Origin of the sequence: Pseudomonas sp. PNPG3 (assembly GCF_023093815.1) — a bacterium.
In the GTDB taxonomy this organism is placed as follows: Bacteria; Pseudomonadota; Gammaproteobacteria; order Pseudomonadales; family Pseudomonadaceae; genus Aquipseudomonas; species Aquipseudomonas asiatica.
Window position 1 is genome coordinate 1 of sequence record NZ_JALLKV010000008.1, and the last position, 57,285, is coordinate 57,285.

General features: G+C 62.5%; 49 protein-coding genes, 2 tRNA genes and 2 pseudogenes (1 of these 53 only partly in view). 32 read left to right on the forward strand and 21 right to left on the reverse strand.

The window, feature by feature from the left end; translation table 11 throughout:
- From MJ643_RS07780 to MJ643_RS07825, 10 genes and pseudogenes are all read left to right on the forward strand, one after another.
- Positions 1-233: pseudogene (locus tag MJ643_RS07780) on the forward strand (hypothetical protein); the annotation flags it as partial.
- A gap of 129 nt (positions 234-362) precedes the next feature.
- Complete coding sequence (locus MJ643_RS07785; RefSeq protein ID WP_024087633.1) at positions 363-2,006, forward strand: acetolactate synthase large subunit; 1,644 nt, start codon at positions 363-365, stop codon at positions 2,004-2,006.
- 144 nt (positions 2,007-2,150) lie between these two features.
- Positions 2,151-4,089, forward strand: a pseudogene (locus tag MJ643_RS07790) (FAD-dependent oxidoreductase).
- A 144-nt stretch (positions 4,090-4,233) separates the two neighbouring features.
- The gene (locus MJ643_RS07795; RefSeq protein ID WP_024087631.1) at positions 4,234-5,130 is read left to right on the forward strand and encodes a nitrilase family protein; all 897 of its coding nucleotides are present in this window, start codon (positions 4,234-4,236) and stop codon (positions 5,128-5,130) included.
- A gap of 10 nt (positions 5,131-5,140) precedes the next feature.
- Positions 5,141-6,295: a hypothetical protein gene (locus tag MJ643_RS07800; protein ID WP_061551535.1), complete on the forward strand. Its 1,155-nt coding sequence runs from the start codon at positions 5,141-5,143 to the stop codon at positions 6,293-6,295.
- Positions 6,292-7,281 (forward strand): asparaginase, encoded by a 990-nt coding sequence (locus MJ643_RS07805; protein WP_024087629.1) that lies wholly within the window; start codon positions 6,292-6,294, stop codon positions 7,279-7,281. Before MJ643_RS07800 ends, MJ643_RS07805 begins: the two co-directional genes overlap by 4 nt.
- A gap of 91 nt (positions 7,282-7,372) precedes the next feature.
- Complete coding sequence (locus MJ643_RS07810) at positions 7,373-7,924, forward strand: UPF0149 family protein (protein ID WP_013973896.1); 552 nt, start codon at positions 7,373-7,375, stop codon at positions 7,922-7,924.
- A 220-nt stretch (positions 7,925-8,144) separates the two neighbouring features.
- Positions 8,145-8,774, forward strand: a complete 630-nt coding sequence (locus tag MJ643_RS07815; RefSeq protein WP_208209695.1) for a glutathione S-transferase — start codon at positions 8,145-8,147, stop codon at positions 8,772-8,774.
- A 27-nt stretch (positions 8,775-8,801) separates the two neighbouring features.
- Positions 8,802-10,838, forward strand: a complete 2,037-nt coding sequence (locus MJ643_RS07820; protein WP_024087628.1) for a pyridoxamine 5'-phosphate oxidase family protein — start codon at positions 8,802-8,804, stop codon at positions 10,836-10,838.
- Positions 10,839-10,950: 112 nt separating this feature from the next.
- Positions 10,951-11,850 (forward strand): LysR family transcriptional regulator, encoded by a 900-nt coding sequence (locus MJ643_RS07825; RefSeq protein ID WP_208209694.1) that lies wholly within the window; start codon positions 10,951-10,953, stop codon positions 11,848-11,850.
- Position 11,851: 1 nt separating this feature from the next.
- On the opposite strand, the gene MJ643_RS07830 is transcribed toward MJ643_RS07825, so the two are convergent.
- From MJ643_RS07830 to MJ643_RS07840, 3 genes are all read right to left on the reverse strand, one after another.
- A complete protein-coding gene (locus tag MJ643_RS07830) occupies positions 11,852-12,442 on the reverse strand; it encodes a hypothetical protein (protein WP_169775184.1) in 591 nt (196 codons plus the stop codon).
- A gap of 72 nt (positions 12,443-12,514) precedes the next feature.
- Entirely contained in the window at positions 12,515-13,177 is a 663-nt protein-coding gene (locus MJ643_RS07835) for a hypothetical protein (RefSeq protein WP_023661524.1), read from the reverse strand.
- Between the two features lie 64 nt (positions 13,178-13,241).
- Entirely contained in the window at positions 13,242-13,442 is a 201-nt protein-coding gene (locus MJ643_RS07840) for a hypothetical protein (protein WP_013973890.1), read from the reverse strand.
- 505 nt (positions 13,443-13,947) lie between these two features.
- Here MJ643_RS07840 and MJ643_RS07845 point away from each other — a divergent pair.
- On the forward strand, positions 13,948-14,403 hold the full coding sequence (locus tag MJ643_RS07845; RefSeq protein WP_013973889.1) for a hypothetical protein: 456 nt from the start codon (positions 13,948-13,950) through the stop codon (positions 14,401-14,403).
- Positions 14,404-14,434: 31 nt separating this feature from the next.
- Positions 14,435-14,896 (forward strand): hypothetical protein, encoded by a 462-nt coding sequence (locus MJ643_RS07850; protein ID WP_003259732.1) that lies wholly within the window; start codon positions 14,435-14,437, stop codon positions 14,894-14,896.
- Between the two features lie 342 nt (positions 14,897-15,238).
- Here the strand turns inward: MJ643_RS07850 and MJ643_RS07855 are convergent, their stop codons facing one another.
- The 3 genes from MJ643_RS07855 to MJ643_RS07865 all read right to left on the reverse strand — a co-directional run bounded on the left by MJ643_RS07855 (position 15,239) and on the right by MJ643_RS07865 (position 20,350).
- Complete coding sequence (locus tag MJ643_RS07855; RefSeq protein ID WP_041505643.1) at positions 15,239-15,775, reverse strand: Bro-N domain-containing protein; 537 nt, start codon at positions 15,773-15,775, stop codon at positions 15,239-15,241.
- 198 nt (positions 15,776-15,973) lie between these two features.
- Entirely contained in the window at positions 15,974-17,224 is a 1,251-nt protein-coding gene (locus MJ643_RS07860; protein ID WP_024087598.1) for a ribonucleotide-diphosphate reductase subunit beta, read from the reverse strand.
- Between the two features lie 246 nt (positions 17,225-17,470).
- Positions 17,471-20,350, reverse strand: a complete 2,880-nt coding sequence (locus tag MJ643_RS07865) for a ribonucleoside-diphosphate reductase subunit alpha (protein WP_013973842.1) — start codon at positions 20,348-20,350, stop codon at positions 17,471-17,473.
- A gap of 829 nt (positions 20,351-21,179) precedes the next feature.
- Here MJ643_RS07865 and MJ643_RS07870 point away from each other — a divergent pair.
- Together MJ643_RS07870 and MJ643_RS07875 are read left to right on the forward strand one after the other, a co-directional pair.
- Entirely contained in the window at positions 21,180-21,878 is a 699-nt protein-coding gene (locus tag MJ643_RS07870) for a response regulator transcription factor (protein ID WP_013973841.1), read from the forward strand.
- Entirely contained in the window at positions 21,875-23,482 is a 1,608-nt protein-coding gene (locus tag MJ643_RS07875) for an ATP-binding protein (protein ID WP_013973840.1), read from the forward strand. Before MJ643_RS07870 ends, MJ643_RS07875 begins: the two co-directional genes overlap by 4 nt.
- A gap of 2 nt (positions 23,483-23,484) precedes the next feature.
- Here MJ643_RS07875 and MJ643_RS07880 read toward each other — a convergent pair whose 3' ends face one another.
- Both MJ643_RS07880 and MJ643_RS07885 read right to left on the reverse strand, forming a co-directional pair.
- Positions 23,485-24,186 (reverse strand): 4'-phosphopantetheinyl transferase superfamily protein, encoded by a 702-nt coding sequence (locus MJ643_RS07880; RefSeq protein ID WP_024087597.1) that lies wholly within the window; start codon positions 24,184-24,186, stop codon positions 23,485-23,487.
- Positions 24,187-24,374: 188 nt separating this feature from the next.
- Positions 24,375-25,166: a dienelactone hydrolase family protein gene (locus tag MJ643_RS07885; protein ID WP_047934760.1), complete on the reverse strand. Its 792-nt coding sequence runs from the start codon at positions 25,164-25,166 to the stop codon at positions 24,375-24,377.
- Positions 25,167-25,295: 129 nt separating this feature from the next.
- Here MJ643_RS07885 and MJ643_RS07890 point away from each other — a divergent pair, with 129 nt between their 5' ends.
- From MJ643_RS07890 to MJ643_RS07905, 4 genes are all read left to right on the forward strand, one after another.
- Positions 25,296-25,901 carry an outer membrane beta-barrel protein gene (locus MJ643_RS07890; RefSeq protein ID WP_013973837.1) on the forward strand — a complete coding sequence of 202 codons (606 nt, stop codon included), beginning with the start codon at positions 25,296-25,298 and terminating at the stop codon, positions 25,899-25,901.
- A 150-nt stretch (positions 25,902-26,051) separates the two neighbouring features.
- Positions 26,052-26,729 (forward strand): response regulator, encoded by a 678-nt coding sequence (locus tag MJ643_RS07895; RefSeq protein WP_004375868.1) that lies wholly within the window; start codon positions 26,052-26,054, stop codon positions 26,727-26,729.
- Positions 26,726-28,072 carry an ATP-binding protein gene (locus MJ643_RS07900; protein ID WP_013973835.1) on the forward strand — a complete coding sequence of 449 codons (1,347 nt, stop codon included), beginning with the start codon at positions 26,726-26,728 and terminating at the stop codon, positions 28,070-28,072. The genes MJ643_RS07895 and MJ643_RS07900 overlap by 4 nt, the downstream gene beginning before the upstream one ends.
- Positions 28,073-28,482: 410 nt before the next feature.
- Entirely contained in the window at positions 28,483-29,805 is a 1,323-nt protein-coding gene (locus tag MJ643_RS07905; protein ID WP_013973834.1) for a dicarboxylate/amino acid:cation symporter, read from the forward strand.
- A gap of 204 nt (positions 29,806-30,009) precedes the next feature.
- On the opposite strand, the gene tsaA is transcribed toward MJ643_RS07905, so the two are convergent.
- The 4 genes from tsaA to MJ643_RS07925 form a co-directional block, all read right to left on the reverse strand.
- Entirely contained in the window at positions 30,010-30,702 is a 693-nt protein-coding gene (gene tsaA, locus MJ643_RS07910) for a tRNA (N6-threonylcarbamoyladenosine(37)-N6)-methyltransferase TrmO (RefSeq protein WP_013973833.1), read from the reverse strand.
- 6 nt (positions 30,703-30,708) lie between these two features.
- Positions 30,709-31,170: a DUF1456 family protein gene (locus tag MJ643_RS07915; protein WP_013973832.1), complete on the reverse strand. Its 462-nt coding sequence runs from the start codon at positions 31,168-31,170 to the stop codon at positions 30,709-30,711.
- Positions 31,171-31,218: 48 nt separating this feature from the next.
- A complete protein-coding gene (locus tag MJ643_RS07920) occupies positions 31,219-31,929 on the reverse strand; it encodes an rRNA pseudouridine synthase (RefSeq protein WP_013973831.1) in 711 nt (236 codons plus the stop codon).
- A 77-nt stretch (positions 31,930-32,006) separates the two neighbouring features.
- Positions 32,007-32,459 (reverse strand): GNAT family N-acetyltransferase, encoded by a 453-nt coding sequence (locus MJ643_RS07925; RefSeq protein WP_013973830.1) that lies wholly within the window; start codon positions 32,457-32,459, stop codon positions 32,007-32,009.
- A gap of 200 nt (positions 32,460-32,659) precedes the next feature.
- Between MJ643_RS07925 and MJ643_RS07930 the strand changes: the two genes are divergently transcribed.
- From MJ643_RS07930 to MJ643_RS07945, 4 genes are all read left to right on the forward strand, one after another.
- A complete protein-coding gene (locus MJ643_RS07930; protein ID WP_230397056.1) occupies positions 32,660-33,352 on the forward strand; it encodes a hypothetical protein in 693 nt (230 codons plus the stop codon).
- A 197-nt stretch (positions 33,353-33,549) separates the two neighbouring features.
- The gene (locus MJ643_RS07935) at positions 33,550-34,395 is read left to right on the forward strand and encodes a DUF6502 family protein (protein WP_023663572.1); all 846 of its coding nucleotides are present in this window, start codon (positions 33,550-33,552) and stop codon (positions 34,393-34,395) included.
- Positions 34,392-36,092 carry a DUF5666 domain-containing protein gene (locus MJ643_RS07940; protein WP_096010233.1) on the forward strand — a complete coding sequence of 567 codons (1,701 nt, stop codon included), beginning with the start codon at positions 34,392-34,394 and terminating at the stop codon, positions 36,090-36,092. The genes MJ643_RS07935 and MJ643_RS07940 overlap by 4 nt, the downstream gene beginning before the upstream one ends.
- 55 nt (positions 36,093-36,147) lie before the next feature.
- Positions 36,148-36,897, forward strand: coding sequence for a hypothetical protein (locus MJ643_RS07945; protein ID WP_024087593.1), 750 nt, complete (start codon positions 36,148-36,150; stop codon positions 36,895-36,897).
- A 71-nt stretch (positions 36,898-36,968) separates the two neighbouring features.
- On the opposite strand, the gene rimO is transcribed toward MJ643_RS07945, so the two are convergent.
- Positions 36,969-38,300: a 30S ribosomal protein S12 methylthiotransferase RimO gene (rimO, locus tag MJ643_RS07950; RefSeq protein WP_013973825.1), complete on the reverse strand. Its 1,332-nt coding sequence runs from the start codon at positions 38,298-38,300 to the stop codon at positions 36,969-36,971.
- A 235-nt stretch (positions 38,301-38,535) separates the two neighbouring features.
- Between rimO and MJ643_RS07955 the strand changes: the two genes are divergently transcribed.
- Positions 38,536-40,446, forward strand: a complete 1,911-nt coding sequence (locus tag MJ643_RS07955) for a potassium transporter Kup (RefSeq protein ID WP_023661805.1) — start codon at positions 38,536-38,538, stop codon at positions 40,444-40,446.
- 112 nt (positions 40,447-40,558) lie between these two features.
- On the opposite strand, the gene MJ643_RS07960 is transcribed toward MJ643_RS07955, so the two are convergent.
- From MJ643_RS07960 to MJ643_RS07975, 4 genes are all read right to left on the reverse strand, one after another.
- On the reverse strand, positions 40,559-41,851 hold the full coding sequence (locus MJ643_RS07960; RefSeq protein WP_013973823.1) for an AcvB/VirJ family lysyl-phosphatidylglycerol hydrolase: 1,293 nt from the start codon (positions 41,849-41,851) through the stop codon (positions 40,559-40,561).
- Entirely contained in the window at positions 41,851-44,493 is a 2,643-nt protein-coding gene (mprF, locus tag MJ643_RS07965) for a bifunctional lysylphosphatidylglycerol flippase/synthetase MprF (protein ID WP_024087592.1), read from the reverse strand. The genes MJ643_RS07960 and mprF overlap by 1 nt, the downstream gene beginning before the upstream one ends.
- A gap of 258 nt (positions 44,494-44,751) precedes the next feature.
- A tRNA-Met gene (locus tag MJ643_RS07970) sits at positions 44,752-44,828 on the reverse strand.
- Positions 44,829-44,962: 134 nt separating this feature from the next.
- Positions 44,963-45,039 (reverse strand) — tRNA-Met (locus tag MJ643_RS07975).
- A 219-nt stretch (positions 45,040-45,258) separates the two neighbouring features.
- Between MJ643_RS07975 and dinB the strand changes: the two genes are divergently transcribed.
- The gene (gene dinB, locus MJ643_RS07980; RefSeq protein ID WP_162097116.1) at positions 45,259-46,317 is read left to right on the forward strand and encodes a DNA polymerase IV; all 1,059 of its coding nucleotides are present in this window, start codon (positions 45,259-45,261) and stop codon (positions 46,315-46,317) included.
- A 26-nt stretch (positions 46,318-46,343) separates the two neighbouring features.
- Here the strand turns inward: dinB and MJ643_RS07985 are convergent, their stop codons facing one another.
- From MJ643_RS07985 to MJ643_RS07995, 3 genes are all read right to left on the reverse strand, one after another.
- Positions 46,344-47,297 carry a hypothetical protein gene (locus MJ643_RS07985; protein WP_023661807.1) on the reverse strand — a complete coding sequence of 318 codons (954 nt, stop codon included), beginning with the start codon at positions 47,295-47,297 and terminating at the stop codon, positions 46,344-46,346.
- 20 nt (positions 47,298-47,317) lie between these two features.
- Positions 47,318-49,033: a proline--tRNA ligase gene (locus MJ643_RS07990; protein WP_013973819.1), complete on the reverse strand. Its 1,716-nt coding sequence runs from the start codon at positions 49,031-49,033 to the stop codon at positions 47,318-47,320.
- Between the two features lie 159 nt (positions 49,034-49,192).
- Positions 49,193-50,461 carry an OprD family porin gene (locus MJ643_RS07995; protein ID WP_013973818.1) on the reverse strand — a complete coding sequence of 423 codons (1,269 nt, stop codon included), beginning with the start codon at positions 50,459-50,461 and terminating at the stop codon, positions 49,193-49,195.
- Between the two features lie 689 nt (positions 50,462-51,150).
- Between MJ643_RS07995 and MJ643_RS08000 the strand changes: the two genes are divergently transcribed.
- Entirely contained in the window at positions 51,151-51,570 is a 420-nt protein-coding gene (locus tag MJ643_RS08000) for an HIT domain-containing protein (RefSeq protein WP_013973817.1), read from the forward strand.
- Position 51,571: 1 nt separating this feature from the next.
- Entirely contained in the window at positions 51,572-51,778 is a 207-nt protein-coding gene (locus MJ643_RS08005) for a SlyX family protein (protein WP_023661808.1), read from the forward strand.
- A gap of 63 nt (positions 51,779-51,841) precedes the next feature.
- Here the strand turns inward: MJ643_RS08005 and MJ643_RS31450 are convergent, their stop codons facing one another.
- Positions 51,842-52,435, reverse strand: a complete 594-nt coding sequence (locus MJ643_RS31450) for a cold shock domain-containing protein (RefSeq protein WP_013973815.1) — start codon at positions 52,433-52,435, stop codon at positions 51,842-51,844.
- 280 nt (positions 52,436-52,715) lie between these two features.
- On the opposite strand from MJ643_RS31450, the gene MJ643_RS08015 reads away from it, so the two are divergent.
- The 6 genes from MJ643_RS08015 to ruvC all read left to right on the forward strand — a co-directional run.
- Positions 52,716-53,189 (forward strand): Dps family protein, encoded by a 474-nt coding sequence (locus MJ643_RS08015; protein ID WP_013973814.1) that lies wholly within the window; start codon positions 52,716-52,718, stop codon positions 53,187-53,189.
- 238 nt (positions 53,190-53,427) lie between these two features.
- Positions 53,428-53,757, forward strand: a complete 330-nt coding sequence (locus MJ643_RS08020; protein ID WP_247726717.1) for a ribbon-helix-helix domain-containing protein — start codon at positions 53,428-53,430, stop codon at positions 53,755-53,757.
- Between the two features lie 92 nt (positions 53,758-53,849).
- A complete protein-coding gene (locus MJ643_RS08025) occupies positions 53,850-54,071 on the forward strand; it encodes a zinc ribbon domain-containing protein (protein ID WP_003254776.1) in 222 nt (73 codons plus the stop codon).
- Positions 54,072-54,166: 95 nt separating this feature from the next.
- Complete coding sequence (gene aspS, locus MJ643_RS08030; RefSeq protein WP_013973811.1) at positions 54,167-55,942, forward strand: aspartate--tRNA ligase; 1,776 nt, start codon at positions 54,167-54,169, stop codon at positions 55,940-55,942.
- A gap of 114 nt (positions 55,943-56,056) precedes the next feature.
- Complete coding sequence (locus tag MJ643_RS08035) at positions 56,057-56,803, forward strand: YebC/PmpR family DNA-binding transcriptional regulator (protein WP_013973810.1); 747 nt, start codon at positions 56,057-56,059, stop codon at positions 56,801-56,803.
- Between the two features lie 185 nt (positions 56,804-56,988).
- Positions 56,989-57,285, forward strand: partial view of a crossover junction endodeoxyribonuclease RuvC gene (gene ruvC / locus MJ643_RS08040; RefSeq protein WP_004375291.1) — the 5' portion only. Its footprint extends 228 nt past the window's final position; the window shows 297 of its 525 coding nt (coding positions 1-297); its start codon is at positions 56,989-56,991; its stop codon lies beyond the right edge, outside the window.

The following is a 57,285-nucleotide window of genomic DNA, read 5'->3' on the forward strand; positions in this document are numbered from 1 at the left end:
TCATTTCGCAAAACCCCTATCTGCGCATGCAGGTAGGGGTTTTGTCTTTCTGGCGAAAAAATTCCCGGGCATACGCAGTCCCTGTGGGAGCGGGTTCACCCGCGAACACCGGCATAGCCGGTGCCATCCACCACGTCGCCCGCTTCGCGGCGGTTCGATGCCTCGACACGCCTGCTCCCACCCCGACCGCAAAATACCCAGGTTGCGACAATATTCCCGTCACATTCACGTGACTTTCCCGCATCCACCCTACGTCAAGACTTTGGTTCGGGGCACTCCTGGCCCCGGGCTGAGCGATGCCAGCGTACCGTGCTGCGCATTTCCGGACTTCCACCGTCCCATCACTTGAGGTAGCAAGCAAGATGGCCAAGGCCGCCGATGTCGTTGTGCAATGCCTGGAAAACGAAGGTGTCGAGTATGTATTCGGTATTCCCGGTGAAGAAAACCTCGATCTGCTGGAATCCCTGCGCAAGTCGAAGATCAAGCTGGTACTTACCCGTCACGAGCAGTCCGCAGGTTTCATGGCTGCCACCTATGGTCGCCTGACCGGCAAGACCGGCGTCAGCCTGTCGACCCTCGGCCCTGGCGCCACCAACCTGGTCACCGCCAGCGCCTACGCCTACCTGGGCGGCATGCCGATGATGATGATCACCGGCCAGAAGCCGATCAAGAAGTCCAAGCAGGGCCGCTTCCAGATCATCGACGTGTGCGGCATGATGGCCCCCATCACCAAGTATACCCACCAGTTCGCCTCCGCCGACAACATCCCGGCCCGTATGCGCGAAGCCTTCCGCCTGGCCGAAGAAGAGAAGCCGGGTGCCGTGCACCTGGAGCTTCCGGAAGACATCGCCGCCGAGCAGACCGAAAGCCTGCCGATTCCGCCTAGCCTGAGCCGCCGCCCGCTGGCCGAGCACAAGGCCATCGAAGCCGCCGTGGAAAAACTGCAGAAAGCTCGCAACCCGATCCTGGTGATCGGCGCCGGCGCCAACCGCAAGATGACCGCCAAGGTCCTCAAGCAACTGATCGACAAGACCGGTATCCCGTTCATCACCACCCAGATGGGCAAAGGTGTGGTCGACGAGCGCCACCCGCGCTTCCTGGGCAACGCCGCACTGTCGTCGGGTGACTTCGTGCACCGCGCCGTCGAAGCCGCCGACCTGATCGTCAACATCGGCCACGACGTGATCGAGAAGCCGCCGTTCTTCATGGTCCGTGGCGGCACCGAAGTCATTCACATCAACTTCCGCTCCGCCGAAGTCGATGCCGTGTACTTCCCGCAGGTTGAAGTGATCGGCGATATCGCCAACGCCGTATGGCAGATCAGCGAAGCGCTGACCGACACCACACACTGGGACTTCACCCGCCTGATGGCGATCCGTGAAGCCAACGAAGCGCAGATCGCCGAAGGTGCCGACGACAACCGCTTCCCGGTCTACCCGCAGCGCATGGTCGCCGACATCCGTCGCGTGCTGCCGTCCGAAGGCATCGTTGCCCTGGACAACGGTATCTACAAGATCTGGTTCGCCCGCAACTACAAGGCACACAAGCCGAACACCGTGCTGCTGGACAACGCCCTGGCAACCATGGGCGCCGGCCTGCCATCGGCCATGGCCGCGCACCTGGTGCACCCGGACCGCCCGGTGATCTCGGTTTGCGGCGACGGCGGTTTCATGATGAACAGCCAGGAGCTGGAAACTGCGGTACGCCTGGGCATGCACATCACCGTGGTGATCCTGCGTGACGACGGCTACGGCATGATCCGCTGGAAGCAGGCGAACATGGGCTTCACCGATTTCGGCCTGGACTACGGCAACCCGGACTTCGTCAAGTACGCCGAAGCCTACGGTGCCAACGGCCACCGCGTGGAAAGCGCCGAAGGCCTGCTGCCGCTGCTGGAGCACTGCATCAAGACCCCGGGCGTGCACGTGATCGACTGCCCGGTCGATTACAGCGAGAACGACCGCATCCTCAACAGCGAGCTGCGTGAGCGCGCGCTGGCGGTGTAAGGTGTAACGGCTTTATTGACATCAACCGGGCCACCACAGATACCTCCCGATCCTGTGGTGGCCAGTTGGTGCTAATTAACAACCTCCTCACGCATCTCTTGATTGATCATTCTCATGTTCCCAACTCATTGAGAACACGAGACCATGACCATCGGCTCAACACACAACCATCCTGCTGATCTGGCTATCGAGCCATCCCTGTCCGTAAAGCCATGGGCTGCGCGTTACCCTAATCCTCCTGATCTTTGCTTTGATTATCGCCGTCTACTCGAACAAGAGGGCGGAGTTGCATACGCCACTCAGCCGGATCACCGGATCTGTATTGTCGGTGCTGGTGTTACCGGGCTGACTGCAGCCCGGGAATTGCTTCGTTGCGGCTTTACCCATATCACCTTGATCGAGCAGTCCCGGCGTGTGGGTGGGCGCCACCTCACGCTGGTGAGTAACGCAGGAAATCACAAACAGCCTGTAACCCCTTTTGAAATGGGGGCCATGCGCATGCCGTTCTTCAACAGGACTGGTGAGCCCCCAAAAGATGGGCGTTCGCTTATGGCCTATTACGCCAAGCTGTTCGAGCTACGAATTTCCAATTTTCCAAATCCAGGGACACCTTGGGTGAATGCCACTGGAATATATCTTCGTGACGGGCAATTAGAGGGTGAGAGAGACCCTGAGCTGTTGGTCTGGCGCAATCCCGAAGGAACGACACCACCCCCTTCTGCGATGCTTCAGCAGGTCTACGATAAATGGCGCCATTTTGCGGAGCAGTTCGCCGAGCGTATTGCTGCGGTTTATGGCACTTATGGTTGGGAGTCGATGTGGTCGGCGATCGTCAAGCGCTATCATCGAATATCGTTTAGAGATCTGGTGCGTTTACCCGCTCTTACTGCTTGGGACCCCGCAACCCCTGGTGATTTTGGCGGGGCTAGGCATGAGTGGCGACGAGTCGGCCATCTTCTATGCAATCGGTATTGGAGATGGTAGCTGGGGAGCGTTTTATGACGTCTGCTGCCTTTACCCGCTGCGTACAGCAATCTTTGGTTTCAGCAGTCATTTGCAGTTGGTGCATGGGCGTGTTGACCAGGACGGTGTGCCTTACGCTGCGCCCCATCTTGAAGCCAGCAGCGTCCCTGACAGTAAAGGATTGATGTTTCAGGGGCCAGCCTATATCGGGCTTGCGGCGATGGACGAAAGCCTCATGTTTCTGGACGTCGGGATGGGCGGTTCCTCGCTGTATGACCACCTGCTGCAACGAGATGATGGGTTACTGACTGACACTTCGGTCTGTTCCCTACAAAAGCTGGAGGATGGTCGCGTACGGGTCGGATACCGTTGGCATTGCAGTGATCCGGTGCAGGGGAACGTCCAATACGAAGACTTCGACAGCGTGATCTTGACCATTCCTTCCTGGCTGATCGAAACCAACATCCGCCTCGACGGTTTCAGCCGTCAGATATTGCCGCAGACGATCATGGATGCCTGGAAGCATGCTCACTGGGAGACAAGCTGCAAGGTCTATGCCCCGCTGAATAAGAGCTTCCTGGATCGCAACCCAGCTTTTCCGCAAATCCTGGTCACTGACAGTTTCGTTCACGATGTCTATGCCTACCGCTACAACGACCATTACGCTGATGACTGCATCCTGCTCAGTTACACCTGGGAAGACGATGCAACGAAACTGGCCGCGTTCTCAGATGAAGAACTGGGCGACAAGTGCGTGAAGGAACTCGATCGGATCCTCCTTAGCTGCAGCAACGTGGCTGAACCCATATCGCCTTATATCGATACCCGAAACATTCGCATACAGCGTTGGATGACTGATCGAAACGCGCTTGGTTGCGCAAAGTTGTATCGGGCTGGGACCTATTACGATGCAGTGAGCTTGATGAAGTACAACCGTGATCTGAGTGCCAGCTCAGGGTTGTATCTGGCTGGAGAGTCCTTCTCTGTTGACGCCGGCTGGACCGAGCCGTGTTTACGCACGGCGCTTGATGTGGTCATCAACCTGTGCAGCAGAACATCGGCATCGTTCAATGGTGGCTTTACCCTGAACCACTACCCACATTATCAAGTTGGGAAATAGCTGCATCCGGGCGTTTTTGTAGGGAGTTTCCTACTGGAACACCTCTCTTGTCCTTCGATCCCATAGGAACTCCCCGACTGTCACTCCCCCGCCCAACCCCGCTTTACTGGCGCCCTTCCAAAACAACCATAAAAGGAAGCCGCCATGTCTGAACACTGCACGCCCGTCAGCCCCGTACGTATCGCTGTCATCCAGTACGACCCTCAGGTCGGGCTGGAGCATTGTGATGGCAACCTGAGCAAGGGCCTGGCATTGGCCCGGTGCGCGGCGCGTGAAGGCGCCAACCTGATCGTGCTACCCGAGCTGGCCAACACCGGCTACACCTTCCACACGCGTGCAGAGGCCTATGCCCACGCCGAAACGCTGGAGGAGGGGCGCAGCCTGAAAGCCTGGGCGGATTTCGCCAAGGAGTACCAGGTATATCTGGCTGCGGGTTTTGCCGAACGCGAGGGACTGAAACTTTTCGACAGTGCCGTTCTGTTCGGTCCGCAAGGCTTGCTCGGGCATTACCGCAAGGCCCATCTGTGGAACCAGGAAAAGCTCTGGTTCACCCCTGGCGACCTGGGCTTCCCTGTGTTCGAGACACCGATCGGCCGTATCGGCCTGCTGATCTGCTGGGATATCTGGTTCCCGGAAGTGCCGCGGCTGATGGCTGCGCAAGGCGCCGACATCATCTGCAGCCTGAACAACTGGGTATGGACGCCACCACCACTGTTCGATGAATCAGGGCGCTGCATGGCGTCCTACCTGACCATGACGGCGGCACACGCCAACAACGTTTACATCGCTGCCGCCAATCGCATAGGTAGCGAGCGGGGCGGTCGCTTCCTGGGCTGTTCACTGATTGCCGGTACCAATGGCTGGCCCATCGGCGAGGTGGCCAGTGCAGAGGAGGAGGGCATTCTCTACGCCGATGTCGACCTCAGCAGCGCCCGCTCGGCGCCGATCTGGAACAGCCTCAACGACCTGCCGCGAGACAGGCGCACCGACCTTTACGATGCGACGCTTGGCTATCGCCTTCATGCACCTATGCCCCGCTGAGGAGTTGCACATGAAAACGCTACTCTTCCCCAACCGGCAGCGTTCGTCGGTGTTGATCCTTGCCTGCCTGCTGGTGCTGCTGGCAGCCAGCCTTGTACAGGGCCAATGGCCGGACTACATGCAACTGGCCGCGACGCTCGATCAGCCGCTAAGCCGCCTGCGCTGGATAGTTGGTGATATCAGCGAAGTGGCCTTCTATAAGCACGAGTTGCCCGCCCTGGGCTTGCTACTGGGAGCTTGCCTGGCGCATTGGGCCCATGTGCATGGGTATCGCTGGCACGGCTTTGCCATCTGCTACGGCAGCGGACTATGGCCGTGGGTGTTCACCAGTTCGCTGCTGGGCTTGTTGCTCAGTCACGCGTTGTGGGGATGGACCTTGGCCAGTGGCACCTGGCAACCAACCTTCGTTGCTTTCGTATCCTTGCCAGCAGCCATGGTGCTGTTGTTTGGTGCGGGTTGGCAGGTGACCATCACCGGCGCACTGCTGGGAGCGCTGTTGGTAACACCAGCCAGCCTGTTGATGGTCAACTACCTGTGCTATCCCCTGCAGTTGCCGGTGGTAGTCGGCAACGTAGGTGGCATGGCGCTGGCAAGCGTGATTGCGTTCATGCTGTGCTGGCGCTTTCCATCATGGGTACGGCCCAGCCACCCGACCGCCGCACCTGAATCCGATGCGGCCCAGCCCGACTACGGTGTGGCCTGGACCTTGCGGCGTGTACTGGCCGATTTCAGCGAAGCGCCATTCTTCGGTAATGAACTGGCCAGCCTCGGGCTACTGTTGGGGGTGTTCCTGGCATACATGCTGGCCCCCGCTGCGCCAGTCTACGGTTCGCTGCTGCTGATACCGCTGGTTGCCGGGCAGGCGCTGGCATCACTGGTGGGAGTCGTGTTCTGGCGTCGCCAATGGCAGGCGCGAGGCTGGTACCCCACTTACATTCCCATCGTCTCTATCGTACCTGCCGCTGTGCTCACCCACGGTGGAGACTGGCAAGTGGTCGTAGCCAGTGCAGTGCTGGGCGCGCTGGTAGCGCCACCGTTGGCAGTGGCCATCAGTCAGCGCTTGCCGGCCTACATGCATGGTTACATCGGCAATGTAGTGTCGATGGCCATCAGCACACTGGCGATCGTTCCGCTGGTCGGGCTGCTTGCTGGAGGTGGCGTATGAAAGCGCATGCAAACCTGCCTAAGTTGTCGATTGCCAGCCTTGGAGGGACGGTGAGCATGCGGGCAAGTGCGAGCGAATGCGGGGTGATGCCCAAGCTTGACTGCGATGAACAACTGGCCGAGTTGCCGCAACTGCGTGAGATGGCCCAGCTTGAAGCTGCCACTTTGGGTCTGCTGCCCAGTGCCTCGCTGGGCTTTGCGGCGATGCTCGAGGTGCTGGCCTGGGCCCGGGGCGAGGTGGCTCGCGGAGCACACGCGGTGATACTGACCCAAGGTACCGACAGCCTCGAGGAAACGGCGTATTTCCTCGATCTGCTCTGGCCGTTCGATGCGCCATTGGTAATGACCGGTGCCATGCGCGCGGCCAGCCAGCCGGGCAACGACGGCCCGGCCAACCTGCTGGCTGCGGCGCAGGTTGCACTGGCGCCGGGCAGCCGTGGGCGCGGCGTTCTGGTACTGATGAATGATCAGGTCCACTGTGCTGCAAGGGTTCGCAAGACGGCAAGCCTCGCGATGGCTGCATTCGAATCGCCCGGGTGCGGAGCGCTGGGCGATGTTGTGGAAGGTGCTGTGGTATATCGTCAGCCATCTGGCCCACGAGAGGTGCTGCCGTTACCGCATCGCACCGGGCACCGGGTTGCAATGCTGGAAGCGTGCCTGGACGCAGACACGGCGTTGTTGAAGGCTACAGCGGCACTGGGCTACGAGGGGCTGGTCATCGCCGGTTTTGGTGCCGGCCACGTTTCCGGTAGCTGGTCCGAAGTGCTTGGCCATCTCGCGCCGACCTTGCCAGTGATTGTTGCTACCCGCACAGGCAGTGGCCCAACAGCCACGGCCTCTTACGGTTTTGCCGGTGCCGAGATCGATCTGCAGAGCAAGGGGGTACATATGGCGGGGCAGTTGTGTCCGCGCAAGTGTCGCATTCTGCTATGGCTGTTGATCGGAACTGGCAGGCAGCAACTGCTGCATGGCTGGTTGCCACGTTAAGCAATCTGCCCGCAAAGCTGTAAGCGCGGGCAGCCCTTCTGGCGTTGCTGTGCTAGGGTGCACACACTTTTGCTTCCCAGGATGTTCACCCATGCTCCCCGCACTCAGCGAAAAAGAACTCGACCGCCTCGAAGACCTGTTGATCACCTACGGCAATGACTACTCGGTACTCAACCTGGCCGAGCTCAATGGCTTTTTCACTGCACTGGCCAGCTCACCGACCACTGTCACCCCGGAACAGTGGCTGCCCGCGGTGGCTGGTGGCAAGGTGCCGAAATTCAAGAAGCCGGCACATGAAGAGGCGTATACGGCATTGATGCTGCGCTATGCCAGCCAGGTGGCAGAGGAGTTGGGGGACGACGTCGATCACTTCGAGCCGCTGTTCGAGGAAAGTGAAGGCGAGGCAGGCACGGTGGTCGTGATGGAGGAATGGTGCTTCGGCTATATGCGCGGCACCCAGGTCGCTGGCTGGGCCGAGCTGCCGCCGGAGCAGGACCGACTGCTCAAGGCCATTTCGCTGCATGGGCTCGAGGACAACTTCGAGCTGCTGGACCAGATGAGCGAAGAGGACATCCAGGCCTGTGTGCCGCAGGTGATCGAGGCTGCGCGTGGGTTGTTCCGGTATTTCAACAAGCTGCACTGATCTTGCACCTGCCTTGATAGTACCGGCCAATATCGGTTTGTAGGAGCGGCCTTGTGTCGCGATAGGACCGCTCCTACACAGAGCATACGCGGATCTGGATACTTCCATTATTCCGCTCCGCGAAATTATGGTTTCCCCGCCACACGGATTCTGCTGCCAGCCGAACCGGTGCAGCATGTGCTCCACCAGCCCACCCCGGTGCTGATCAGGAGCCAAGCCCATGTCGAACCCGATCAAGCTTTACAACTTCCCCAAGTCCGGCCACGCCCATCGCATCGAGCTGATGCTTTCGCTGCTGAAGCTGCCCACCGAGCTGGTGTTCGTCGACCTGGCCAAAGGCGCGCACAAGCAGCCGGACTTCCTGGCCCTCAACCCGTTCGGCCAGGTCCCGGTCATAGACGACAACGGCACGGTGATCGCTGACTCCAATGCCATCCTGGTGTACCTGGCCAAGAAGTACGACAACGGCACCTGGCTCCCTGAGGAACCCGCTGCCGCCGCCCGCGTCCAGCGCTGGCTGTCGGTCGCTGCCGGCCCGTTGGCCTTCGGCCCTGCTGCCGCGCGTCTGGTCACGGTGTTCGGAGCCTCGTTCAACACCGACGAAGTGATTACCCGCGCCCATACCCTGCTGAAGGTGATCGACGCCGAGCTGGCCAAAACGCCCTTCCTGGCCGGTAGCACACCCACCATCGCCGATATCGCCAACTACTCCTACATCGCCCACGCACCGGAGGGCAATGTGTCGCTGGAGCCCTATGCCAACGTACGCAGCTGGCTGGCGCGGATCGAGGCGCTGCCGCGCTTCGTGCCCATGCCACGCACCGTGATCGGCCTGCAGACCAGCGCCTGATATCCCGCCACTGCGAGGAACGCCGCCATGCAACAGAACCCGGACCACCACTCCTCGCCCTGGCATGCGGGGGAGAAGACCCTGCAGGAAAAAGCCGGTGTCGCGGAGCGCATGGAGGCGTTCGGGCAGAAGGTCATTCGTGACTACATGCCCGACCAGCATCGTATTTTCTATCACCAGTTGCCGTTCATGGTCGCCGCCAGCGTGGACGCACTGGGGCGGCCCTGGGCAACGCTGCTGGAAGGGCCGGAAGGTTTCGTCAGCTCGCCGGACCCGCGCCAGCTGACGATCGACACTCAACTGCCAGCAGACGATCCCGCCACCCCGGGGCTGGCTGCCGGGCAGGCGGTCGGCCTGCTGGGGATCGAATTGCATACCCGCCGGCGCAACCGCCTCAACGGCCAGATCCACCAGGCCGGCGACGGGCAACTGCAGGTGACTGTGGAGCAGTCGTTCGGCAACTGCCCGCAGTACATCCAGCTGCGTGACTACACCCGTGTCGCGGAACCCGCCCAGGGGCGTGTCGATGCGACGACACTCGATGCCTCGGCTGTCAGCATGATCCAGGCAGCCGACACCTTCTTTGTCGCCAGCTATGTCGAGCATGTCGAAGGCCAGCGTTCGGTGGATGTCTCCCACCGTGGCGGGCGGCCCGGGTTCATCAAGGTCGAAGGCAACCGCCTGACCATTCCCGACTATGCTGGCAACCTGCACTTCAACACCTTGGGCAACCTGCTGGTGAACCCGCAAGCAGGGTTGCTATTCATCGATTTCAGCAACGGCAACGTGTTGCAGCTATACGGGCATGCCGAGTTGCTGCTGGACAGCCCCGCCATCCAGGCGTTCGAAGGCGCCGAGCGCTTGTGGACGCTGGAGGTCGAGCAGGTGGTGCGGCGCCCGGCTGCCGTTTCCCTGCGTTGGGCCTTCAAGGAGTACGCCCCGACCAGCCTGATGACCGGCACCTGGGCCGAGGCCGACATACGCCTGCAGCAACGCCAGCGGCAGCGCCAATGGCAGGCCTGGCGTGTGCTGCGGGTGGAGCAGGAAAGCCGTGATATCCGCTCGTTCTACCTTGAGCCTCCTGCTGGCATTGCGATGGCCTTTGCCCCGGGGCAGCATGTTCCGGTGCAAGTCCAGCTCGACGGTGAGGCGGCGCTGATCCGCACCTACAGCCTGTCCAGCGCGCCTTCCGACGGTTACCTGCGCATCAGCGTCAAAGCCCAGGGTCGGGCCTCGCGGCACCTGCATGAGCACGTCGTGGCAGGCGATGTGCTGAACGTGCGCTCGCCGATGGGCAGCTTCACGCTGGACCTGCAGAGTACGCGGCCGCTGGTGCTGATCGGCGCGGGTGTGGGTATCACGCCGTTACTGGCCATGCTGCGCGAGCAGTTGAGCAAGGGGCAGGCACGGCGCATTCATCTGTTCCATGGTGCGCGCAGCCTGGCCGACCTGCCGTTCCGTGAGGAGCTGGCAAGTTTGCGGCAACAGGCCGGCGGCCTGCTGCACGTGTACCGCGCCCTGAGCCAGCCGGAAGAGCATGCGCTGGCGGGGCGTGATTACGAGTTTGCCGGTCGGCTGGGTATCGAGCAGGTCAAGGCGACGCTGGCGCTGGACGACTACGATTTCTACCTGTGCGGCCCAGGCAGTTTTACCCAGGACCTGTATGAAGGGCTGCGCGGGCTGCATGTGCCGGATGCGCGGATTCATGCCGAAGCCTTTGGCCCGTCGACGCTCCGGCGGCACACCGACGATGACCAGCCCACCCTGCAACAGCCGCCCGCGGCCAGTGAGCCGGTGCCGGTGTACTTTGCGGCTTCGGCCAAGGAGGCGCGCTGGGCGCCCGGTGGCGGGACGCTGCTGGAGCTGGCCGAGGCTCGCGGATTGTCGCCGGAGTTCAGTTGCCGAGGTGGGTCGTGTGGTACCTGCAAGACCCGGTTGGTCAGTGGCCAGGTGCATTACCCGAACCCGCCGGCCGAGCTGCCGGAGGCGGGGTCGGTGTTGATCTGCTGTGCCGTGCCGGCCCGGTCGGAGGAGGGGGCGCAGGCGTTGGTGCTGGATCTGTAAGGTAGCTTGTCCCGGCCCTTTCGCGGGCTCGCCCGCGAAAAGGCCGGCACAGGCAACACAAAACGCTCAGATGAAAGATAATCCCGGCATCTCATAGCGCTCAGGAGCCCGCATGGACCAGATCCACCTGATGAAGGTGTTCGTCGCCGTAGGCGAGCTGGAAAGCTTCGCCGCCGCTGCCCGCCGCCTGGACATCTCCCCAGCTGCGGTCACCCGTGCCGTCAGCGCCCTGGAGGATCAGCTGGGGGTCAAACTGCTGCTGCTGCGCACCACCCGTAGCGTACGCCTGACCGAAGCCGGTGGCCGCTATCTGGAAGACACCCGGCATATCCTCGCCAGCATCAACGAGGCCAACGAAGCCGCCGCCGGCATCAACGCCACGCCCAAGGGCGACCTGGCCGTCACCGCGCCCATCCTGTTCGGCAAGAAGTTCGTCATGCCGTGCATCGTCCACTACCTGCAGCAGTACCCCGAGGTTGACGTTTCCGCCTACTTCCTCGACCGCATCGTCAACATGGTCGAAGAGGGCATGGATGTGGCCGTTCGTATCGGCCCCTTGCCCGACTCCGGGCTCAAAGCACTGCGGGTGGGCAGGGTCCGGCGCATGCTGTGCGCCTCTCCCGAGTACCTGGCGCGCCACGGCGTGCCGAAGCACCCGTCCGACCTGGCGGAGCATGCGGTGATCGGCACCACCAACCTGTCGCCGCGAGCCGGCTGGCGTTTCGGGGTGACCGATGAGCCGACTCTGGTGCGCATGAAGCCTCGCTTGATGGTGACCAGCAATGACGGGGCAATCGCTGCCGCCAGCGGCGGGTTGGGCATTGCCCGCCTGCTGTCGTATCAGGTCGCGGATGAGGTGGCCAGTGGGCAGTTGCAGGTGATCCTTGCCGAATACGAAGAGGCGCCGTGGCCAATCCATATACTGCACCGGGAGAGCAAGTACGGTTCGGCCAAGGTCCGCGCCTTCATTGACATGCTGGCGCAGGCGCTGAGGGCTCGGCAGCTGGACTGATTCAACCGAGCAGGGTGAATGTAAAGCAACCCGGGCACTGCTGTTCCAGCCACTCCTTGGCGCGTTCGCTCAGGAAGTAGCCACGATAGACATCCCCTTTGAAGAAATCGGCTTGCTCGTCGGCCTTGAGCACCTTGAGATACTGGCCAAGGTCGGCAGGGTCATACTGCGGGTCCTTGAGCAGGTTGAGCTTGCCCACCACGAATGCCTGCCAGTACTCCGGCATGCGCTTGGCAAGCCCAGGGTCATGCGGCAGGGAGTCGATGATCGAGCTCGGCCCGCCTTCCAGATCGAGGTAATCGGTAATGGGCTTGCTGGTATCCCAATGCAGCCAGTCGATGTGAACGATATGGGTCTTCTCCAGGTGCTCGTAACGCCCGACCCCCTTCAGGCCGCCTTTTTCCAGGGCTTCCTTGACCGGCTGGGTGAGCACCAGCGAACCCGAACGGATATACGCAGCCGGAGTGTACGGCCCGGCCCGCTTGATGCTGTCTACATCGGTATCTTCGTCCCAGGCGATCATGCCCTGGACCAGTGCTGCGCCCCAGTCTCCCCAAGGCGTTGGCGCGTTGTCTAAATGGTAGATATTCATACCAGGCCCCCGAGATCTTGCCGTTCGTGCCGTAGCTATGTTCATGGGCGGACCTTGATCCTGGCTGGTCATTCAGGCGAACTGAATGAAGAAGAAACCGGCGTCGTCGCCTTGCTTGCCACGGCGTGCCTGCATGTCCACGAACAGATAGCCGTTACCTTCGCCGAACAGCCCCGCATGCTGAGGGCTGGCTTCGGCCACGTCAGCATCTATCAGTTGCATCATGAACATGTAGCGCGTTGGTTCATAGATCGGGTCCTGCAGCCAGCAGGGCCTACCGCTGGGTTTGCTCAGGCCGATCCCGCTGTCCTCATCCTGATGTTCCTCGTCATGCTCCTCGTCAGTCATTTCTTCGAAATCGATGAACGCTCGCTCCAGCAGCAAGGGGGGATTGGCGGGTTCCAGCGGCTGGCTGGCGAGTTCGTGCAGGATGACCCGGGTAAATTCGCTACTGAGGACGTTCAGCAGTTCGATTTGTTGATTGACCGTATAGCGACGTTGGAGAGGGCGGCTGAAACTGCCATCCTGATGTTGCTCGACGGCGAGGAAAACCGTGATGGCCATGCCTGGTGGGACGAACATGGCCGGTTGGAAGTGCTCGCTCAGGGTCAGGATGGGCGTCAGCAACATGCCGGTTTCAGGGTTTCTCGGCCACAAGGACAGGTCCTTGAGCAAAGCCGCGCCACCGATCTGGCCGAAGCCGCGATCTTGTTGGGACAAGAGGATTTTCTTCATGGCTGGTAACACCCTTTGCGCTTGCGGACGACCTGGCGTAGCGACGGGTAGTCAGCGATTTTGGTTACCACTCGAACAGCCCTACGAAGTTTTTCTGGTCCACAGGGCCGCTCGAGCAACTGGCGCCACGTGCCAGGATGGAAGGCTCGAGGCGGTTGCCCATCTGGCGAACAGCCTGGTACTGGCTATCGCAACCTCCGGGCAGCGACGGGGCGGGCTGCACATGCCTGACAATGATGATCTGTACACCATTGAACTGTTCCACGCGAGGCTTGCCTCCATCCCTATCCGGGCTGAATTGGCAGGGCCAGGGCATGTCCAACTCTAGCAGTGATGCATCGGAGCTGCGCAGTGCGCAACGACCTTCGTGGTTCACAAGTGCAAGCTTGTGCCCGGCAAGGATAACTTCAGGCCCCGCATTCGATGACGGGGCGGGCGCCTGCGCGCATGCATTCAGGGCGATTGCAGCCAGCAGCGTCGGCAGGGCTTTGGACACACGCTTCATTTCAGTTCCCCAGAACCGGCCTGCGGGAACAGCGCTGAAAGCAACGGCGATTCATTCACCAGAATTCGATCTCCTATCGGCCCTGGGGAGGGCGTGTACCTGTGCGGAGTTGTTAATGTGCACAGGTGCGAAACTTACATAAAGTGCCAAAGTGATATCGCGCTGGCAGGCACTTCGAAGTCGGGTTTTATGGTTTATTCATTCGCAATTGTCAAGGTAAGCTAGCCGCGCTCTACGGTTTTCAAGGACGACAGTGCTCACTCATATGAATGGATCGAAGTTTCAAAAGGGTCAGGAACTGCAAAGATTTCTTTCCCGCTATTTCGGCGTTTTCATCGCCGAGTTGCTGCTGTCCTGCTTCGCCATTGGCGGCAGTGTTTCACTGGTGTTCTCCACCTGGCTGCGCAGCCCGGACCGGTCGCTGTCGGTGCTGGCATTGGCGCTGGCATGCGCGGTGAGCGCCGCTTCGCATATCGCGCTGGTGCGTGGATACGCCTGGGGCCTGCGGGGGCTGATCGGCCTGAACGGGCTGGCCGTGTTGGCTGCGTTGCCCAGCTACGCTTACCGGCCGCACATGGGCGGCTACGTCTCTGTTTTGCTGCTCGGGCTGCTGGCCTTGCTGGTCATCAATACCCAGCGCTACCGGGAAATGCGCGTGCGCCTGGTGGGCTACCGGGACATTCGCAGGGCCAACCGGCAGGCGGCGAAAGCTGCCAAGTAACGTGTTTTCGCTGATGTAACGAGGCTTCTGGATGAATTTGCGCCGCATGCGTGTCGGGTTCGCTGGTTTGCTGTTGCCATTGCTTGCTGCGTGCAACGGGCACAAGGTCGAGCGCGTGGTGGTTTATGAGAACAATGTCCATCACTGGCGCATCGAGCACGTGGTGGCGCAGAACTGGCCGGTGGGGCCACGTCAGTACTACGAGGTGTTTCTCAAGGACCGCTTGCTGATCCTGCCTGCCAATGTCTTCAACGACGAGCGCGACATTAGTGAGTTCGTTGCTGCGGGCGGTTTCGACATCAGCAACTGGCGCAACGACACGGTCATCGTGGCGTTCGAGAACGTGCAAAAGCGCGAGGGCGGCAACGAGCATTTTATCCGCTCGCTGATGATCACCCCGGAGTACAAGGAAGGGGAGGTGATACTGACTGACATGGCGACCCATATGCAGATCGTGGTGCAGCGGGTGGAGCCGGTTGGGGAGGGGAAGTAGCAGGGCAGTGGTGTTATAGACAGGCAAATGAACTAGCTGTGGATGTCACCGGCATTTGTGGGAGCGGGCAAGCCCGCGAAGCAGGCGACGCGGTGTATGGCACCGGCTGCGCCGGTGTTCGCGGCTAAAGCCGCTCCCACAGGTACAGCGTGAACCCGAAGCCAACGCAGTACCTGTGGGAGCGGGCAAGCCCGCGAAGCAGGCGGTGCGGTGCATGGCACCGGCTGCGCCGGTGTTCGCGGCCACGGCCGCTCCCACAGGTACAGCGTGAGCTCGAAGCCAGCGCAGTACCTGTGGGAGCGGGTTCACCCGCGAAGAGGCCCGCCCAGGCAAACCCGGCGCTTAAACCCCATGCAACCGCAGCGCCCGCTGCGCACACTCCCGCCAACTCAACTTGCGCTTCTCCACCGGCCCCAGCTGATCCACTTCCCCAGCCAGCACCACCGGCATATCCCGCATCCTCACCCAAGGCTCACTCTGCCAATACAACAACGTCGCGCTCCGCCCCCCAGGCCAGCACATCTGCTCCAGTCGCGGGACATCCTCCATCCCGTCCGCCTGCCGATCACGCAGCACCGCCACCACCTCATGCGTCAGCCACCAGCGCAAATGCCGGTTCTCCGGCACATGGTGATGCGCCAACAAGGTATACGCCCCGGATTCGCTGACCATCGTGGTTTCCTGGTACTTGCCATAGCGCAGCAACTGCACGGAGCGGTACTGATCCGGGTCGAGTTTGCGCATGCAGTGTTCGTCGTAGAAGTGACCACTCAGCCGGCCGAGTTCGTGGGCGCAGAACCAGGCTTGGGATTCGAGCCAGAGGGTGTGGAGTGGGCGGTTGCGGCGGGTGAATAGGGTAGGTGTATTGAAACTGTTCATCTTGGCCATCCTGATTTGGAGAGCCGCTGCTAACGGGAACGGAATACCGCTGCGTGAGCGTTCTTAAGCGCCGACAGACGTTATCGCGACGATACAAAGGTCACAATGAGAACCTTGTAGGAAGCTTCCTCTTCGGCTTTTTTCCTGCAATAAAAAAGGCTGCCAATCGGCAGCCTTCTCTATGCTTCGCTCGGATTATCAATCCCAGCTCAACGCCCCACCAGTCTGATACTCGATCACACGGGTCTCGAAGAAGTTCTTCTCTTTCTTCAAGTCCATGATCTCGCTCATCCAAGGGAACGGGTTGGTGGTCCCTGGGTACTCTTCCTTCAGACCAATCTGGGTCAGGCGACGGTTGGCGATGAACTTGAGGTAGTCTTCCATCATCGCTGCGTTCATGCCCAGCACGCCGCGTGGCATGGTGTCACGGGCGTATTCGATCTCCAGCTGGGTCCCTTGCAGGATCATCTGGGTCGCTTCTTCCTTCATCGCCGCGTCCCACAGGTGCGGGTTCTCGATCTTGATCTGGTTGATCACGTCGATACCGAAGTTCAGGTGCATCGACTCGTCACGCAGGATGTACTGGAACTGCTCGGCCACGCCGGTCATCTTGTTGCGGCGGCCCATGGACAGGATCTGGGTGAAGCCGCAGTAGAAGAAGATGCCTTCCAGTACGCAGTAGTAGGCGATCAGGTTGCGCAGCAGCTCTTTGTCGGTTTCGACGGTGCCGGTGTTGAATTCCGGATCGGAGATGGCGCGGGTGTACTTCAGGCCCCAGGCGGCTTTCTTCGCTACCGACGGGATCTCGTGGTACATGTTGAAGATCTCGCCTTCATCCATGCCCAGCGACTCGATGCAGTACTGGTAGGCGTGGGTGTGGATCGCCTCTTCGAAGGCCTGGCGCAGGATGTACTGGCGGCACTCCGGGTTGGTGATCAGGCGGTACACGGCCAGGGCCAGGTTGTTGGCTACCAGCGAGTCGGCAGTGGAGAAGAAGCCGAGGTTGCGCATGACGATGCGACGCTCGTCTTCGGTCAGGCCGTCCATGCTCTTCCACAGGGCGATGTCGGCGGTCATGTTGACCTCTTGCGGCATCCAGTGGTTGGCGCAGCCGTCCAGGTACTTCTGCCAGGCCCAATCGTACTTGAACGGTACCAGCTGGTTGAGGTCGGCGCGGCAGTTGATCATGCGCTTTTCGTCAACACGCACGCGGGCGCCGGAGCCTTCCAGCTCGGCCAGGCCTTCGGCGATGTCGAGGTCGTTCAGGGCAGCCTTGGCGCGCTTGACGGCGTCGGAGTCGTCGGCGGTGGCGGCACGGGCTTCCAGGGCGGCGGCACCACCGGCGCTGTCGAGCTTGTCGAGGGTGGCGGCAGCAGCGGCCTGCGCAGGGGTGTTGCCTTTGGCGGCTACTTCGCCGTCTTCTTTATCGAATTCGTCCCAACTCAGCATGGTGAGATTCTCCTGCTTGAGGGCCATCTATCAAGTATGGCCGGTGGATCTTGGTTGCGGTGCGGTGCACGCAAATCTGAGGTGCCCGAAAAGGGCTGGCCGCGGCTTTGCAGCCACGGCTTGTTGTGTCTGGCTGTGGAGAGGCGGCGGGAGTGCCGGCCTCATCGCGGGTGAACCCGCTCCCACAGGGTCCGCAGTGATGCGGAAAACGCATCGAGGCTTCCCGCAGGAAGCCTCGGCCTGGCCTTACTGGCAGGCTTCGCAGTCAGGCTCGTCGATCGCGCAGGCCTTCGGCACTGGCGCAGGGCCGGCTGCCTGGACCGGGGCGCTGTCGCCACCGCTGGAAACGGCGTTGAGCTTGCCGGTGTTGATGGTCGACTTCTCGGTGCTGGTCGCGGCCAGTGCACGGAGGTAGTAGGTGGTCTTCAGACCACGGTACCAGGCCATGCGGTAGGTCACGTCCAGCTTCTTGCCCGAGGCGCCGGCGATGTACAGGTTCAGCGACTGGGCCTGGTCGATCCACTTCTGGCGACGCGAGGCGGCATCGACGATCCACTTGGTCTCGACTTCGAACGCGGTGGCGTACAGGTCCTTCAGCTCTTGCGGGATACGCTCGATCTGCTGCACCGAACCGTCGTAGTACTTCAGGTCGTTGATCATCACCGAGTCCCACAGGCCACGGGCCTTCAGGTCGCGGACCAGGTACGGGTTGATCACGGTGAACTCGCCCGACAGGTTCGATTTCACGTACAGGTTCTGGTAGGTCGGCTCGATGGACTGCGACACGCCGGTGATGTTGGCGATGGTCGCGGTCGGCGCGATGGCCATGATGTTCGAGTTACGAATACCTTTCTTGACGCGCTCGCGCACCGGGGCCCAGTCCAGGGACTCTTCCAGGTTGACGTCGATGTACTTGGCGCCACGGGCCTCGATCAGGATCTGTTGCGAATCCAGCGGCAGGATGCCCTTGGACCACAGCGAACCCTGGAAGGTCTCGTACGCACCGCGCTCGTCGGCCAGGTCGCAGGACGCCTGGATGGCGTAGAAGCTGACCGCTTCCATCGACTTGTCGGCGAACTCGACGGCAGCATCGGAGCCGTACGGAATGTGCTGCAGGTACAGCGCATCCTGGAAGCCCATGATGCCCAGGCCGACCGGGCGGTGCTTGAAGTTCGAGTTACGCGCTTGCGGCACCGAGTAGTAGTTGATGTCGATCACGTTGTCGAGCATGCGCACGGCGGTGTTCACGGTGCGTTGCAGCTTGGCGGTATCCAGCTTGCCGTCGACGATGTGGTTCGGCAGGTTGATCGAGCCCAGGTTGCAGACCGCGATCTCGTCCTTGTTGGTGTTCAGGGTGATTTCGGTGCACAGGTTCGAGCTGTGGACCACGCCCACGTGCTGCTGCGGCGAACGCAGGTTGCACGGGTCCTTGAAGGTCAGCCACGGGTGGCCGGTCTCGAACAGCATCGACAGCATCTTGCGCCACAGGTCTTTGGCCTGGATGGTCTTGAACACCTTGATCTTGTTGTACTCGGTCAGGGCTTCGTAGTACTCGTAGCGCTCTTCGAAGGCCTTGCCGGTCAGGTCGTGCAGGTCTGGTACTTCCGAAGGCGAGAACAGGGTCCACTTGCCGTCATCGAAGACACGCTTCATGAACAGGTCAGGGATCCAGTTGGCGGTGTTCATGTCGTGGGTACGACGACGGTCATCACCGGTGTTCTTGCGCAGCTCGATGAATTCTTCGATGTCCAGGTGCCAGGTTTCCAGGTAGGCACACACGGCGCCCTTGCGCTTGCCACCCTGGTTGACGGCAACGGCGGTGTCGTTGACCACTTTCAGGAACGGAACCACGCCCTGGGATTTGCCGTTGGTGCCCTTGATGTAGGAGCCCAGTGCACGCACAGGGGTCCAGTCGTTGCCCAGGCCACCGGCGAATTTCGACAGCATGGCGTTGTCGTGGATCGCGTGGTAGATGCCCGACAGGTCGTCCGGCACGGTGGTCAGGTAGCAGCTGGACAGCTGTGGGCGCAGGGTGCCGGCGTTGAACAGGGTCGGGGTCGAGGCCATGTAGTCGAAGGACGACAACAGGTTGTAGAACTCGATGGCACGGGCTTCTTTGTCTTTCTCTTCCAGCGCCAGGCCCATGGCCACACGCATGAAGAACACCTGTGGCAGCTCGAAGCGCACGCCATCCTTGTGGATGAAGTAGCGGTCGTACAGGGTCTGCAGGCCCAGGTAGGTGAATTGCTGGTCACGCTCGTGGTCGATGGCCTTGCCCAGGCGCTCCAGGTCGTAGCCTTTCAGGGCCGGGTCCAGCAGCTCGAACTCGACGCCTTTCTCGACATAGGCCGGCAGGGCCTTGGCGTACAGGTCGGCCATTTCGTGGTGGGTGGCGCTCTCGGCCACGTTCAGGAAGCCCAGGCCTTCGGCACGCAGGGTGTCCATCAGCAGGCGGGCGGTCACGAACGAGTAGTTCGGCTCGCGCTCCACCAGGGTACGGGCGGTCATCACCAGGGCAGTGTTGACGTCCTTGATGGCCACGCCGTCGTACAGGTTCTTCAGGGTATCGCGCTGGATCAGGTCGCCATCGACTTCGGCCAGGCCTTCGCAGGCTTCGCTGATGATGGTGTTCAGGCGGGCCATGTCGAGCGGCGCCAGGCTGCCGTCGGCCAGGGTGATGCGAATGCTCGGGTGCGGCTCGACCACGGACTCGGTGTTGACGCGGGTGGCACGCTCCTTGGCGCGCTGCTCACGGTAGATCACGTAGTCACGGGCGACCTTCTGCTCGCCGGCGCGCATCAGGGCCAGTTCGACCTGGTCCTGGATTTCTTCGATGTGGATGGTGCCACCCGATGGCATGCGACGTTTGAACGTGGCGGTGACCTGCTCGGTCAGGCGCGCGACGGTGTCGTGGATGCGCGACGAAGCGGCGGCGGTGCCGCCTTCAACTGCGAGGAACGCCTTGGTGATGGCCACGGTGATCTTGTCGTCGGTGTAGGGGACGACAGTGCCGTTACGCTTGATCACGCGCAGTTGGCCGGGAGCGGTGGCGGCCAGATCCTGGTTGGAATCGGCGGCCTGCGGCACCTTGGCCTGCGGGTTCTCGCGAGTTGTGTCGGTTTGCATGGGTGGGTGTCTCCACAGTTTCTATATTGTTCAGGCGCCTTTTGGGCGCCCACCGTTCCGTCCACTTGCTCGATGGCCTGGCGGGGATGGGCAATGCATGCGCATCCGCCCGCGCGGGCGTACCAACTTCGGGACAGACTCAGGAATAAGGGGCAATGGCTCGCCGCTCCCTGGCCGAAGTCAAAGGTTCTGGGCCGGGCCCAAAAACTGTTGCTGATGGATGTCAGGCCTGGCCTGCAACACCCATACCCGAACAAGGCCCTGGAGGGGCTTGCCTCGGTCGCCCTCCGCAGGAGCGGTTTGGCTGCTGGAATCACTTGAAGTTCACCCGAAAAATCGCCTGATTTTGCGGGTTGACTTTTGTGTGTGATTTTGCACGAAACCCTATATCTAGTGGTTCGCTGCGATCGGGATACAAGATAATGCGGTATCGGGGGCTTTGCAAGGCGAGCGCCTGTGGATAACTTGTGCGTACTTTGTGAGTGAATGGTGGGTATTCGCTGTAGGCCTTGTGCCAAGTGGTTTGCAGTATTTTTCTGCGTCTTGCTGCCCCGGGGCAGAATTTTTCGGGCGCGAACCCTATCACAAAAAACGGTTCAGTCGAGGGGCTGCTGGCAGGTTGGCAGTACCGGATGGCAGCCGTAGTATTCCGAGGGGATGTTGCTTTTTGGTTAAAGGGTTATGTTGCCTGTGCTGGCCCTTTCGCGGGTGAACCCGCTCCCACAGGTACTGCACAGGGTTCGAAAGCGGTGCGGTCCTTGTGGGAGCGGGTTCACCCGCGAATAGGCCGGCACAGGCCATAGAAAAACAACAAACATAGGCACAAGCCATGGACCACCCCGCACCCCGCATTCTCATTGTCGAAGACGACCAGCGCCTGGCCGAGCTCACCGCCGAGTATCTGCAGGCCAACGGCTACGAAATCAGCGTCGAGGGCGATGGCGCTCGCGCCGCGCGGCGCATCGTCGACAGCCAGCCTGACCTGGTCATTCTCGACCTGATGCTGCCCGGCGAGGACGGTCTGAGCATCTGTCGTCGGGTGCGCAGCCAGTACCCCGGCCCGATCCTCATGCTGACCGCCCGCAGCGATGAACTCGACCAGGTCCAGGGCCTGGACCTTGGGGCCGATGACTATGTCTGCAAACCCGTACGCCCACGGCTCCTCCTGGCGCGTATCCAGGCACTGCTGCGCCGCAGCGAAGCACCGGACAGCAAGCGCCAGGACCTGGCCTTCGGCGCGCTGCGCATCGACAATCGCCTGCGCGAGGCGCGCCTGGGCGAACAGCTGATAGAGCTGACCGGCGCCGAATTCGACCTGCTCTGGCTGCTGGCCAGCAACGCCGGCCGGGTGCTGACGCGCGAGCAGATCTTCACCGCGCTACGTGGGGTCGGCTACGACGGGCAGGACCGCTCCATCGACATACGCATTTCCAAGATCCGCCCAAAGATCGGCGACGACCCGCTCCAGCCAAGGCTGATCAAGACCCTTCGCAGCAAGGGCTACCTGTTCGTCGGCGAGGCTTCATGAACAATTCGATCTTCCTGCGCATCTATGGCGGCATGCTGGCCGTGCTGGTGCTGGTAGCCCTGCTCGGTGTACTCAGCCTGCACCTGGTCAACGAAGTACGTGCCGCCCAGCACCGCGAAGGCCTGGCCCAGGGCACCTTCAGCCTGATGGCCGACAACCTGGCGCTGCAGAACGATACCGAGCGCAAGCGCTCGCTGCTGATCTGGGAGCGCCTGCTCGGCGTGCCACTGGCGCTGCAGCCCATGACCGCGCGCACACTCGATGGCGGCCAGCGGGCGCGCCTGTACCGCGGCCTGGTGGTGGTCGAGAAGACCGGCCCGCATGCGGCCCAGGTGTTGCGCAAGGTCGGCCAGGAAGACTTGATGCTGGTAGCGCAGATCAAACAGATCAGCGAGCAACTGGCGCGGGCCACCCTCTATCTGCTGGCCGACGAACTGGTGCGCTACCCGGTGACTGAACAGCAGCAGCGCCTGGCACAGATCAAGAAAGAAAAGGGCTTCGGCTTTGGCGTGGCCCTGCAGCGCATCGAGCGGGTGAGCCTGGACGATGACCAGCGGCGCCGGGTCGAGGAGGGCGATACGGTCATGGCCCTGGGCAAGGATGGCGACTCGATCCGTGTGTTCGCCGGGCTGGCGGGTTCGCCCTGGGTGCTGGAAATCGGCCCGCTGTACCAGCTCAACCCCTATCCGCCGCAGTTGCTGATCCTGATAACCTTTCTTGGTCTGTGCCTGATCGGCCTGGTGGTCTACCTGCTGGTACGCCAACTGGAGCGGCGCGTGTCGGGCCTGGAGATTGCCGCCACGCGCATCGCCCAAGGCAGCCTGGACACCCGCGTGCCCGCCGGCGGCGCCGACTCGGTGGGGCGTCTGGCTGCGGCCTTCAACGGCATGGCCGAGCACCTGCAGCGCTCGCTGACCATGCAGCGCGAACTGGTGCGGGCAGTTTCCCACGAGCTGCGCACGCCAGTGGCACGTCTGCGCTTTGGCCTGGAGATGATCGAAAGTGCCACCACCGAGCAGGCCCGGGCCAAGCACCTGGCGGGCATGGACGGCGATATCCAGGACCTCGACAAGTTGGTCGACGAGATGCTCACCTACGCCCGCCTGGAGCAGGGCGCACCGGCGCTGAAGTTCGAGCGGGTAGACCTGGATGCCTTGCTCGACCGGGTGATCGAAGAACTCGCGCCGTTGCGTGCCGAGGTAAGGGTGGTGCGCGGTGAGTGCCAGGGTGCCGATGGCGGAGGCGCCTGGGTCGAAGCCGAACCGCGCTACCTGCACCGGGCGCTGCAGAACCTGGTGGGCAACGCCATGCGCCACGCCGAGGCCGAGGTGCGCCTGAGCTACCAGTTGGGGCAGCAACGCTGCCGCATCGATGTGGAGGATGACGGCCCGGGGATCCCCGAGGGCGTCTGGGACCGTATCTTCACACCGTTCACCCGCCTCGACGACAGCCGTACCCGCGCTTCGGGCGGGCATGGCCTGGGCTTGTCGATCGTGCGGCGGATCATCTACTGGCACGCGGGCCGAGCCACAGTGGGGCGCAGCGCCGCGCTGGGTGGCGCCTGCTTCAGCCTGAACTGGCCACGGCAGCAGGCACCGCTGTGAGGTCAGACGCTGACCAGGCTGAGCAGATGGCCGTCCTGCAGGCAGAACTGGCCCTGCAGCTCGGCGCCATGCCGCCACTGCGGCGACAGGTTGGTGAGCAGGCGCAGGCGGGCCAGGCCGTCGGCGGACCAGTCCAGCACTTCGGCGTGCTCGAAGTAGAAGCGCTGGCGGGTCAGCGGGTAGAGCGTCTTGAACAGGCTTTCCTTCAGCGAGAAGGTCAGGGTGACGGCAAGGCCGAGCTGGCTGCGGTCGAGGCGTTCGAGCTCGGGCGGGGTGAGGATTTCGCCCATCAGCCGCTCGGCACGCTGGTCATCCAGTAACGCTTCCTGATCCAGGCCCAGGCCCCGGCAACTGGCCTCGGCAGCAACCACGGCGGCAGCCCAGCCTTTACCGTGGGTGATCGAGCCGTGGATGCCGGCGGGCCAGATGGGTGAGCGGTCCTCGTGGGTGCCGGGCACGTAGTCACGGCCGTCCAGGCGCTGCAGCGCGGCGCGGGCACATACCCGGCCGGCCAGGTACTCGGCCTGGCGCTTGGCCACCGAGCGCTGCAGGCTGGCGCCTGGCACGACGCCGGCGCGCTGAAAGTCGTCGGGTGCCAGATGGGCGGGGTCGAAGGCACAACTGACCAGCACCGCGCCGGGTAGGGGGCGGGGCAGGGGCCAGTGGTGCTGGAGCGGGGCGCAGCAGGCGGGGAGTGTGTTCATGGGGGTATTGTGCCAGCTGTACGGGCACTGAGGGAGCCAGCGTGGCAATGCATCCTTGTGGGAGCGGCCTTGCGTCGCGAAAGGGGCGCGCAGCGCCCCCGGCTATCTTGCAGAACGGCTGAGATCCTGGGGCCGCTTCGCGCCCCTTTCGCGACGCAAGGCCGCTCCCACATCGGCCCCGGCAATCCTTACTTGAACACCTTCTTGAAGAACGCCTGCATATCCGCCCAGGAGCTCTCGTCCGCCGCCTTGTTGTAGGCAATATCCGGCCCACCATGTTCGCCGTGCCCCATGCGGTCCGAATCCGGGTTGCTGAACCCGTGCTTGGCCCCGGGAATACTGACGAACTGGTAGTTGACCTTGGCTGCATCCATCTCCGCCTTGAACGCTTCCACCTGCTGCTCGGTCACCAGCGTGTCCGCCGCACCATGCTCCACCAGGATATCGGCCCGCACCACGCCCGGCCTGGCCGGTGTCTGCGTACCCAGCGGGGCGTGGAAGCTCACCACGCCATCGAGCTTTTCCCCTCGCCGCGCGGCATCCAGCGCCACCTTGCCGCCAAAGCAGTAACCCACTGCCCCCAACTGGTGCTTGTTGGTATTGGGCTGCAGCTTGAGCAGCTCCAGACCGGCATCGAAGCGCCGCTCCGCGGCCTTGGGGTCTTTCATCGCTGCTGTCATGAATGCCATGGCGTCGGCAGGGTGCTCGGTTTGCTTGCCGTCGCCATACATGTCGATGGCCAGGGCGTTGTAGCCCAGTGCTGCCAGGTCGCGGGCGCGGCGCTTGGCATAGTCGTTCAGCCCCCACCATTCATGCACCACGACAATGCCGGGGCGCTTGCCTTCGATGGCGTCGTCATAGGCGTAGTAGCCGACCAGGCGATTGCCGTCGGCGTCCTGGTAGGGGATCTCGCGGGTTTGTACCGCCGCTTGGGCGAGGGCGGCGCTGCACATCAGGGTCAAGGCCAGCAGGGCGCGCATGGTCACTACTCCTTGTTCTTCAAACGGTTCGTTCAGCCGGGGTTCAGCCAGGGTTCAGTCGCGGTTCAGGGTGCCCTGCTTACTCTAGCTTCCAGACCGAAACAGCGCACTCAACTGGAGTATCCAGCCATGAAAACCTTCAACACCCTGCTTGCCGCCATGGCCGTCTGCGCCGCTGGCATCACCACCGCACAGGCCGCTGACGACAACTTCGCCAGCCTGACCTACGGCCAGACCAGCGACAAGGTTCGCAAGTCCGGCCTGCTGCAGCGCAACACCGACCACCTCAACGCCGACGGCATCATTGGCAAGGACGACACCTGGGGCGTGCGAGTGGGCAAGATCAATGACCAGGGCCGCTACTACATGACTTACGACAATGTCTCGGGCGACCACAGCGGCCTGAAGCTGCGCCAGGAAAACCTGCTGGGCAGCTACGACCTGTTCCTGCCGGTGGGCGATACCACCAAGCTGTTCGGCGGCGGCAGCCTGGGCGTGACCAAGCTGACCCAGGACTCGCCGGGGGCCAGCCGGGATACCGACTACGGTTACGCCTATGGCCTGCAGGCCGGCGTGATCCAGGACATCACCGACAAGGCTTCTGTGGAACTGGGCTACCGTTACCTGCGTACCAATGCTGCTACCGAAGTGGGTGCGCACGGCGGGCCGAAGGACGGCACCCTGCGCCTGACCAGCAGCGCGCAGACCTACCTGGCTGCAAGCTACAAGTTCTGACGGGCGAGCCGGGTTATCCTGTACCGGCCTCTTCGCGGGTAAACCCGCTCCCACAGGGATCGCGCAGTTCTTCAAACCTGTGCAGTACCTGTGGGAGCGGGTTTACCCGCGAAAGGGCCGGTACAGGCAATACATATCAAGGAGCTGCACATGAAACTGCTGGTGGTCGAGGACGAAGCCCTGCTTCGCCATCACCTCTACACCCGCCTGGGCGAAGGCGGCCATGTGGTCGAGGCGGTCGCCGATGCCGAGGAGGCGCTGTACCAGGCCGGGCAATACCACTTCGACCTGGCCATCATCGACCTGGGCCTGCCCGGCATCAGCGGGCTGGAACTGATTACGCGCCTGCGCAGCCAGGACAAGACCTTCCCCATTCTCATCCTCACCGCCCGCGGCAACTGGCAGGACAAGGTCGAGGGCCTGGCCGCCGGTGCCGACGACTACCTGGTCAAGCCGTTCCAGTTCGAAGAGCTCGAGGCACGCCTGAACGCCCTGCTGCGCCGCTCCAGCGGCTTCACCCAGTCGACCATTGCCGCCGGCCCGCTGGTGCTCGACCTCAACCGCAAGCAGGCGACGCTGGACGAGCAGCCCCTGGCCCTGACCGCCTACGAATACCGCATCCTCGAATACCTCATGCGCCATCACCAGCAGGTGGTGGCCAAGGACCGCCTGATGGAGCAGCTGTACCCAGGTGACGAGGAACGCGACCCCAATGTCATCGAAGTGCTGGTCGGCCGCTTGCGGCGCAAGCTCGAGGGCGAGCACGGCTTCAAACCGATCGACACCGTGCGTGGCCTGGGCTACCTGTTCACCGAGCGCTGCCGATGATCCGTTCGCTGCGGGTGCGCCTGATGCTGGCGGCCGCGGTGCTGGCGCTGCTGTTCATGCTGGCGTTGCTGCCGGCCTTGCAGAAGGCCTTCAGCCTGGCCCTGCAGGAGTCGATCGAACAACGCCTGGCCTCGGATGTGACCACGCTGATTTCCGCAGCGCGTATCGAACACGGCCAACTGCAGATGCCGACGCTGCTGCCGGACGAGCGCTACAACCTGCCGTACACCGGCCTGCTCGGCTATATCTTCGACCGCGACGGCAAGCTGGTCTGGCAGTCGCGGGCAACCGCCGCGCAAAACATCAACTACCGCCCGCGCTACGACGGCCGCGGCAACGAATTCGCCCGCATTCACCAGGCCGACGGCGAAGAGTTCTTTGTGTACGACGTCGAGATCAAGCTGCTGGGTGGCCAGAGCGCCGCCTACAGCATCGTTGCCTTGCAACCTGTGCGCGAGTACCAGCACACCCTTGATGGCCTGCGCGAAAAGCTCTACCTGGGCTTTGGCGCGGCCTTGCTGGCGCTGCTGGTGCTGCTGTGGGCCGGTTTGACCTGGGGCTTGCGGTCGTTGCGCCGGCTCAGCCGCGAGCTGGACGATGTGGAGTCGGGAGTGCGGGATGGCCTGAGCGGCGAACACCCACGGGAGCTGCTGCGCCTGACCGGCTCGCTGAACCGCCTGTTGCGCAGCGAGCGCGAGCAGCGTCAGCGCTACCGTGATTCGCTCGATGACCTGGCGCACAGCCTGAAGACGCCGCTGGCGGTGTTGCAAGGGGTGGGCGAAAGCCTGCAGCAGCGTAGCGGCGAGCGCGAGCAGGCGCGCGTGCTGCAGAGCCAGATCGAGCGCATGAGCCAGCAGATCGACTACCAGTTGCAACGCGCCAGCCTGCGCAAGAGCGGCCTGGTACGTCACAGCGTGTTGCTGCGGCCGTTGCTCGAAAGCCTGTGCAGCACCTTGGCCAAGGTGTACCGGGACAAGCGGGTGGACGTGACCCTGCAACTGCCCGATGCGGCGCAGGTGCCGATGGAGCAGGGCGCGTTGCTGGAGCTGCTGGGCAACCTGCTGGAGAACGCCTACCGCCTGAGCCTGGGCCAGGTGCGCGTGAGCCTGGAGCAGGCGCCTGGGCGGTTGACCTTGTGCATCGAGGACGACGGGCCGGGGGTGCCGGCGCACCAGCGCGAGCGGATTCTGGAGCGTGGGGAGCGGCTGGACAGTCAGCACCCGGGGCAGGGGATCGGGCTGGCGGTGGTCAAGGATATCGTCGACAGCTATGACGCCGAGCTGAGCCTGGGGGATTCTCCTCTGGGGGGCGCGGCGTTCAGGATCACCTTCAACCTCGAGTGATTTGCTGGCTTGGCCGGCCTCTTCGCGGGTAAACCCGCTCCCACAGGGGTGCACTGCACTCGAGCCCTGTGCGGTTCCTGTGGGAGCGGGTTTACCCGCGAAGAGGCCGGCACAGGCAAACCACAATGGGCGGATTCCCGCCAATGCCCCTGTACAAATCCCGCCACCGGGCGGAAATCCGCCAGCCTTCCTCAGGCAATTCGCCCCGTCGTTGGGCGTTTATCCCTCGCAAATACGGCACTTGCACCCTTCGTGGGCATTTTGGCACCACCCTTGCTATTGATCCTCGCAGAGGCCTGCCCAGGCAGCTCGAACACAACGACAAATCCCTCCGGGTGCAGGAGGGTTAGCGATTCAGGTGCCCCATCGCCCTGGGAAGGGTGAACCGGCACACTTGAGGAAAATTAGCCATGACGACACGTCAGCCGCTGTACAAATCCCTGTATGTCCAGGTGTTGGTCGCCATCACCATCGGTATCCTGCTCGGCCACTACTATCCGGAGACGGGCGTCGCCCTCAAACCCTTGGGAGACGGCTTCGTCAAACTGATCAAGATGGTCATCGCCCCGATCATCTTCTGCACCGTGGTCAGCGGCATCGCCGGCATGCAGAGCATGAAGTCGGTCGGCAAGACCGGCGGCTACGCGCTGCTGTACTTCGAAATCGTCTCCACGGTCGCCCTGATCATCGGCCTCGTCGTTGTCAACGTGGTCAAGCCGGGCGCTGGCATGCACATCGATGTCAGCACCTTGAACGCCAGCAGCGTGGCTGCCTACGCCGCCGCCGGCGCGCAGCAGACCACTGTCGGCTTCCTGCTTAACGTCATCCCGAACACCGTGGTCGGCGCCTTCGCCAACGGCGACATCCTGCAAGTGCTGATGTTCTCCGTGCTGTTCGGCTTCGCCCTGCACCGCCTGGGCAGCTATGGCAAGCCGGTGTTGGACATGATCGACCGCTTCGCCCATGTCATGTTCAACATCATCAACATGATCATGAAACTGGCCCCGGTCGGTGCCTTCGGTGCAATGGCCTTCACCATCGGCCAGTACGGCGTTGGCTCGCTGGTGCAACTGGGCTACCTGATGGCCTGCTTCTACATCACCTGCCTGCTGTTCGTGCTGGTGGTGCTGGGCGGTATCTGCCGCGCCCACGGCTTCAGTGTCCTCAAGCTGATCCGCTATATCCGTGAAGAACTGCTGATCGTGCTGGGCACTTCCTCCTCGGAGTCGGCCCTGCCACGCATGCTGGCCAAGATGGAGCGCCTGGGTGCGAAGAAGTCGGTGGTTGGCCTGGTGATCCCGACCGGTTACTCGTTCAACCTCGATGGCACCTCGATCTACCTGACCATGGCAGCGGTGTTCATCGCCCAGGCCACTGACACCACCATGGACATCACTCACCAGATCACCTTGCTGCTGGTGCTGTTGGTGGCTTCCAAAGGTGCTGCCGGTGTTACCGGTTCGGGCTTCATCGTCCTGGCCGCCACCCTGTCGGCCGTTGGCCACCTGCCGGTTGCCGGCCTGGCGCTGATCCTCGGCATCGACCGCTTCATGTCCGAAGCCCGCGCGCTGACCAACCTGGTTGGCAACGCCGTTGCCACCGTGGTCGTGGCCAAGTGGGTGAAGGAAATGGACAACGACAAGCTGGCATCGGAGCTGGCCTCCGGTGGTGCGCCGCTGGTCGATACCCGTCCGACCGACGACCTGGGCGTGGCTGAAGGCCCGGCTCGCTGATCGCGGGATGGTGAAAAGAAAAAGGCGACCTCAGGGTCGCCTTTTTCATGTCTGTGCGGCGCACGGTTCCTTGTGGGAGCGGCCTTGTGTCGCGAAAGGGGCGCGCAGCGGCCCCGGGATATCAGCCATCCTGCAAGATTGCCGGGGCTGCTGCGCAGCCCTTTCGCGACACAAGGCCGCTCCCACAAGGCCTGCGCACAGCCTTCAGGCCAGCACCACCTCCAGCACCCGGATCACGTCCGGTTGCGGGTAGTGCCAGCGCACCTGCACATCCCAGAACTTCACCCCATACACCCGCTCGGCCGGCGGCACCTGGTAGGCCGGCCGTGGGTCCTGCGCCAGGCATTGCTCGATCAGCTCCACCAGCGGTTCACCCAGGCGCAGTGCATGTTCGCGGGCCTGGGGCAGGGCGTTGTCGCCCCACTGCACGGCGATCGCGGCAGGCGCTTGGCTGGCCATCTGGTTGTTGGCGCCAGCGATGCTATCGGCGTAAGGCACATACGGTTTGATATCCAGCACCGGCGTACCGTCGAGCAGGTCGATACCAGACAGCAGCAGGCGCCCTGGCTCCACGCCTTCCAGGCGCACCACCGACTGGCCGATACCATTGGGCCGGTGGGTGGCGCGGGTGGCGAACACACCCATGCTCTTGTTGCCACCCAGGCGTGGTGGCCGCACCTTCAGGCGGGGTTTGTCTTCCAGTGCCTGGTGGAACAGGAACAGCAGCCAGACATGGCTGACCTGTTCCAGCCCCTCGACCGCATCGCCCTGGTCGAACGGCGGCAGCAGCTCGAGCACGCCGCGTGCGGCGGGCGCCAGTTGCGGCTGGCGCGGGATGGCGAACTTCTCCTTGAAACAGGAGCGGATGATGCCGACCGGGGTAACCGAATGCTGCATGGCCAATCAGCCGCGCACGCGCAGGGTCAGGCCCTTGAGGAAGTTGCGCAGCAACTGGTCGCCGCACGGGCGGTAGTTGTCATGGCCGGCCTTGCGGAACAGTGCGCTGAGTTCGGGCTTGCTGACCGGGAAGTTGACCGACTTGAGGATCGCATGCAGGTCGTCTTCCTTGAGCTCGAAGGCCACCCGCAGCTTCTTGAGGATGAGGTTGTTGGTCACCGGCAGCTCGATCGGCTGCGGCGGGCGGCTGTCATCCTTGCCGCGGCGGTGGATCACCAGGCCGTCGAGAAAGTGCGCCATGACCCGTTCCGGGCAGCGCACGAAGCCTTCCTCGTCTTCCTTCTTCAGGTAGGTGGCCAGCACCAGGGGATGCACGTCGAGGCCGGATAGCCCGATGATTTCGGCCATCTTGGCGTCATTCACCTTGAGCATGTAGCGCAGGCTGCGCAGGACGTCGTTGTGGTTCATTGTTGCAGAATCCTGTTCAGGTGCCGCACCTGTGGCGCGGCGTATTGCTTAGAAACGTTCGGTAGTGGCCAGGTAGCGCCACTGGCCCAGGGGCAACTTGCCCATCGATACGCCACCCAGGCGAATGCGGCGCATGCCTACCAGCTCCAGGCGCAGGTAGGCGCACAGCTCGGCGATCTGCCCTGGCTGCGGGTTTTTCAGGGCCATGCGCAGGTGGGTTTCGTTCTGCCAGCTGGCCTTGGCTTTAGGCAGCTCGCGGTCATTGCGGGTGGCACCGCGCGCCAGGCGTTCCAGCGCCTGGGGCGTGGTCTCGCCGCGCACTTCAACGATGAATTCCTGTTCCAGGCGGCGCAGGTCGGCGTCGATCTTGCGGGTTACCCGCCAGTCCTGGGTGAATACCTGCAGGCCGCTGGCACCGCGCTCCAGCGGCGCCACGCAGGCCTGCCGGGCAAAATGCCCGTGCAGTGCGCGCACGCCTTCGCGGTGGGCTTCGCTGAGGTTGCTCATGTTCATGCTGGCGCGGGCGGTCTCGCTGTCCACGCTGGCCGGCTGGTTCAGCAGCAGGGTTACCGGTTCCAGCGTTTCGGCACGGGCACCCGGCAGCAGTTCGACGCGCTGCTGCTCGACCTTGAACTGCGGTTGCTCGACCACCACGCCATCGACCGTGACCCAGCCGCCCTCGATATACAGCTCGGCCTCGCGGCGGGAGCAGCCAAGCTGCTCGATAAGGCGTTTGGACAGGCGGACGGGTTCGGACATGAGGGCAATTCGCAAAGGCAGGGAAAGACCTGCATTGTACCTGCCCGCGCGGCAGAGGGGCTGGGAATCTGTGTCATTTACGCCGTTTTGCGCAGGCGCATGTGCAGCAGCGGGTAGGGTTGCCCCAGGCCGTCGGTTTCCGAACGGCCGATCACCTCGAAGCCCTCATGCAGGTAGAAGCCCAAGGCTTGCGGGTTCTGTTCATTGACGTCCAGGCGCTCGGCATTCAGTTCGTCGATCGCATAGTGCAGCAGGCGCTTGCCAACCCCTTTGCCACGGTACTCCGGTGCGACGAACAGCATGTCCATGCGCCCGTTGGCGACCCCGGCGAAGCCGCAGATGCGCTGGCGGTCCTTGCAGCAGATCAGCATCACTGCATCGAGGTAGCGACGCAGCACCTGGTCGCGCAGCAAGACGATGTAGCAATCCGGCAGGAAGTCGTGGGTGGCGCGTACAGAGTCCTCCCACACCTGTACCAGTTCGCCGTAGTCACTCAAGCGCGGGGTTTGCAGCGTCAGTACCGAATGCATGCCGGTGTTCCTCCATGACGATAAGGCAAACATAGCAGGCCAACCACCGGTCGGCTTCTCCGTGCGCTGCTTGAATCTCGGGGTTTGGCGGTCTATTAATTTTCTGTGGGAAAAATTCCCACATAATGAAAAGCAAGAACCTGACACAGGATTCCCGGCTTGATTTGGCGTTTCTCACGGCGACGACCTGGAGACGAAATATGCAAATCCATGTGCTGTTCAAAAAAGCGATATTGGCGGCTGCCGTTGCTGGCGTGCTGTCGACTTCCATCGTTCTGGTCCCTGACTCGATTTCCAATGGCTCCAGCGCCTACGCCAAGGATGGTGGTGGTGGAGGCGGTCACGGAGGTGGCGGCGGTGGCCATGGTGGGGGTGGTGGTGGCCATGGCGGCGGCGGTGGTCACGGTGGCGGCGGTGGAGGCCATGGTGGTGGCGGCGGTGGCCACGGTGGTGGCGGTGGAGGCCATGGCGGTGGCGGTGGCGGTGGTGGCCACGGTGGTGGCGGTGGTGGTCACGGCGGTGGTGGTGGCGGCCATGGCGGTGAGGGCGGCGGCCACGGCGCTGGTGGGGATGGAGATGGCCATGCCGGCAACAGTGGGCGCGGCCATGACGGCTCCTCGAACTCTGGGCGCAGCGGCAACCACGCTGAAGCGGGTGACGATCATGGCAATCACGTTGGCGGTGAGCCTGGGGACGATCACGGCAATCACGTTGGCGGTGAGCCCGGTGACGATCATGGCAATCACGTTGGCGGTGAGCCCGGGGACGATCATGGCAATCATGTTGGCGGTGAGCCTGGCGATGACCACGGCAATCACGTTGGTGGTGAACCTGGTGATGATCGTGGCGACCATCTGGGTGGCGAACCGGGTGATGACAACAGCAGGAGCTGACTGGCTCTGAACGGTCTCATGCAGCGCCCACGGGGCGGGCCTGTATGAGGCCAGGTTCGGATACACGGCAGCCCCACTCAACGCGAATGCAATGAGCGCCGACGACTATCCCTCATCTCGTCAGGGATATGGTCACAGTTGGTGTGGGATCTTTTCCCGCGTCGTATACTGGGTTCATCTGTCAAGGAATGCGCTCAATGCAATCGCCTACCATCCCCCCTTCGATGTTAAGCGCACTGCGGCGTGTCATGCGTCCTCTGGTGCGCCTGATGCTGCGCAAAGGGGTCACCTACACGATGTTCGCCGACCTGCTCAAGGAAGTGTTCGTCGATGTAGCGCATCGCGAGTTTCGCCTGGACGGTACAGTGCCGACCGACAGCCGCATCAGCCTGCTCACGGGCGTGCATCGCAAGGATGTCCGGCGTTTGCGTAGCGAGGGGGGGGCGTCGCTCGCCGCGCTGCCGGAAAACATTACATTAGGTGCACAGTTGGTCAATATGTGGACCACTGGCAAGCCGTTCTGCTCGGAGCCTGGCCAGGCGCTGCCGTTGCCGCGTCTGGCGAGCGTTGGCGGCGATCGTTCCTTCGATGCGCTGGTGGCGAAGATCAGCACCGACATCCGCGGGCGGGTGGTGCTGGATGAGTGGTTGCGCCTGGGTATCGTCCGGCTCGACGACCAGGACTGTGTCCACCTGGAAGCCCAGGCATTCGTGCCGCAGAAGGGCTTCGACGAAAAGGCCGCGTACTTTGGGCACAACCTGCATGACCATGCCTGCGCAGCAGTGCACAACCTGAGTGGGGACGGCCAGCCGTTCTTTGAACGCAGTGTGCACTACGACGCCTTGAGCTCGGCCAGCGTCGACCATTTGCGTGCAGCGGTGGACAAGGACGGTATGCAGATGCTGCTTGCCTTCAGCCGGCTTGCATCAGACCTGGAAGATGCCGATGTGCCCAGCGCCGAGCAACGTCACCGTATCACGGTAGGGCTTTATTTCTACACTGAAACTACCGACCCCGATTTGTCGAAGACACCCGACCCATGACTTCCCTCGCGCGCTGCCTCAGTGTGGTCACACTGGTCCTGGGTTTCGGGCTGAACCTGGTGGCGCCTGCCGAGGTGGCCGCAGCACCGGTATGTGTCAGCCGTGACGAAGTGGGTATGGCGGGGGCGGCGGGCTTGCAGTTTCCCGGCGGTATTGGTGGTACCGGGGCCAGGACGGGCGGTGTCGGTGGTACCGGTGTACGCAGCGAAAACGGCGGAGTGGGTGGCACCGGTGCGCCGCTGCCGCAGCGTCCCGGCGGCACGGGTGGGACCGGTGCGGTGGCCGACGGTGTGGACGGCACCTTCATCGATCACGGCGGGGCAGGCGGTACCGGCGCACCGATCCTGCGCCCGGGCGGTACCGGTGGCACGGGCATCGTCGGCACCATCACCGGGTTCGCCTCGATTTGCGTCAATGGCCTGGAAGTGCACTTTGGCAAGGACGTACCGGTGAGTGAAAACGGTGCGCCTGCCAGTAGCGCTCACCTGGCAATCGGCCAGGTTGTCGCGGTTGAGGCATTTGCCGGCAAACGCGGCCTGCAAGCAGGGCGCATCTCGATCCTCAACGTTTACGAAGGGCCGCTGACGGCACTGCCCAATGCATCGGCCCCCCTGCGGGTCATGGGCCAACCCGTGCGGCTTGCTGCAGGGGCGCGGGTGGCTGAAGGGTTGCGCCCGGGCGAGCCGGTCAGGGTCAGTGGCCTGCGCGATGCCAAGGGTGAAGTGGTAGCCAGCCGTATCGAGCGGGCGCCGGGGCTCAGGGAGGCCAGTGCCATCGGTGCGGTAGACCGTGCTGGCAGCCTCCAGGGGCTGAAGCTGGGAACCCGTGTGGCACCTGCGAGGGAAGTGCTGGTACGTGGGCAGTGGACCGGACGCCAGCTGGAAGTGGCGCAAACCCGCCCAGACCCGAGCCTGCCTTTTGCTGGCCGTGTGCAGACGGCGGTGATCGAGGGGCTGGTACAGCGCAGCCACGCTCAACAACTGGTGGTGGCAGGCATCAAGGTGACGCTGGGGCAGGGTACCGTGATCGTCGGCAAGCAGCCCGCGGCATTGGCGCTCGATCAACGTGTGCGGGTGAGCGGGGTGTTCAATGGCAAGCACGAGCTGCGGGCAACCCGCGTGGAGTTCGATGACGGCCGTGCCGACAACCCGGACAGAGGGCATTCGGGGCGTGGCAGCGGGCACGGCACCCGTGACGCTGAAGGTTCCAGCAATAGCGGGCATGGCGGACGCGATGCGACCAGTGATCGCATTGAAAGCAGTGATGACCACAGCGGGCACGGCGGTGTTGACGATTCCAGTGGTCGGGACGGTACTGAACGCGTGGACAAGTCCGGAAAGTCGGAACATGTCGACACCATGGAGCGACCCGAGAGCAGCAATAGCGGAAGCTCTGACCGGGTAGAGAAGGTCGAGCTCGAAAAGGTGGAAAAAATTGAAAAAGCAGAGAAGGTTGAAAAGGTAGAGAAGGTAGAAAAAGTAGAGAAGATCGAGAAAGCCGAGAAGATCGAAAAGCCTGAGAAAGTCGAGAAGGTCGAGAAGATCGAAAAGCCTGAGAAAGTCGAGAAGGTCGAGAAGGTCGAGAAGGTCGAGAAGGTCGAGAAAGTAGAGAAAGTAGAGAAGGTCGAAAAGGTCGAAAGACCCGAGACAGTAGAGAAAGCCGAAAAAGTGGAGCATCCAGAGCGATCCGGGCATTAGGCAACTAGGCTGGGTAAGTGCGATCACCCTTCCCGTCCGGGATACCGAGGTGCAGATGAGACCCACGCTCCCTCTTTTCGCCTGCTTGCTGTCATGCGCCAGCGCGTCGGTCCTGGGCGATACCTTCAGCGCCGCCATAGGCATGGACTATTCAAGTGGCGACTATGGCACGGGTACAACCTCGGAAATCTGGTACGTCCCCGTGGTCGGTAAGTATGAAACCGGCCCAATGACCTACAAGGTCACTGTGCCCTGGCTGCGCATCACCAACCCTGAAGTGGGCCCGAATGGTGACCCCTTGCCCGGTGGCTGCCGGGATGTGGAAAGCGGGCTGGGAGACACGGTTGCCAGCGCCGGTTACGCCCTGCTCGACGGCAGTGACGGTGGCCTGATGCTGGACCTGATCGGCAAGGTCAAATTCCCCACTGCCGATGAAGACCAGTGCCTGGGCACCGGTGAATACGACTACACCGGCCAGGTCGATATCGCCAAGGCCTTTGGCCCGGTGACCGGTTTCGCGACCTTGGGCTGGAAGAAGTTCGGCGACCCGCCCGACAGTGATTTCGACGACCCGATATTTGCCAGTCTCGGCTTCGCCATGCCCGTGGCTGCAGGCACTTCGGCGGGTGCCTCCTACGACTGGCGGCAGAAAGTCGTCTCGACGGGCGCGCAGATCAAGGAACTTACCCTGTTCCTGACACACAAGCTCAACCAGCAGTGGAAAGTGCAACTCTATGCAGTCAAAGGCTTCTCGGATGCCAGCCCGGATGCAGAGGGCGGCCTGATGCTTTTTCACGCGTTCTGACGAAAAAGCCCCTGGCCCGGGAGTTCCTTGTGGGGAATGGCGGGGCAGGGGCTTTTCAGTTTGCTGCTGCGTTAGATGGGTTCAGCCCACATGTCGTATTCGTCGGCATCCACCACGCGGCAACGTACCTTGTCACCCGGCTTGAAGCCGTGGTCGCCATCGATGAACACGCTGCCGTCGATTTCCGGGGCATCGAAGAAGCTGCGGCCAACCGAACCTTGCTCTTCCACTTCATCGATCAGCACGTCGATTTCCTTGCCGATGCGCAGTTGCAGGCGGGCGGCGCTGATGGCCTGCTGGTGGGCCATGAAGCGGTCCCAGCGGTCCTGCTTGACGTCGTCCGGCACTTCTTCCAGGCCCAGGTCGTTGGCCGGGGCGCCTTCTACCGGCGAGTACTGGAAGCAGCCCACGCGGTCCAGCTGGGCTTCGGTCAACCAGTCCAGCAGGTACTGGAAGTCTTCCTCGGTCTCGCCCGGGAAGCCGACGATGAAGGTGGAGCGAATCACCAGCTCCGGGCACTGCTCGCGCCAGTTCTTGATACGTGCCAGGGTGCGGTCTTCGAAGGCCGGGCGCTTCATGGCCTTGAGCACTTTCGGGCTGGCGTGCTGGAACGGGATATCCAGGTACGGCAGGATCTTGCCGGCGGCCATCAGCGGGATCACGTCGTCGACGTTCGGGTACGGGTACACGTAGTGCAGACGTACCCAGGCACCCAGGCTGCTCAGGGCTTCGCACAGCTCGAGCATGCGGGTCTTGACCGGGCGGCCGTTCCAGAAGTCGGTCTTGTACTTGACGTCGACGCCGTAGGCGCTGGTGTCCTGGGAAATCACCAGGATCTCCTTGACCCCGGCCTTGACCAGGCGCTCGGCCTCGCTCAGCACTTCGCCGACCGGGCGGCTGACCAGTTTGCCGCGCATCGACGGGATGATGCAGAAACTGCAGCTGTGGTTGCAGCCTTCGGAAATCTTCAGGTACGCATAATGGCGCGGGGTCAGCTTGACGCCCTGCGGCGGCACCAGGTCGATCAGCGGGTTGTGGTCCTGGCGTGGTGGCACCACTTCGTGCACGGCGTTGACCACCTGCTCGTACTGCTGCGGGCCGGTGACCGACAGCACGCTCGGGTGTACGTCGCGGATGCTGCCTTCCTCGACACCCATGCAGCCGGTGACGATGACCTTGCCGTTTTCCTTGATCGCTTCGCCGATCACTTCCAACGACTCGGCCTTGGCGCTGTCGATGAAGCCGCAGGTGTTGACCACCACTACGTCGGCGTCCTCGTAGGTGGGCACGACTTCATAGCCTTCCATGCGCAACTGGGTCAGGATGCGCTCGGAATCGACCAGGGCTTTTGGGCAACCCAGGCTTACGAAACCTACCTTGGGGGTGGCGGGCGTGGTGGACATGACTAACCTCGGTATTGAATGCAGGTCGCCCGGCCGGAATCGGGGGCGATCTTGACGGGCGCTTTTGGCGCCTCTGATCAAAAAGTGCGCAATTCTAGCGAGCGCAGGGTCGCTTGACCAGCAGAAATGCGACGAACGCTGCGCTATGCTTCGCGCCATTGCGCCGGGAGTATCAGTATCACCTGGCGCATCGGGAATTCTACTGGCCTTGCAAGGCCGTCTGCGGGAGTGGTCGATGGTTCAGGCAAGCAGTCACGCCGAGGGCGGGCACGAGGGGAAGCAGGGTGCGACGCGGTCGTTGAGCCTGCTCGTGGCGGCGGTCGGGGTGGTTTATGGCGATATCGGCACCAGCCCGTTGTATACCCTCAAGGAGGTCTTCAGCGGCGGGTACGGAGTGCCGGTCAACCATGACGGCGTGCTGGGGATCCTGTCGCTGATCCTGTGGTCGCTGCTATGGGTAGTGTCGTTCAAGTACGTGATGTTCATCCTGCGCGCCGACAACCAGGGCGAGGGCGGCACCATGGCGCTGACCGCGCTGGCGCGGCGGGCCACGTCGGCCTACCCGAGGTTGCGTACGTTGATGGTGGTGTGCGGGTTGATCGGCGCTTCGCTGTTCTATGGCGACAGCATGATCACGCCGGCGGTGTCGGTGCTGTCGGCGGTGGAAGGCATGGGCCTGGCGTTTGATGGTATCGATCACTGGGTTGTACCGATTTCGCTGGTGATCCTGGTGGCGCTGTTCCTGGTGCAGAAGCACGGCACCGAGAAGATCGGCAAGCTGTTCGGCCCGATCATGGTCACCTGGTTCCTGGCGCTGGGCTCGCTGGGCGTGTACGGCATATCGCAGAGCCCGGAAGTGCTCAAGGCTTTCAACCCGGCCTGGGCGGTCAACTTCTTCGTGGTTCACCCCGGCATGGGCGTTGCCATTCTAGGCGCGGTGGTCCTGGCGCTGACCGGTGCCGAGGCGCTGTACGCCGACATGGGCCACTTTGGCCGCAAGCCGATCGCTCGGGCCTGGTTTGCCCTGGTGCTGCCGGCGCTGGTGCTCAACTACTTTGGCCAAGGCGCGTTGCTGCTGCAGGAGCCGGATGCAGCACGTAACCCGTTCTACCTGCTGGCGCCGGGCTGGGCACTGCTGCCGATGGTCGGCCTGGCTACCATGGCCACGGTGATCGCTTCGCAGGCGGTAATCTCGGGGGCGTTCTCCCTGACCCGCCAGGCCATCCAGCTGGGCTACATCCCACGCATGCAGATCCAGCACACTTCCAGCGATGAACAAGGGCAGATCTATATCGGTGCGATCAACTGGACACTGATGGTCGGCGTGGTACTGCTGGTGCTCGGTTTCGAGTCATCCGGTGCCCTGGCGGCGGCATACGGCGTGGCTGTGACTGGTACCATGCTGATGACCACCATCCTGGTTGCGGCGGTGATGCTGCTGCTATGGAAGTGGCCGCCGGTGCTGGCGGTGCCGATCCTGATGGGTTTCCTGTTGGTGGATGGGCTGTTCTTTGCCGCCAACGTGCCGAAGATCATCCAGGGCGGGGCCTTCCCGGTCCTGGCCGGCGCTGTGCTGTTCCTGTTGATGAGCACCTGGAAGCGCGGCAAGCAGATCCTGATGGAGCGCATCGACGAAGGCGCGCTGCCGCTGCAGCTGTTCATCAGCAGTATCCGCATTCAGCCTCCGCACCGGGTCGAAGGCACGGCGGTGTTCCTCACGGCACGCTCCGATGCGGTGCCCCATGCGCTGTTGCACAACATGCTGCATAACCAGGTGCTGCACAGCCAGGTGGTGCTGTTGACGGTGGTCAGCGAGGACCGGCCACGCGTGCCGGAACAGGAGCGCTTTGAAGTGGAGGCTTATGGCGATGGGTTCTTCCGCGTGTTGCTGCACTTCGGCTTCATGGACGAACCGGACGTGCCGGCGGCGTTGAAGCTGTGCCACCTGGAAGACCTGGACTTCAGCCCGATGCGCACCACCTTCTTCCTCAGCCGCGAGACCGTGATCGCCTCACGGCTGGAGGGGATGTCGCGCTGGCGGGGCAACCTGTTCGCGTTCCTGCTGAAGAATGCCAACGGCAACTTGCGCTTCTTCAACCTGCCGCTGAACCGGGTGATCGAGCTGGGGACCCAGGTCGAGATCTGAAGGGCAACACAGATTTCAAGGCAGTACCCGCTCCCACAGGGAGCGCATAGCTTTCAAAGCTTGCGCTGTACCTGTGGGAGCGGGTTTACCCGCGAATGGGCCGCAAGCCTTATCAGTTCTGCTCAGCCACACTCGACTTGCCCTGGCGCGTCTCGATCTCACCGATCAGGCGCTTGGCCAGTGCCGGGTAGTTTTCGTCAAAGTGATGCCCCCCTGGCAGCTTCAGGCGTTCACCCACCGCAGTCTTGTCGGTGCAACCGCTCTCGTCGGTTTCTTCCACGCCATACACACACACCACCTTGGACGCCGGCAGTTTGGCCATTTCCGGCCCGGTTGGCGCTTCCTGGCCTTCCTTGCCCAGCCAGCCCTCGACTTCGATCTCGAAGCTGCCGCTGCGGGCAAATGCCAGCAGCATCACCGCGTCGATACGCTGCTGGTCCTCGGCCGGCAGGCGGTTGTAGATCGCCGGCAGGACGTCGGCACCGAACGAATAGCCGGTCAGCACGAAGCGCTTGGTGCCCCACTTCTGTCTGTAGTGCTGCATCAGCTCGGACAGGTCGGCGGCGCTTTGTTCCGGGGTCTTGTGTTGCCAGTAGTAGCGCAGCGTGTCGATGCCGACCACCGGGTAACCAAGCTTGGCCATTTCCCCGGCCACGTCGCGGTCCAGGTCTCGCCAGCCGCCATCACCGGAAAGGAACAGGGTGACCGTGTCGGTGGTCTGCCCGGCTGGCACCTCGACTACCGGAATGGCCAGGGCATTGCCGTCGTGGCCGACCAGGGCCTGGGTCAGTTGGGCCTTGAGCACTTGTGGCAGGTGGATGTCGTAGTCACTGATGCTGGTTTCGGCATTGGCCTGGTCGCGCACGAAGGCGGCGCTGGCGTCATCCGGGTTGTCGTTCCAGGCGACGTTCCAGTGGCCGTGGGCGGCCGACTTCGGCAGCGCTGTCTGGCAGCCCGGCTGTTCCAGGCTGAAGCCCACGGAAATCGCCCGCGCCTTGTCGTTGTTCTGGCTGGCCAGCCAGCGCCAGGCCTGGGCGGCGCCAGGGCCGATACCGGCAACCAGGGTCGGCTTCTCCGGTAACTGGCCCAAGGCCTGGTCCAGGGCCTGTTGTTGTTTGCTGCAGTCATTGGGCGGCAGGATCACCTGCACCACTTGCGCTTCGCCAGCCTGAGCCAGGTCCAGCAGCTGCCTGTCGGTCAGCGCCTGGTCCTGGGGTACGCCGATGGCCACCCGGGCCTTGGGGTGCACGGCTGGGGTCACACGGGTAATGTGGGTGTCATTGATGCTCAGTTGTTCCAGGCGTGCCTCGGGAGCCGGGCGCGTCCATAGCCAGAACGCCAGCGCGCCTCCCAGGGCGGCCAACAGCAGGGGAACCAGCAGGTACAGCCAAAAGCGTCGGATCATCAACGTTTCACCAATCCAGTCAGGCCGCCTGCGATCAGGGCGGCGGTGTCAGCCAGTGCCACCAGCGGGTCGAGCCCGGCCGGCACGGCCATGTAACGGGGTTCCCAGTCCGGTTGGAACTTGTCCTTGAAGCGTCGAAGCCCCTGGAAGTTGTACAACTGCTCGCCACGGCGGAACACCATCGAGCCCAGGCGCTGGGTCAAGGGCGCGCCACGCCGCGGCTGCAGACCGGAAAGCGGCACCATGCCCAGGCTGAAGCGGGCGTAGTCATGGCTTTTGTAGTGCAAGATCAGGCCGATCATCATGAATTCCATGGTCAGCTTCGGGGCCTCGGGGTGCGCACGCATCAGGTCAAGGCTGGCCAGTTCCTTGCCATGGGTTTCCAGCAGGTTGGCGAAAGCCACCGGGCGGCCCTGGAAGCGGATCAGGGCAATGCGAAAATGCTGCAGGTATTCAGGGCTGAAGCGCCCCAGCGAGAAGCCTTTCTCGCGCACGTTCTTGCCGCCAAGCCAGGCGTCGGAAATTTCCTTCAGCTCTGCCAGCGGGGCATGACCGGGTTCGTGGATTTCCAGGCTCAGGCCGTCACGGCCGCCACGGTTCCAGGTGTAGCGTAGGTCCTTCATTTCCTTGCCCTTGGCTTCGAGATCGAAACGGCGCAAGTCGACCCGGGCTTCTTCACCCAGCTTCAGCGCGGTCAGGCCGATGTCCATGTAGAACGGCAGGTTCTCGGCGCGCACCTGATAGAACACCGGGCGGGCATGGTGCAGGTCGCACAGGTCGCGGAACTGCCAGATCATCTCGGCGCGCTCCTGGGCCGGGCCGATCGGGTCGTACAGGGCCACCAAGCTGCGACCGCGACGGGCGTACATGAGGAAGGCGTTGTTGCCAGGGTGGAACAGCAGCGCCTTGTCACCGGTCAGCGCCAGGCCGCCATCTGGCTGGTCGGATGCCAGCAGAATGCGGTTGGCACGCAGCAGCTCTTCTTCGTCTGGCAAGTGGATCACCGGCGGTGCGGTACGCAGCAGCCAAGTCAGGGCCACGGCCGCCAGCAGCAAGGCGCTGCCCATGGCGGCGCGCAGGCCACGCGGGGCATCGGCATCGAGGGTGAACTGCCACCACAACTGATGGCTGTAGGGAACATCCTGATAGGCGAACAGCAACAACCAAACCGATGCGCCGACCACACAGGCGCTGGCTACCAGAAACACCGGCGAGAATGGCAATTCGAGCAGGCGGCTGGGGCGGTAGAAGGAACGGCGGAACAGGGCGAGCAGGGCGGCAGTCAGGGTCAGCAAGCAGGCCTCTTCCCAATCGAAGCCCTTGAGCAGCGACAGCAGGGCACCGACCAACAACAGCACGGTGGTCAGTAGCCAGGCGGCGGACAGGCGCCGGCGCAGGCCTTGTGCCAGAAGCAGGCACAGCACGCCGATCAGGCTGGCGCCAAAATGCGAAGCATCGATCAGGCGGTGCGGAACCAGGAAACCCATGTGCTCCAGGCGGGTGTCGATTTCGGGCGTGGCACCGGAGAACAGCAGCACCACCCCGGACAGGAATACCAGGATCGAAAGGATCGGTGCCGCCAGCCCGGAAGCGGCCTTGATAGCCTGTTGCGCGAACAGCAGGCGCCGGGCCTCGTTGGCCAGTAGCAGCGCGCAGGCCAGCAGCAGCGGCAGCACCACGTAGATCAGCCGATACAGCAGCAGTGCCGCTGCCAGCGGCGCCGCGCCAAGTTGGTCGGCAAAAGCCGCCAGTAGTATGGCTTCGAATACCCCGACGCCGCCCGGTACGTGGCTGAGCACACCTGCGGCCAAGGCCAGCAGGTACACCAGGATAAAGGCACCGAATGGCGGTGCTTCGGGCAGTAGCAGATACAGCACGGTGGCGGCAGCGGCGACATCCAGTGCGGTGATCAGCAATTGCAGGGCCGCCAGGCGTGCGCCGGGCAGGCGCAGCGTGCGGCGGCCCAGTTGTACCAGCAGGTTGTTGGCCAATGGTTGTTCAGCCAGACGCCGGCGGTATAGACCGAAAACCAGCACGCTGCACACCAGCAGCACGGCTGTGGCGATACCTGCCAGCAAGCCAGGCGCCAAACCCAGTGCGGCCGAGGCCGCCGGCAGGTCGCTCAAGGTCGCCAAGGCGGCCAGAGGCGGTAGCGCGCAGCCCAGTGACAGGCTGGCAAAAACGGTCATCCGTGCAACTTCACCTGCGCCAACCCCTTGGCGTGCATACAGGCGATAGCGCACCGAACCGCCCGAAAGCATCGACAGGCCGATGGCGTTACCTATGGCAAAGGCGCTGAAGCCGCCCAGCACCAGGCTGCTCGCGGGCAGTTTCACGCCGGCATAGCGGCTGGCCGACCACTCGTAACCGAGCAGGATCACGAAACCGAGCACGGTTGCCAGCAAGGCGCCAAGTAAAGACTGGGTCGGCACGCTGAGCATGGCATCGTGCAAGGCATAGATGTCCAACTCGCTCAACAGGTGGCGACAGGCGACCAAGGCCATGGTGAACAACACCAGGGTCACTACCAGGCCGATGGGCTGGCGGTAACGGCTCATGCGTTCCAGCAAGGGCAGACGTTGTACGGCGCCAGGCAGCTTTGTGGCAAGCGGCACCGGGGATTCGGGATTGTGGGAAGTCATGGATTTCCCCGGGCGTGCAGCGCGAGGTGAGGGAAAGGTATGGCCAAGTGAAAGTCCCTTAGAAAAACGTATCCAATGTTACTCCGGCCTCGAGCGTTTTCAGCGGTCTGGCAGGGTTAAAGATAGTTCATCCTGGGCACGACCTCTCAAGCCTGCGGGTTGGCTGTAGGACGGGAAAATTTGGGGGCGAAAAGCAGGAGGGGAGAAGCAACAAACCCCGCGCTGCTGTTACACAGGCGGGGTTTGTTCTGACGAATATGGTTGCGGGAGCCGGATTTGAACCGACGACCTTCGGGTTATGAGCCCGACGAGCTACCAGGCTGCTCCATCCCGCGTCAGTGGTGCGCATTCTACAGTTTCCAGAAAGGGTGTCAAGCGCTAGTCGTTGATTTTTTTGAAATTTCTATCAGCGCATAATTTGACGCAAAAGAAAAAGGCCACTGTGTTAACAGTGGCCTTTTCTCGAATCTGGTTGCGGGAGCCGGATTTGAACCGACGACCTTCGGGTTATGAGCCCGACGAGCTACCAGGCTGCTCCATCCCGCGCCTGTGAGATCGAATTCTACGGATTTACCCGCGGGTGTCAAGCTTTTTTCTGAAAAAACCTTTCTTGTTCAAACTCTTAGCGCCTGTATATGGCTCGCAGCTCAGGCGCGACGGGGCTTTCAGGCCGATTATCGAGCAATGTTGCGCACAGGCTGCATACCCGAGGGCGCATGCGATACTATCTGTATGAATTTACAGTGCTGACGGTCATCCATGTCCTTGCGCAAGATCATCCACGTCGACTGCGATTGCTTCTATGCCGCGATCGAAATGCGTGACGACCCGCGCCTGGCCGGGCGGCCCATGGCGGTGGGGGGCTCGACCGACCGCCGTGGGGTGATCGCCACCTGCAACTATGAAGCGCGCGCCTACGGCGTGCGTTCGGCCATGTCGTCGCGGCACGCGCTGAAGCTGTGCCCGGACCTGCTGATCGTCAAGCCGCGCTTCGAGGCCTACCGTGAAGCCTCGCGGGAAATCCACACGATCTTCCGTGACTACACCGAGCTGATCGAGCCGCTGTCGCTGGACGAGGCCTACCTGGATGTAAGTGACAGCCAGTGGTACTCGGGCAGCGCCACGCGCATTGCCGAGGATATCCGCCGCCGTGTCGCCCGCACCCTGCATATCACTGTCTCGGCCGGTGTGGCGCCAAACAAGTTCCTGGCCAAGATCGCCAGTGACTGGCGCAAGCCCAATGGCCTGTTCGTGATTACCCCGGGCGAAGTGGAGGCATTCGTCGCCGCCCTGCCGGTGGCTAGGTTGCACGGGGTGGGCAAGGTAACGGCAGACAAGCTGGCGCGGTTGGGTATCGAAACCTGCCTGGAGCTGCGCGAATGGTCGCGTCTGGCGCTGGTGCGCGAGTTCGGCAGCTTTGGCGAGCGTTTGTGGGGGCTGGCACGGGGTGTCGATGAGCGTGCCGTGCACAATGACAGTCGCCGGCAGTCGGTCAGCGTGGAAAACACCTACGACACCGACCTGCCGGACCTGGCCAGTTGCCTGGCACGGCTGCCCGAACTTCTGGAGAGCCTGAACGAGCGTATCGCCCGCATGGACAGCAGTTACCGGCCGGAAAAACCCTTCGTCAAGGTCAAGTTCCATGACTTCAGCCAGACCACCATGGAGCAGGCGGGGGCAGGCAGGGACCTGGAGAGTTATCGCCAATTGCTGGGGCAGGCGTTTGCCCGTGGTGGCAAGCCGGTGCGCTTGCTGGGGGTAGGCGTGAGGTTGCGCGACTTGCGCGGGGCGCATGAGCAGTTGGAGCTGTTCCCGCCGAAATGAAGGGGCTGCATGGCAGCCCCAACGTGTTACTGCGCGCCCGGGTCGGCCACCAACCGGCCAGTGGCCTTGGTCAGCGACTGCAGAAACTCCTGCTGCAACTCCGGATCGTTGCGGGTCAGTTCGATCAGGCTCTGTTCCATTTCACTGGCTTCTTCTTCCAGGCCGAGTTCGGACAAGCGCTTGACCCGGTGAACCCATTGGCCGACATCGTCATCTTCGAGGTCATCGAAGATCAGTTCATGGGCCTCGAGCAGTTTGTTGCGCAGGGTGGCGCTGACGAGCAGGCTGGCATCGCCACGTACCGCGTTGTCCTCGTCCAGCACCTGCAGGTGCAGGGTACCGATGTGGTTGAGGTTCTGCTCGGAGAACGGGCTGTCGAGCAGGTTCAGGCGCAGCACGCCGTTCCTGTCGGTGGTCAGCTCGTGGGTCATCTTGCCGGCCTTGACCTCGACCAGGCGTTCGCTCCAGGGCACGCTGGTAGATTCCTCGCGCTTGCCTTTCTGCACTTCGCTGATCCCGGCCAGGTTCTGCTGGGCACGGCCGTTGGACGGCACGTTCATGAACGGGTTGAGCCCGTCCACGCCGTAGCTGAGCCAGTCGTGGGTGATGCTTTCCGGGAGGTTGCCCAGGGCGAAGACATTGACCACGTTGGCACCCACGCCTGCCACCACGGCCACCGCACCCAGCGGGATCTCGTAGATCTCCCGCCAGGGCTGGTAAGGCGTATAGCGGTCATAGCTGCGGGTGACTTCGAATTCGGTGACTTCGAAGCGCTTCTGCTCATGCACGCGCACACGTCGTTGCGGAAGCTCCATCACCTTCGGCTCGCCGACATCGATCTGCAGGGTGTGCTCGAGCAGTTTGCGCTCGACGCGCTCCTCGTGGTCGCTGCGCTGGGACATCTGGTTGGCGCAGCCGCTGACGAGCAGGGCGCCGCACAGTGCGGCGCCCCCCAGGGGAAAGGTACTTCGCTTGAACATGATCACTCGTGCATTGGTTATCAGCGGCGAACGCGGGCCTGCAAGAAGGTCAGCACTTCATCGAGCGGCAACGACTGGGCGTCCTGCTCGGTGCGGTGCTTGTACTCCAGGTTGCCTTCGGCCAGGCCGCGATCGCTGACGACGATGCGGTGCGGGATGCCGATCAGCTCCATGTCGGCAAACTTGATGCCTGGGCTGGTCTTCTTGTCACGGTCGTCCAGCAGCACTTCGTAGCCGGCAGCGGTCAGCTCGGCATACAGCTTGTCGGTCGCCTCGCGAACCACCTCGGTTTCGTAGCGCAGCGGTACCAGAGCGATCTGGAACGGGGCCAGGGCGTCGTTCCAGATGATGCCCTTTTCGTCGTAGCTCTGCTCGATGGCAGCTGCGACCACGCGGGACACACCGATGCCGTAGCAGCCCATGGACAGGGTTACCGGCTTGCCGTTCTCGCCCAGCACCTGGCACTTCAGCGCCTCGCTGTACTTGGTGCCGAGCTGGAAGATGTGGCCCACTTCGATGCCGCGCTTGATCACCAGGGTACCCTGGCCGTCCGGGCTCGGGTCGCCTTCGACCACGTTACGCAGGTCGGCGACCTGTGGAACCGGCAGGTCGCGCTCCCAGTTCACGCCGAAGTAGTGCTTGTCGTCGATGTTGGCGCCAATGCCGAAGTCGCTCATCAGGGCAACCGAGCGGTCAATGACGATTTCCAGCGGCAGATTCAGCGGGCCGAGCGAGCCGGCGCCGGCACCAATGGCCTCGCGCAGTTCGGCGTCGGTGGCCATGACCAGCGGGTCGGCAACCTGTTCCAGCTTGGCCGCCTTGATTTCGTTGAGCTCATGGTCGCCACGCACGATCAGTGCTACCAGCTTGCCTTCTTCGGCGCCGCGCACGATCAGGGTCTTGACGGTTTTCTCGATCGGCAGGCCGAAGTTTTCCACCAGCTGGGCGATGGTCTTGGCGTTCGGCGTGTCGACCAGGCGCAGCTCCTCGGTAGGGGCGGGGCGCACGGTTTCACGCGGGATGGCCTCTGCCTTCTCGATGTTGGCGGCGTAGTCGGAGCTGTCGCTGAAGATCACGTCGTCTTCGCCGGACTCGGCCAGTACGTGGAACTCGTGCGAATAGCTGCCACCGATGGAGCCGGTGTCGGCCTGAACCGGGCGGAAGTCCAGGCCCAGGCGGGTGAACACGTTGCTATACGCCTGGTGCATGCGGTCGTAGGTTTCCTGCAGGGAAGCCTGGTCGGCATGGAACGAGTAGGCGTCCTTCATGATGAACTCGCGACCGCGCATCAGGCCGAAGCGCGGGCGGATCTCGTCACGGAACTTGGTCTGGATCTGGTACATGTTGAGCGGCAGCTGTTTATAGCTGGACAGCTCGTTGCGGGCCAGGTCGGTGATCACTTCCTCGTGGGTCGGGCCGACGCAGAAGTCGCGCTGGTGGCGATCCTTCAGGCGCAGCAGCTCGGGGCCATACTGTTCCCAGCGGCCGGATTCCTGCCACAGTTCGGCGGGCTGGATGCTGGGCATCAGCACTTCCAGGGCGCCGGCGGCGTTCATTTCCTCACGCACCACGGCCTCGACCTTGCGCATCACCCGCAAGCCCATCGGCAGCCAGGTGTACAGGCCAGAGGCCAGTTTGCGGATCATGCCGGCACGCAGCATGAGCTGATGGCTGATGACCACTGCGTCGGCAGGGGTTTCTTTCTGGGTGGCGAGCAAATATTGACTGGTGCGCATGGTGAGCCGTGTCGATTGCCTAAGACATTGAAATGACCCGCATTGTACGGGGGCGAAACGAAGGCGTACAGGATGCCCCAGGGCGTGACGCTTGTCAGCCAAGAAAAAGCCCGGCGTGATCGCCGGGCTTTTTCAAGTGCGGGGCACTGCAAGCCAGGCTTACAGGATGCTCAGCGGGTACTCCACGATCAGGCGCAGTTCGTCGATCGATGGGGAATCGTAGTAGACGCCATCGGAAGAGCGATAGGTGGCTTGACGCACGCGGAAGCTCAGGTCTTTTGCCGGGCCGCTTTGCAGCACGTACTTGATGTCGACGTCGCGTTCCCATTCCTTGCCGTTGCTGGTGCCGGCGACGTTGGCGTCGGTACCGCGTACATAACGGGTCATGAAGGTCAGGCCCGGGATGCCGTATTCGGCGAAGTTCAGGTCGTAGCGAGCCTGCCAGGACTTCTCGTCTTCGGCGTTGAAGTCGGAACGGGCCACGGAGTTGGCCAGGAAGATGGTGCCGCCACCGTCGATGCCATAGCCGTAGTCGCCGTCGCCGGTGACTTTCTGGTAGGCCAGGGTGAAGGTGTGAGCGCCAATGTTGTAGGCGCCCGACAGGCTGAACGCGCGGTTGTCCAGCTTGTCGCCATCGAATGCGCGGTACTCGGCCGAGCCTTCGCTCTTGGTGTCATAGATGTTGAAGTCGAACACAAGGCCTTGTTTGTCCGAGATCGGCAGCGCCCAGTTGACGTTGGCGTAGTATTTGCGCCAGTAGTCTTCAACCTTCGAGTAGTACAGGCTGGTGCTGAGGTTGTCGGTGAAGGCGTAGGTACCACCTACCACGTTGGCTTCCTTCAGGCCGAAGCTGTCGCGGTTGGTCTGCTCCTGGGCGGTCAGGCTGGTGAAATGACCAGCGTGCAGGGTCAGGCCCTCGATCTCGTTGCTGGTGATCAGGGTGCCTTGGGCAATTTCCGGCAGCAGGCGGCTGTCGTCGGTGGCGAAGACCGGCAGAGCGGTGAACTGGTCACCCACTTTCAGCACGGTGTCGGAGATGCGGAATTTAACCGCGCCGCCGGCTTTGGAGTAGTCATCCTGCGAACGGCCGTCAGAGCCGGTAGGGAACAGGCCGGTACCGGCGCGGCCCTTGCCGCTGTCCAGTTTCAGGCCGAGCATGCCGATGGCATCGACACCCACACCCACGGTGCCCTGGGTGAAGCCGGACTCGAAGGTGCCGAGGAAGCCCAAGCCGGTTTCTTCACGACGGCTCTGGGTGCCGGCTGGGTTGTTACGGAAGTCACGGCTGAAGTACAGCATGCGGGTCTTGACGTTCAGCTTGCTGTCTTCGATGAAACCTTTGGACTCGTCCTGGGAAGAGGCCAATGCCAACTGCGAGGTCCCTGCCGCAACGGCCAGGGCGATCATGCTCCACTTCATCACGCGCATCGTGATTTGCTCCTTTGGTTTTTAGGAAGAGTACCGCTGCGTCCAAGTGTTCTAGTTATATGGGGCAGCTCTTTCTTGTTATGTCGGCGAAAATGTATAGCACGCTGACTGTTCTTGGCGATATGGGTATAAGCATCCTTTTCGGAACTTTTTCACCATGTCGCTTCTAGGTAGTTCCATGTCGCAAATCACGCCCCGGTTTAAGGGCCGTCAACACCAGCGCTGCTTCTTTCACCGTAAAGAATCTGTAACTACCGATTCCGGTTGGGAAACTCCCTGGTAACCACTGTCGCTGTTGTTATTTGTCGCGTTCACCCGCCGATGCAGGTGTCGTGCCGACTTGGCGTGAAAGGAATGCAACAAGCGTGCTCAAAATTCACAACGCTTCATGAAATTTTCACAAAACCTGCTACCGGGGGTCGGAAAGTGCCGTAAACACGGGGCGGGAGGCGCCTGATGCGGTAGCACAGTCAAGAATCGTTAAAATTGAAAAGCTGTCATGAAAGTCAATGTGTTACCGCAACTTGTTCATGCAGCGTCACCCGCGGGGTGACAAGTGTGGTGCGAGGGGTATCGGTGGCCTCATTTTGGTGCGAAAAGTAGCGCTGTGTTACCGGGAACGTGCAGGGTATCCTTGCAGGCCTGTTTTCCGCGTGAAGCGGGTTGGTTCTGCCTGAAGGAGATTTGCCGTGTTCGTCCTCGATTCGCGTTTGCAGCAGGATTCGCTGGTGCTGGGGGAGTTTGCGCTGTGCCAGTTGCTGCTGAGCAAGGATGCCAACTATCCATGGTTCATACTGGTGCCCAAGCGCGCCGGCATCAGCGAGCTGTTCGAGCTCGATGCTGCGGAGCAGCAGCAGTTGTGGCAGGAAACCACCGGCCTGGCCGAAGCGCTGAAAGCCAGCTACAGCGCCGACAAGATGAACGTGGCTACCTTGGGTAATGTGGTCAGCCAGTTGCACATGCACGTGATCGTGCGCCAGCGCGACGACGCCGCCTGGCCGGCACCGGTGTGGGGCAAGTGCCCGGCGGTGGCCTACACCGACGACCAGGTGCAAGCCATTCGCCAGCGCCTGCGCGGGCTGCATCTCGCCGGTTACCAGGAGATCTGACATGTCGCTTGAATCACGAGTGGTCGAACTGGAAACCCGCCAGGCGTTTCAGGATGACACCATTCAGGCGCTGAATGATGTGGTTGTCGAGCAGGGGCGGGTGATCGAGCGGCTGCAGTTGCAGATGGCCGAGCTGATCAAACGTTACGATGAGATGGTTGGCCAGTACGGCAGCGAAGGGGAAGAGGCGCCACCGCCTCATTATTGATACCTGAACCCCTGCAGGAGCGGGCATGCCCGCTCCTGCAGGGGGTGGTTTCTGCAAGTTGGATCAGCGGCGGGTTACCGCGACCACATCCTCGGCCTGCAGGCCCTTGTCGCGGTGCATCACGGAAAACTCCACGCGCTGGCCTTCCACCAGGATGCGGTGGCCTTCGCCACGAATGGCGCGAAAGTGCACGAAGATATCATCGCCCGAGTCGCGGGAGATGAAGCCGAAGCCTTTGGATGTGTTGAACCATTTCACGGTGCCGGTATCACGACTGCCACCATCCTGCGCCGCGTGCTGGTTGGTGCGTGCCTTGCGGGGGCTGCGGGCAAAGCCCACGGCCAGGTGCACGGCCACGGCCAGCGCTGCGCAGACCAGTGCGGCCAGGTTGCCCATTTCCGGGCGGGCCAGCAGTGTCAGGGTCTGCAGCACCACAGCCACCACCAGCAGGGCGCAGGCCAGGTGCTGCAGTTGTTGCCGCGCGCCGCGGTAGTAAAGTGGCACGACGGGGGCCAGGACGAGGTTGAGCAGTCCGAGCAGGGCGAGATAGACCGCGTCGGGTTGTTGCAGGAAGGGTAACGCATCGGTTTTCAGGCTGGGCATGAGCGATAGCAGCAAGGCTGCCACGCCTGTCACCAGATGGACGATCTTGAACATGGGGTTGGCTCACAGTTGATAAGGCCGATCACAGGAAGAGCTGGCAGCACGGTGCGCATGAGGTGTAGAGCGCGAACACGCGGCAGGCCAGCCTATGCACCCGGCAAATGGCAATCCGCACGGGTGGCACCATGCCTATTTAACAGTAAAGCCGCAGGCTACTCAAACCGCTGTCCCCGAGGGGCGATGTGTTGCGCCATGTCACATGCGGCGCAGACCAAGTGTTGCTACAGTGGTCGGCACCCGCTTGGGTCTCACGCCTTATGGAAAGGGGAACTTCATGGCAATTGATATCGGTATCAGTGAAGAAGATCGCAAGTCCATCGTCGATGGGCTGTCCCGCCTGTTGTCGGATACCTACGTGTTGTATCTGAAAACCCATAACTTCCACTGGAACGTCACCGGTCCGTCGTTCCGCACTCTGCACCTGATGTTCGAAGAGCAGTACAACGAACTGGCGCTGGCGGTCGACTCGATTGCCGAGCGCATCCGCGCCCTGGGCTTCCCGGCACCGGGGTCTTATGCATTTTATGCGCGGCATTCCTCGATCAAAGAGGAGGAAGGGGTGCCGCATGCCGACGAGATGATCCGCCAGCTGGTGCAGGGCCAGGAAGCCGTGGTGCGTACCGCGCGCAGCATCTTCCCGGTGGTGGACAAGGTCAGTGACGAGCCTACCGCCGACCTGCTGACCCAGCGCATGCAGGTGCACGAGAAGACCGCCTGGATGCTGCGGGTGCTGCTCGACGGCAAGTAGATACCCAACGCTGTATCGGCCCTTGTAGGAGCGGCCTTGTGTCGCGATGGGCTGCGAAGCAGCCCCAGCAATTTGTGCAATTGCACTCAAACCCTGGGGCTGCTTCGCAGCCCATCGCGACACAAGGCCGCTCCTACAGACCCTGCGCAATTTGTGCAGGAAGATTTTGCCGCTGCTTTAAGCTCGCCCATCAGCGCTTCATAGGCCACCTGGTACCTGTGACGAGGAAGTGTGGCGCATGATGCAAGCAAGCAAACGTGTGGCTGGCCAAGGGCGTTGGCCGGGTAAACAGTGCATCGACCCGTTCAAGGCGGATTTCGACATGTTGCAGACCCAGCCCGTGTCACGCTCGGCGCGGCTCAACGGCTTTTCCACCTGCCTGCGGCTGGAGGCCGTCTACTGGGGTATCCTGGAGCGCATCGCCGCGGCCAACCGCTGCTCGGTCAGTGCGGTCCTGTCCTACGTGGACCGTGAGGTGCACCTGCGACAAGGCGGGGTGCGCAACTTCAGCGGGCTGATCCGGGTGATCTGCGTCGCCTGGCTGCTGGACCCGCCAAGTGTGCGCTGATCGCCTGGCGGGCTGCGCAGTGCTTGTTAACCATATATAATCCCGCTTTTTGCTGCCCCGGCAGCCAGCGTTGTGGTTGACGAGAGACACCCATGCCCCTTTATGACTATCAATGTGCATCCTGCGAGCACCGCATGGAAGTGCTGCAGAAGATCAGCGCCGCGCCGCTGACCGATTGCCCGGCCTGCCAGGCGCCGGCGCTGAAGAAGCTGCTGTCGGTGCCAGGCTTCCGCCTGAGCGGTAACGGTTGGTACGAAACCGACTTCAAGACCGGGGCGAAAAAGAATCTGGCAGGCGGCGACAAGGCCGACTGAGTTGAATGCTGTGACCGGGTCTTGCAGTATTAGCCCTCTCCGGGCGGCCAAGGCCTCCACCGAATACACGAATCACGAGAAGCGAAACCACCATCATGATGCGCAGCCATTATTGCGGCCAACTGAACGAGAGCCTGGACGGCCAGGAAGTCACCCTTTGCGGCTGGGTCCATCGTCGCCGCGACCACGGCGGGGTGATCTTCCTCGACATCCGTGACCGCGAAGGCATGGCCCAGGTCGTGTTCGACCCGGATCGCGCCGAAACCTTCGCCGCTGCCGACCGCGTGCGCAGCGAATACGTCGTGCAGATCACCGGCAAGGTCCGCAAGCGCCCTGAAGGTGCGGTGAATGCCAACATGGCTTCCGGCGCCATCGAGATCCTCGGCTACCAGCTGAACGTGCTCAACGAAGCGGAAACCCCACCGTTCCCGCTGAACGAGTACTCCGACGTCGGCGAGGAAACCCGCCTGCGCTACCGTTTCATCGACCTGCGTCGCCCGGAAATGGCCGACAAGCTGCGCCTGCGTTCGCGTATCACCAGCAGCATCCGTCGCTTCCTCGACGAAAACGGCTTCCTTGACGTCGAGACGCCGATCCTGACCCGTGCCACCCCGGAAGGCGCGCGTGACTACCTGGTGCCTAGCCGTACCCACGCCGGCAGCTTCTTCGCCCTGCCGCAGTCGCCGCAGCTGTTCAAGCAGCTGCTGATGGTCGCCGGCTTCGACCGCTACTACCAGATCGCCAAGTGCTTCCGTGACGAAGACCTGCGTGCCGACCGCCAGCCGGAATTCACCCAGATCGACATCGAGACCAGCTTCCTCGATGAAAGCGAGATCATGGGCCTGACCGAAAGCATGATCCGCAAGCTGTTCAAGGAAGTGCTGGACCTGGAATTCGGCGAATTCCCGCACATGACCTTCGAAGAAGCCATGCGCCGCTACGGCTCCGACAAACCGGACCTGCGTATCCCGCTGGAACTGGTCGACGTTGCCGACCAGCTCAAGGATGTCGACTTCAAGGTGTTCGCCGGCCCGGCCAACGATCCGAAGTGCCGCGTTACCGCCCTGCGCTTGCCTGGCGGCGCCAGCATGCCACGCAGCAAGATCGACGAGTACACCAAGTTCGTCGGTATCTACGGTGCCAAGGGCCTGGCCTACATCAAGGTCAACGAGCGCGCCAAGGGTGTCGAAGGCCTGCAGTCGCCGATTGTCAAGAACATCCCCGAGGCCAACCTCAACACCATCCTCGACCGCGTTGGCGCCGTTGATGGCGACATCGTGTTCTTTGGTGCCGACAAGTTCAAGGTGGTCAGCGAAGCCCTGGGCGCGCTGCGTATCCGCCTGGGCCACGACTTCGAGCTGCTGACCTGCGAGTGGGCACCGATGTGGGTGGTCGACTTCCCGATGTTCGAAGAGAACGAGGACGGCAGCTTCACCGCGCTGCACCACCCGTTCACCGCGCCGAAGTGCACCCCGGACGAGCTCGAGGCCAACCCGGCCGTGGCCCTGTCCCGTGCCTACGACATGGTCCTGAACGGTACCGAGCTGGGTGGCGGTTCGATCCGTATCCACCGTAAAGAGATGCAACAGGCCGTGTTCCGCCTGCTGGGCATCGAAGCGGCAGAACAGGAAGAGAAGTTCGGCTTCCTGCTCGACGCCCTGAAGTTCGGTGCACCGCCTCACGGTGGCCTGGCCTTCGGCCTGGACCGCCTGGTCATGCTGATGACCGGAGCCCAGTCGATTCGTGAAGTGATCGCCTTCCCGAAAACCCAGAGCGCCGCGTGCGTCATGACCCAGGCCCCTGGCCTGGTCGACGCCAAGGCCCTGCGCGAGCTGCACATCCGACTGCGCGAACAGACCAAGGTCGAGTAAGCAGTCCCCGGGCGCATCCACATGGATGCGCCTTTGCGTTCCGGCGCAGGCAATTTCCCGTCCCGCCCCCTACAGGGGCGGGGCTGTTTGTGATTCAAAGGATTCGGAGTCGTTATGGCTGGTCATTCCAAGTGGGCGAACATCAAGCACCGCAAAGAGCGCCAGGATGCCAAGAGAGGCAAGATTTTCACCAAGTGGATCCGCGAACTGACAGTCGCTGCCAAGCAGGGTGGTGCTGACCCGGCATCCAACCCGCGCCTGCGTTTGGCGCTGGACAAGGCCTTGGGTGCCAACATGAGCCGCGACATCATCGATCGTGCCGTGGCCCGTGGTGCCGGCACCAACGAAAGCGACAACGTCGAAGAGCTCAGTTACGAAGGTTACGGCCCGGGTGGCGTGGCGATCATGGTCGAGGCCATGACCGACAACCGCAACCGTACTGCCGCCGCCGTGCGTCATGCCTTCACCAAGTGTGGTGGCAACCTGGGCACCGACGGTTCGGTGGCCTACCTGTTCGAGCGCAAGGGGCAGATCAGCTTTGCTCCGGGCGTGGAAGAAGACGCGCTGATGGAAGCGGCGATGGAAGCCGATGCCGACGACGTGGTGGCCAACGACGACGGCTCGTTCGACGTGTTCACCTCGTTCAACAGCTTCTACGCCGTGCGCAATGCCCTGGAAGAGGCGGGCTTCAAGGCCGCTGACGCTGAAATCGTCATGCAGCCGACCACCAGCGCCGAACTCGACCAGGACGGTGCCGAGAAAGTACTCAAGCTGATCGACATGCTCGAAGACCTGGATGACGTGCAGAACGTCTACTCCAATGCCCAGATTTCCGATGAGATCATGGAAAACCTCGGCTAAGGTGTCCTGGCGATCCATGCCAGTTCTTCAAGTTTGTCAGCGCCTGTACCGGCCCTTTCGCGGGTAAACCCGCTCCCACAGGTACTGCACCACATTCAGAGTCGGTGCAGTACCTGTGGGAGCGGGTTTACCCGCGAAAGGGCCGGTACAGTTTGCAGAGATGCATCAATTTTTCGACAGGCTCTATGACTCTGATTCTTGGTATCGACCCCGGCTCGCGCATCACCGGCTATGGCGTGGTACGCCAGACCGCCCGTGGTTGCGAGTACGTGGCGTCGGGCTGCATCCGCACCGGCAGCGGCGAGCTGCACGAGCGGTTGCAGATCGTTTTTCGTGGCGTGGGTGAAATCATCGCCCAGCACGGCCCGGTAACCATGGGCATCGAGCGGGTGTTCATGGCCCGTAACGCCGACTCGGCGCTCAAGCTCGGCCAGGCCCGTGGCGCAGCCATCGTCGCCGCCGCCGAAGCCGGCCTGGAAATC

Bases quoted from the DNA above. Each gene is read 5' to 3' on its own strand.
- MJ643_RS07995 (WP_013973818.1), bottom strand. From the start codon at position 50,461: ATGCGCGTGATGAAGTGGAGCATGATCGCCCTGGCCGTTGCGGCAGGG.
- MJ643_RS07795 (WP_024087631.1), top strand. From the start codon at position 4,234: ATGTCTGAACACTGCACGCCCGTCAGCCCCGTACGTATCGCTGTCATC.
- MJ643_RS07870 (WP_013973841.1), top strand. From the start codon at position 21,180: ATGGACCACCCCGCACCCCGCATTCTCATTGTCGAAGACGACCAGCGC.
- MJ643_RS07875 (WP_013973840.1), top strand. From the start codon at position 21,875: ATGAACAATTCGATCTTCCTGCGCATCTATGGCGGCATGCTGGCCGTG.
- MJ643_RS07930 (WP_230397056.1), top strand. From the start codon at position 32,660: ATGCAAATCCATGTGCTGTTCAAAAAAGCGATATTGGCGGCTGCCGTT.
- MJ643_RS07900 (WP_013973835.1), top strand. From the start codon at position 26,726: ATGATCCGTTCGCTGCGGGTGCGCCTGATGCTGGCGGCCGCGGTGCTG.
- MJ643_RS07880 (WP_024087597.1), bottom strand. From the start codon at position 24,186: ATGAACACACTCCCCGCCTGCTGCGCCCCGCTCCAGCACCACTGGCCC.
- aspS (WP_013973811.1), top strand. From the start codon at position 54,167: ATGATGCGCAGCCATTATTGCGGCCAACTGAACGAGAGCCTGGACGGC.
- MJ643_RS07810 (WP_013973896.1), top strand. From the start codon at position 7,373: ATGCTCCCCGCACTCAGCGAAAAAGAACTCGACCGCCTCGAAGACCTG.
- MJ643_RS07860 (WP_024087598.1), bottom strand. From the start codon at position 17,224: ATGCTGAGTTGGGACGAATTCGATAAAGAAGACGGCGAAGTAGCCGCC.
- MJ643_RS07815 (WP_208209695.1), top strand. From the start codon at position 8,145: ATGTCGAACCCGATCAAGCTTTACAACTTCCCCAAGTCCGGCCACGCC.
- MJ643_RS07945 (WP_024087593.1), top strand. From the start codon at position 36,148: ATGAGACCCACGCTCCCTCTTTTCGCCTGCTTGCTGTCATGCGCCAGC.
- MJ643_RS07925 (WP_013973830.1), bottom strand. From the start codon at position 32,459: ATGCATTCGGTACTGACGCTGCAAACCCCGCGCTTGAGTGACTACGGC.
- MJ643_RS07785 (WP_024087633.1), top strand. From the start codon at position 363: ATGGCCAAGGCCGCCGATGTCGTTGTGCAATGCCTGGAAAACGAAGGT.
- MJ643_RS08020 (WP_247726717.1), top strand. From the start codon at position 53,428: ATGATGCAAGCAAGCAAACGTGTGGCTGGCCAAGGGCGTTGGCCGGGT.
- MJ643_RS07830 (WP_169775184.1), bottom strand. From the start codon at position 12,442: ATGAATATCTACCATTTAGACAACGCGCCAACGCCTTGGGGAGACTGG.
- MJ643_RS08025 (WP_003254776.1), top strand. From the start codon at position 53,850: ATGCCCCTTTATGACTATCAATGTGCATCCTGCGAGCACCGCATGGAA.
- MJ643_RS31450 (WP_013973815.1), bottom strand. From the start codon at position 52,435: ATGTTCAAGATCGTCCATCTGGTGACAGGCGTGGCAGCCTTGCTGCTA.
- MJ643_RS07890 (WP_013973837.1), top strand. From the start codon at position 25,296: ATGAAAACCTTCAACACCCTGCTTGCCGCCATGGCCGTCTGCGCCGCT.
- MJ643_RS07920 (WP_013973831.1), bottom strand. From the start codon at position 31,929: ATGTCCGAACCCGTCCGCCTGTCCAAACGCCTTATCGAGCAGCTTGGC.
- MJ643_RS07835 (WP_023661524.1), bottom strand. From the start codon at position 13,177: ATGAAGAAAATCCTCTTGTCCCAACAAGATCGCGGCTTCGGCCAGATC.
- MJ643_RS07905 (WP_013973834.1), top strand. From the start codon at position 28,483: ATGACGACACGTCAGCCGCTGTACAAATCCCTGTATGTCCAGGTGTTG.
- MJ643_RS07940 (WP_096010233.1), top strand. From the start codon at position 34,392: ATGACTTCCCTCGCGCGCTGCCTCAGTGTGGTCACACTGGTCCTGGGT.
- MJ643_RS08015 (WP_013973814.1), top strand. From the start codon at position 52,716: ATGGCAATTGATATCGGTATCAGTGAAGAAGATCGCAAGTCCATCGTC.
- MJ643_RS07805 (WP_024087629.1), top strand. From the start codon at position 6,292: ATGAAAGCGCATGCAAACCTGCCTAAGTTGTCGATTGCCAGCCTTGGA.
- MJ643_RS07935 (WP_023663572.1), top strand. From the start codon at position 33,550: ATGCAATCGCCTACCATCCCCCCTTCGATGTTAAGCGCACTGCGGCGT.
- MJ643_RS07955 (WP_023661805.1), top strand. From the start codon at position 38,536: ATGGTTCAGGCAAGCAGTCACGCCGAGGGCGGGCACGAGGGGAAGCAG.
- MJ643_RS07855 (WP_041505643.1), bottom strand. From the start codon at position 15,775: ATGAACAGTTTCAATACACCTACCCTATTCACCCGCCGCAACCGCCCA.
- MJ643_RS07820 (WP_024087628.1), top strand. From the start codon at position 8,802: ATGCAACAGAACCCGGACCACCACTCCTCGCCCTGGCATGCGGGGGAG.
- MJ643_RS07960 (WP_013973823.1), bottom strand. From the start codon at position 41,851: ATGATCCGACGCTTTTGGCTGTACCTGCTGGTTCCCCTGCTGTTGGCC.
- MJ643_RS07845 (WP_013973889.1), top strand. From the start codon at position 13,948: ATGAATGGATCGAAGTTTCAAAAGGGTCAGGAACTGCAAAGATTTCTT.
- MJ643_RS07895 (WP_004375868.1), top strand. From the start codon at position 26,052: ATGAAACTGCTGGTGGTCGAGGACGAAGCCCTGCTTCGCCATCACCTC.
- MJ643_RS07865 (WP_013973842.1), bottom strand. From the start codon at position 20,350: ATGCAAACCGACACAACTCGCGAGAACCCGCAGGCCAAGGTGCCGCAG.
- rimO (WP_013973825.1), bottom strand. From the start codon at position 38,300: ATGTCCACCACGCCCGCCACCCCCAAGGTAGGTTTCGTAAGCCTGGGT.
- MJ643_RS07885 (WP_047934760.1), bottom strand. From the start codon at position 25,166: ATGCGCGCCCTGCTGGCCTTGACCCTGATGTGCAGCGCCGCCCTCGCC.
- MJ643_RS07985 (WP_023661807.1), bottom strand. From the start codon at position 47,297: ATGTTCAAGCGAAGTACCTTTCCCCTGGGGGGCGCCGCACTGTGCGGC.
- MJ643_RS07825 (WP_208209694.1), top strand. From the start codon at position 10,951: ATGGACCAGATCCACCTGATGAAGGTGTTCGTCGCCGTAGGCGAGCTG.
- MJ643_RS07850 (WP_003259732.1), top strand. From the start codon at position 14,435: ATGAATTTGCGCCGCATGCGTGTCGGGTTCGCTGGTTTGCTGTTGCCA.
- MJ643_RS07800 (WP_061551535.1), top strand. From the start codon at position 5,141: ATGAAAACGCTACTCTTCCCCAACCGGCAGCGTTCGTCGGTGTTGATC.
- mprF (WP_024087592.1), bottom strand. From the start codon at position 44,493: ATGACTTCCCACAATCCCGAATCCCCGGTGCCGCTTGCCACAAAGCTG.
- MJ643_RS08005 (WP_023661808.1), top strand. From the start codon at position 51,572: ATGTCGCTTGAATCACGAGTGGTCGAACTGGAAACCCGCCAGGCGTTT.
- tsaA (WP_013973833.1), bottom strand. From the start codon at position 30,702: ATGCAGCATTCGGTTACCCCGGTCGGCATCATCCGCTCCTGTTTCAAG.
- MJ643_RS07915 (WP_013973832.1), bottom strand. From the start codon at position 31,170: ATGAACCACAACGACGTCCTGCGCAGCCTGCGCTACATGCTCAAGGTG.
- MJ643_RS08035 (WP_013973810.1), top strand. From the start codon at position 56,057: ATGGCTGGTCATTCCAAGTGGGCGAACATCAAGCACCGCAAAGAGCGC.
- MJ643_RS07990 (WP_013973819.1), bottom strand. From the start codon at position 49,033: ATGCGCACCAGTCAATATTTGCTCGCCACCCAGAAAGAAACCCCTGCC.